Below are 57,323 nucleotides of genomic sequence, written 5' to 3'. Positions count from 1 at the left end.
CTGGTCGCGGTCTTCGGCTCCACTGCGGCGGCCGGCACGGCGGTGGCCCAGATCGCCGCGCGGGGCCTCACGCCCAGCCTGCTGGAACTGCTGGATCAGACCCACCTGCGGGCGATCGAGGCGTACCAGCCGATGGGGTTGCGGACCGACGCGCAGGCCCTCTTGCTGGCTGCCGCCGACACCGGCAGCCGGGCGGGCGACGACCTGGCGGCCCTGGCCGAGGTGTGCGAGGCGGCCGGCGCCGAGGAGGTCTACGCGGCCACCGACGCGCTGGAGGCGGCGGCGCTGCTGCAGGCTCGCCGCCTCGCCCACCCGGCGATGGAGAAGTTCGCCGCCGACACCCACCCGGATGGCAGCGGTGGCCTGGTGATCGACGACGTGGCGGTGCCGCGGGGCGCGCTCGCCGCGCTGCTGGACGGGGTGGCCCGGATCGCGGCGGACTGCGACGTGCCGATCGGTGTGGTGGGGCACGCCGGGGACGGCAACATGCACCCGAACATCGTCGTCGACCGCGCCGACCCGGCGAGCGTTGAGCGGGGCCGGCGGGCGTTCGACGAGATCATGCGGCTCGGCCTGGCCCTGGGCGGCACCTGCACCGGCGAGCACGGTGTGGGGCTGCTCAAGCGGGACTGGCTGGCGGCCGAGATCGGCCCGGTCGGCGTCCGGGTGCATCAGGCCATCAAGGCGGCGCTGGACCCGGCCGGCCTGCTCAACCCGGGCAAGGTGCTCTGAGGGGGCTACGTCAGCCCTTGACCTCGGCGGGCGTCGCCTGGGTGAGCAGCAACAGAATCTCCCCCGCCACCGTCGGGCGTTCCTCACCCGGGCAGTCCTGCGAGGTGATCAGCCCGGACGAGGTGAGCAGGCTGGACGTCAGCGCGTCGATGCAGGTGGTCCGGTACCGCCGGACCTGGTCGGTCTCCTCGGCGAGCCGGGGGTCGGCGAGCAGCACCTGGAGGCGTTCGGTCTGCTCCGCAGCCAGCCTGCCCCGGGAGGTGACCCCGTCGCCGGCACAGTCGAGGCACTGCCACGAGCCGTCCCGCTCGACGCTCAACGTGCGCAGCGGGGCGTCGGCGCCGAGCCGTTGGATCAGACTGACCTGGCCCGCGGCGACCGTCGTCGGGATGTCGGGTGCCGGCACACCGGCGGCCGAGCCGGCCGGCGGTTGGGCGACCGGCGCGTCGGCGTCGTCGCGGCCGAACAGCGAACACCCGGCCAGGGCGACGGCGAGCGCCACGGCAAGCAGGGGGGTGAGGAGACGGGGGCGCGCGCGGTACAGCACGCGCGGAAACCTACCCCACCGTAGGTAGCGTTCGAAACCACCATCCGGGCCGGTATCGATAGTTACCACTCGGTAACGTCACTTTTCGGTCATCGTGGCGTCGGGCGCAGCTCGGCCTGGTCGTCGTCACCCCGGTCCGCCGCGTAACCCCGTACGTCCGGTGCGCCGAGTCGGGCCGCGTCCGCCCCGGCGTCGTCCGGCATCAGTTGGGACTGCCGCTCCGCCTCCACCCGCGCGCGGTAGTTTTCGACCTCGCGGGCGCTCCTCGCCGCGTCCCACCCGAGCACCGCACCCATCAGCTCGGCGGTGTGCTCGGCCGACTCCAGGCCACGGTGGCTGGTCTCGAAGGAGATCCTGGTCCGTCGGGTCAGCACGTCCTCCAGGTGCAGCGCACCCTCGGCCCGCGCCGCGTAGGCGACCTCCGCCGCCAGGTACTCCGGAGCACCGGCCAGCGGGGACGCCAGCAACGGATCGGCGTCGATCAGCGCCAGCAGGTCGAGCGTGAGGGTGCCGTACCGCTCCAGCAGGTGCTCCACCACGCCCACCGGCACGCCGTGCCGGCGGGCCAGGTCGGCCCGGTCGCGCCACATCGCCGGGTAGCCGTCCGCGCCGAGCAGCGGCAGGTCGGCGGTACGCGACGCGCGGGCGCCACCCAACCGGCGTACGGCCCGGTCGACAACGTCGGACGCCATCACCCGGTACGTCGTGTACTTGCCGCCGGCCACCAGCAGCAGCCCGAGCATCGGCTCGAACACGGCGTGCTCGCGGGAGAGCTTCGACGTGGAGTCGGCCTCACCAGCCAGCAACGGCCGCAGCCCGGCGTAGACGCCCTCGATGTCGGCAGTGGTCAACGGCCGGTCCAGCACGGTGTTGACCTGCTCCAACAGATAGTCGATGTCGCTGGCCGAGGCCGCCGGGTGGGATCTGTCCAGTCGCCAGTCGGTGTCCGTCGTGCCAATGATCCAGTGCCCGCCCCACGGGATGACGAAGAGCACCGACCGTGCCGTACGCAGGATCAGCCCCGTCTCGCCGGTGATCGCCGAGCGGGGCACCACCAGGTGCACCCCCTTCGAGGCGCGCACCCGGACGCCGGGCCGCAGGCCCACGTCGTTGAGCATCCGGGACATGTCGTCGCTCCACACACCGGTGGCGGCGATGACCGTGCGGGCCTGCACCTCGAACTCGGCGTCCGGAGACCCGGCGGGCGCCTCCAGGTCGCGGACCCGTACGCCGGTGACCTCCCGCGCCTGGCGGATCAGCCCGACGGCACGGGCGCTGCTCACCACGGTGGCGCCGAGGCTGGCCGCGGTGCGGGCCAGGGTGACGACCAGCCGGGCGTCGTCGACCTGCCCGTCGTAGTAGCGGATCGCCCCGGCCAGCGCGTCGGCCCGCAGGCTCGGGAAGATCCGCCGGGCCCCCTCGCGGGTCAGGTGCCGGTGCAGCGGCATGCCCCGGCCCCCGCCGAAGAGACCGGCGAAGGCGTCGTACGTCGCCACGCCCGCGCCGTAGTACGAGCGGCGGAAGATCCGGGCGGGCAGGTCCCGCAGGCCCCGGCCGGCCGGCAGCGGCACCAGGAACGGCACCGGGCGGACCAGGTGCGGCGCGAGCCGGGTCGCCAGCAGGCCCCGCTCGGTCAACGCCTCGTGGACCAGGTGGAACTCCAACTGCTCCAGGTAGCGCAGCCCACCGTGGATGAGCTTGCTGGATCGGCTCGACGTGCCCGAGGCGAAATCGCGGGCCTCGACGAGGGCCACCTTCAGGCCCCGGGACGCCGCGTCCAGGGCGGCGCCCGCACCGGTCACCCCGCCTCCGATGACCAGCACGTCGAAGCGCTCGGCGCGGAGTCGGCGCAGGTCGGCCGTACGGCGAACCGGCGAGAGCTGCCCGGCGACGGATCGGGAGATGTTGGGGTCACGCACCCATCCACCGTAACCGCCGTGCCAGCCGGTCGGCATTCGCCGCCCGCCCCGCCTCCGTTTCGCGTCGACCCGCCGGAGATCTTGGACAGTTTCCGTCAGCGGCTGACGGAAACTGTCCAAGATCTGCGCGGTTCTTCGATTCGAGACTGCTCGGGGTGGTCGTAGGGTTTCCGGATGCATGGTCAACCTGCGCATCCCGGGCTCGGCGACCGCAGCTCCCCGTGGCCGGTGGTCGCGGCCGTGTTCGTCGGCTGCTGGATCGTGGCGGTCACGGTGGCCACCCAGACCGGTGGCTGGCTCACCGATCAGGTGCTGCTCAGCTTCGGACGAGACCGGGTGGGCTGGCTCTGGCCGGTGCTCGGCCTGACCGTCGTCGTGTTGGTGGGCACGCCCGCCCTGCTGCTGGCCGTACTGCCCCGGTCGACCACGGTCCGGGCCACCGGGCGGGTGTGGCTGGTCGGGGCGCTCGCGCTCGGGGTGCTCACCCTGCTGCGGGTCGTGCCACCGGCGCACCACGAGGCATACCTCGCCGCGCTGGCCGCCGCGGCATCGCTCAGCGCGCTCACCGTGGCCTGGTCGGCGCGACGATCGCCCGGCTCGGACGTCGGCACCGCTTCCGACGCCACCGCGTCGTGGGCCGGCGCTGCGACGCCGAACGGCGACGCCACCCCAGCTCAGGCCGCCGAAGGCCCGGAGTCGAGCGCCGATGCCGCATCGTCGGCCGTCGGAGGCCCGGAGCCGGTCCGGGGACAGCGTGGATCGCGCCGGCCCGGGCCGGTGCCGCTGCTCGCGGTCGCCGCCGGGCTGGCGCTGCTGCTGCCCTGGGCCTGGCTGGGCGCGCTCGGCGGACTGCTGGAGACCGTCCTCGCGGGCCTGGCGGCCGCCTCGCTGGGCATGCTGGCGGCGGTGCTGTTGGACGCCACCTTCTGGTCCCGGTTCGCGGTCGGCCGGCCGCCCCGGCCGGCCCGCCTGGTGCTGGTCGGTGGCCTGGCGGCCGGGGTGGCGCTGCTGCTGCTCGCGGCCGGGACGGGCCAGTCCGGCGCGCAGTTGCCCGCCCTGCTGACGCTGCCGCCGACGGGCTTCGCGCTGGCCGCGCTGTACGCCGCCGCCTGGAGACCGACCGCCGACCCGGCCGCGACCTGGCGGCCCACCGCCGACCCGGCCGCGACCTGGCAGTCCACCGCCGTCCCGGCCGACGTCGCACGCGCCGGCCGGACGGCGACCGGCTGGCTGGTGGGCCTGGCCGCGCTCGGCCCGCTGGCCTTCACCGACCCGGAAGAGATCACCCTGCTGCTGATCGGCACCCGGGACGTCCCGTTCTGGGTGGCGGCCGCCGCCGGGGCCGGCCTCGCCGTCGCGGTCCTGGTCGCCATCGGGTACGCGGTGCTGCTGGCCCGCCCGACGGCACGCACCCCGAGTCGCCGGGTCGCCGCGCTGGCCGCGGCGGTCCTGCTGGTGACCGTGGGTGTCGTCGACGTCGGACCCGGCCAACCCGGCCTGTACGGGGAGCGGCTGCTGGTGGTGCTGCGCGAGCAGGCCGACCTGGGCGGCATCCCGGCCGGCGCTCCCGGGCAGGCCGGACGGGACGCCCGGGCGGCGGAGGTCTACCGGCGGCTGGTGACGACCGCCGACCGCAGTCAGACCGACCTGCGCCGCACGGCGGGGCGGCTACGACTCGATCCGGTGCCGTACTACCTGGTCAACGCGGTCGAGGTGGATGGCGGCCCGGCCGTACGGGCCTGGCTCGCGCGGCGACCCGAGGTGGCTCGGGTGCTCCTCAGCCAGCGCCTGCGGCCTCTGCCGGCCCCGGCAGGGCAGAGCCGGGGCACCGCGCCGGCGCCGACCGGCCCGGAGTGGAACATCCTTCAGCTCGGCGCGGACCGCGTCTGGTCCCAGCTGGGGGTGACCGGCAAGGGGATCGTGGTCGGCAGCTCCGATTCCGGCGTGGACGGCGGCCATCCGGCGCTGCGGGCCGGGTTCCGGGGCGGGGACGACTCCTGGTACGACCCGTGGGACGGCACCCGGACGCCGAACGACCAGGGCGGGCACGGCACCCACACGACGGGCAGCGCGGTCGGGCGGGACGGCATCGGGGTGGCGCCGGACGCACAGTGGGTGGGCTGCGTCAATCTGGACCGCAATCTGGGCAGCCCGGGGCACTACCTGGACTGCCTCCAGTTCATGCTGGCGCCCTTTCCGGCCGGCGGTGATCCGTTCACCGACGGCCGGCCGGAGCGCGCCCCGCAGGTGCTGACCAACTCGTGGGGCTGCCCGGCGATCGAGGGCTGCGACCGGGAGGCACTGCTTCCGGCCACCACGGCGCTGGACGCCGCCGGGATCTTCGTGGTCGCCGCGGCCGGCAACACCGGTCCGTGGTGCGCGTCGATCGACGACCCGCCCGCTCCGTACGCGAACGTGCTGACCGTCGGCGCGGTGGACGCGCAGCGGCGGGTGGCCGAGTTCTCCTCACGCGGGCCGGTGCCGGGTGGCACCGGCAAACCGGACGTGCTGGCGCCCGGGGTGGGCGTGGTGTCGGCCATGCCCGGCGGCGGGTACGCGGCGCTGGACGGCACGTCGATGGCGACCCCGCAGGTGGCGGGAGTGGTCGCGCTCATGTGGTCGGCGAACCCGGCGCTGATCGGGGACCTGACCAGGACCCGGCAGATCCTGCGGGACACCGCGACGCCGGCCGAGCCGACGTACCGTTCCGACAACCCCACCGACGCCTGCGGCGGCCCGGCGAACGTCACGGGCGCCGGCCAGGTCGACGCGTACGCAGCCGTTCGCGCCGCCCGGGGGTGAACGAGGGCGGGGCTGGTCACCGCCACCAGGTGATCTAGGGTCGGCGACCATGGACGCCGAGATCACCGTCGCTGAACTGAGCCCCGACCTCGCGCCCACCGTGGCGCGGTTCTGCGCGCAGGCGCTCGACCTGCCCGAGGACGCCGCCGAGGCGGCCGCCATCGTGGACGTGCTATGGACCCGGGCCGCTGCCGACTGCGCGGTGGTCGGGCTGGGCGCGTACCGGGGGAACGACCTGGTCGGGGTGCTGCTCTGCTCGGTGTCACAGACCGAGGTGGGCATCGGGCACGTGGACCTGGTCGCGGTGCTCCCCGACCAGCGCCGCCGGGGGGTGGGCCGCGCGCTGCTGTCGCGCGCCGAGCAGACACTCGGCCAGCGCGGCGTCACCGAGGTGCTGCTGGCCGGGAATCCGCCGTACTACGCCTGGCCGGGCATCGACGTGCGGTACACGCCGGCGGTGTGCGCCGCCCTGGCGCTCGGCTACCACCAGGACCGGACCGCCTGGAACATGACCGCGGACCTGTCGTACGACGAGTCACCGGCCCTGCGGTCCACCCAGGCCGCGGAGCAACGGCTGGCTGGGCAGGGCGTCACGGTACGCCGGGCGGAGCCCGCGGACCTGCCGGCGCTGGCCGCGTTCGCCCGGTCCACCTTCGGTGGCGCCTGGGACGGCGAGCTGGCCGGGTCGGTGGGCCGCGCCGGGGCCGGCTGCCACCTGGCGGAGCGGACCGGCGAGGTGCTGGGCTTCGCCGCCTACGGGTCGTCCCGGCCGAGCTGGTTCGGGCCGATGGGCACCGCGCCCTCCGCCGAGGGTTCGGGCATCGGTGGGGTGCTGCTGCGACGCTGCCTGCGTGACCAGCGCGCGGCGGGGGTGGACCGGGCGCAGATCGGCTGGGTGGGGCCGGTGCCGTTCTACTCGGGCAGCGCGGGTGCCCGGATCGAGCGGGTCTTCTTCCTGTACCGGCGGACCCTACCGGTGACGTGAGAGGGCAAATGGGACATGAATCCATTCGCCCGCATGGGCCATCGACGCCCCCTACCGTTTCGGTAGAGGAGGCAGCCATGACCACGGATGACGACCAGACCGAGGACGGCCCGCCGATCACCTGGAAACCGGTCGGCGAACTGCCCGGCCAACTCCCGTTCGACCGGCTCGACTACGGCGACGCCGAGCAACTGGCCGAGATGACCACCGACGGCGAACCGCTGGCCGAGGAACCGCAGGAGATGGTGGACGCGCCGATCCAGCTGCTCCCGCCGTACGACCGGGCCCAGAAGCGCCGCAACCAGCGCACGCTGCCCACCTGACGACGAACGGGGCGGACCGCGTCAGCGGCCCGCCCCGTCCGGTGTGTCGGAACTGGACTCAGAAGTCCATGTCCCCGCCACCCGGGCCAGCCGGGGCAGCCGGGGTCTTCTCCGGCTTGTCCGCGACGACGGCCTCGGTGGTGAGGAACAGCGCGGCGATCGACGACGCGTTCTGCAGCGCCGAACGGGTCACCTTGGCCGGGTCGATGATGCCCGCGGCCAGCAGGTCGACGTACTCGCCGTTGGCGGCGTTGAGGCCGTGACCCGCTTCGAGGTTACGGACCTTCTCCACCACGACGCCGCCCTCAAGGCCGGCGTTGACGGCGATCTGCCGCAGCGGGGCGTCCAGCGCCACCTTGACGATGTTGGCACCGGTCGCCTCGTCGCCGACCAGGTCCAGCTTGTCGAAGGCGGTCTTGCCGGCCTGCACCAGCGCGACGCCACCACCCGGGACGATGCCCTCCTCGACGGCCGCCTTCGCGTTGCGAACGGCGTCCTCGATGCGGTGCTTGCGCTCCTTGAGCTCGACCTCGGTGGCCGCGCCGACCTTGATCACCGCAACGCCGCCGGCCAGCTTGGCCAGCCGCTCCTGCAGCTTCTCGCGGTCGTAGTCGGAGTCGCTCTTGTCGATCTCGGCCCGGATCTGGTTGACCCGCCCCTGGATCTGCTCGGCGTCACCGGCACCGTCGACGATGGTGGTCTCGTCCTTGGTCACCACGACCTTGCGGGCACGGCCCAGCATGTCGACGCCGACGGCGTCCAGCTTGAGGCCGACCTCCTCGCTGATGACCTGGCCACCGGTGAGGATGGCGATGTCGGCGAGCATGGCCTTGCGGCGGTCACCGAAGCCCGGCGCCTTGACGGCGACCGACTTGAAGGTGCCCCGGACCTTGTTGACGACCAGGGTGGCCAGGGCCTCGCCCTCGATGTCCTCGGCGATGATCAGCAGCGGCTTGCCCGACTGCATGACCTTCTCCAGGATCGGGAGCAGGTCCTTGACCGACGAGATCTTGCTGTTGACGATCAGGAGGTAGGGGTCGTCGAAGACGGCCTCCATGCGCTCCGGGTCGGTCATGAAGTAGGCCGAGATGTAGCCCTTGTCGAAGCGCATACCCTCGGTGAGCTCCAGCTCCAGCCCGAAGGTGTTGCTCTCCTCGACGGTGATGACGCCTTCCTTGCCGACCTTGTCCATCGCCTCGGCGATGATCTCGCCGACGCTGGTGTCACCAGCGGAGATGGAGGCGGTGGAGGCGATCTGCTCCTTGGTCTCGACGTCCTTGGCGAGCTTGGAAAGCTCCTCCGAGACGCTCGCGACCGCGGCCTCGATGCCCCGCTTCAGGGCCATCGGGTTGGCGCCGGCGGCCACGTTGCGCAGGCCCTCGCGAACCAGGGCCTGGGCCAGGACGGTCGCCGTCGTCGTGCCGTCACCGGCGACGTCGTCGGTCTTCTTGGCGACCTCCTTGACCAGCTCGGCGCCGATCTTCTCGTACGGGTCCTCGAGCTCGATCTCCTTGGCGATGCTCACACCATCGTTGGTGATGGTGGGGGCACCCCACTTCTTCTCGAGCACGACGTTGCGGCCCTTGGGGCCGAGGGTCACCTTTACGGCGTCGGCGAGCTGGTTCATGCCCCGCTCGAGGCCGCGGCGCGCCTCTTCGTCGAACGCGATCATCTTGGCCATACGGCGTTGTCCTCCTGGACACTCACGGGCCACCCGAGATGTGTCCCCCGGATGGGCCGCCTGGTGTACGCACCTTGGGACGTCGCCACCTGGCGACGACGACGTCCTTCGGCCGGGCCGGATAGCCCGCGACGACCGGCCATGTGCCGCCCCGGCGTCTCCACGCCCGGGCAACCTGGCCCCACCGTCCCGACCATTGGCACTCACGGTATGCGAGTGCCAATGACTTGTTTAGCACTCTCACCTGCCGAGTGCAAGCACGATGGACCCGTTCAGCCGAGTTCCGCAGCCAGTGCGGCCCCGTTCACCGGCGCCTCATGGGCCCGTTGCTCGGCGTACGTGATCAGCAGACCGATCAACTGGGCGAGGTGGGCCGGCAGCGCCAGCACGGCCGTGACACCGATCACCGCCACCACTCCGACCGCGGTGCCCGGGGACGCGAACGGGTCCGCACCGATCCCGGTGGTGCCCACCGACTCCAGGACGCCCGGAACCACGGTGCCGACGATCACAGCCCCGCCCACCAGGGCGACCCGGCCGAGCAGCAGCCCGAGCCGGGCGTGGAACATCCCGAACGACCGGCCGATCGGGTTCTGCCGCTCGAACAGGTAGACCGGACCGGCCAGGCTCAACGCGAACGCCAGATAGATGCCCGGCAGGACGCAGAAGCAGACGCCGACACCGATGAGCACGCTGACCAGCAACGTCCAACCCCACAGGCCGAGCGCGCGGCGCAGGCCGTACCGCAACGCCGCATCGAGGCTGGCGGGCCGGCCGGTCGCCTGCTGGGTGATCACCCAACTGCCGGCGGCCCACCCCACCGCCTGCACCAGACCGATCAGCAGGCTGCCGCCGACCAGCACGGCGACGAGGGTTGCCAGGGTGGCGGCGAAGTTGTCCGGCAGCCCGGCCGCCGGATCCATCTCGGCCTGCGCCTCCCAGCCGGGCGACGGGTCCATACCCAGCGAGATGACCGAGAGCACCGCGGCCGGCAGGACCTGCGTGAGCAGCATGATCGGCACCAACTGCCGCCAGCCCCGGCGCAGCGCGCCCCCGCACCGCTCGAACCAGGCCCCGACGCCGGCGCCGGGCGGAGTGACCAGGGCGTCGTTCGGATCGAACCCGTGACCCGGCGGGTACCAGCCGACCGGCGCCCCCGGATACCACGGCTGCCCACCGTAGGGGCCCACCCCGGGCGGGTAGCCGCCGGTCGGCGGATAGGCCCAGCCCTGCGGCGGGGCACCGGCCGGACCCCAACCCGGCGGCGGCCCGGCCGGCGGACCCCAGCCGCCCGTCGCGGGGTCCCAACCGGGCGGCGGCCCGGCCGGTGACGCGCCCGGGGCCGCGCCGGAGATGGGTGAGGTGGGGTCGGACGGGCCCGGCTCACCCGGCCCGGAGGGCGTGGTGGGTGGGGGCGACTGGTCGGTCATGAACCCTCCTCAGCATCGGCTGGAACGGCTCACGATCTTCCCGGGTGGGCGTCCGCACCGCCAGCCCGACCCGTCAGCCGATCGGGGGCGATCCGCGTGCGAGGAGGTCGGGAATTCGCTCAGGCGATGACGCGTACGTGTTCCGCCTGCGGGCCCTTCTGCCCCTGGGCGATCTCGAACTCCACCCGCTGGCCGTCGTCCAGCGCCTTGTAGCCGTCCATCTCGATCGCGGAGAAGTGAACGAACACGTCCTGACCGCCGTCGACGGCGATGAAGCCGTAGCCCTTTTCGGCGTTGAACCACTTCACGGAACCCTGTGCCACGGTGCACTTCCCTCACTCTTGCGCAGCGTTGCCTGCCCCGGGCGCGCGGCACGGCCGGACGCCCTCGGACCACCGCCTCAGCAATCGACGACGGCCGCTGAAAGGGTGACCGAAATCGCACGCTACACGAGGAGTGACGGCCGCGCACGACCCCAAATCGGGCGTATTCCCGGCCGACCCGACCGGGTCCCGGGCCGAACCGGAACGGGCCCCGGACCGACCGGTCCCGGGGGGCCACCGGCTCGCCGTCCGGCGGGGCGGGGCACGCCCCGAAGCAGCTCCCGCCCCTGTGGTAGGCATGCAGACATGACCACCGATATCGGTTCAGCCGCCGTTCGGCAGGCCGAGATCCACCGGGTCCGGCCGGAGGACGCCGCGCGGATGCGGGCACTGCGCCTGGAGATGCTCGCCGACGCGCCCTTGGCCTTCCTGGAGACCCTGGCCGACGCGGCGGCCCGACCGCACCGCGAGTTCGCCGCGCGGGTGGCGTACACGTCGACCGGCCCCCACAACGCGCAGTTCGTCGCGGACCCGGGTGGCCGTCTGGTCGGGCACGCTGGCGGCACGGTCGCTCCGAACGAGCCGGGCCTGACCGTCATCTACGCCGTGTACATCACGCCGGCCTGGCGGGGCAGCGGGCTGCTCGGCGAGCTGATCGACGGGGTGGCCGCCTGGTCGCGGGCCTGCGGCCGGCCGGAGCTGCTGCTGGAGGTCGTGGTGGGCAACGACCGCGCCTACCGGGCCTACCAGCGGCTGGGCTTCACCGACACCGGCGTGCGGGTCCCCCACCCCACGATCCCCGCGCTGAACGAACTACAAATGCGCCGCCCCGCGTAAACAAGAGAACCCTTCCCAGGGCAAGACCACGGAGATGTCCCTAAAGCCGGACGCTTAAACGACAGCCGTACCCACGTGAGGGTTTCCGGGGCAGCCCGCCCCGCGCAGGGATCAAGCCTGACCGCCCGGAGCGGGGCGGGCTGCCCCGGAAACCCCAACCGCAACCAAAGATCAGACGTGCCGCCGCGACTGCACGATCCGGAACCGGTTGGCCACGTACGCCCCGTCGGTCAGCGCCGAGTTGGCCGCCGCGTTCGCCCCACTGCCGTGGAAGTCGGAGAACGCCGCCGACTGGTTGACGAAGACCCCGCCGGTGAGGTTGCAGGACAGGTGCACCCCGACCTCGACCGCCACCGCCTCGGTGGCGTCCAGCACCGCCTCGTCGGTGGAGTAGACCCCGGCGGTCAGCGCGCCCTTCTCCCCGACCGTCCGACGCAGCAGTTCCAGGCTGTGGGCGGTGGAGTCGGTGGCGATGGCGAACGAGATCGGCCCGAACCACTCCCGGCCGTACGTCTCGGCGTCGTCCGCGCGCAGCTTCACGATCGTCGGAGTACGCACCACCGCGTCGGCGTACGCCGGGTGGGCCACGGCCCGTGACTCCAGCACCGGCTCACCCACCTTGGTGACCTCGGCCAGCCGCTCCAGCACCCCGTCGTTGACGATGGCGCCGGTCAGCTCGACGCCCCGGGCCGGGTCGGCGGTCAGCTTGCCAACCGCCGCGGCGATACCGCCGGCCACCTCGTCGAAGCTCTTGTGGCCCTGGTCGGTCTCGATGCCACCGGCGGGGATGAGGATGTTCTGCGAGGTGGTGCACATCTGCCCGCTGTAGAGGGTCAGCGTGAAGCCGAGGTTGCGGCACATGCCGGCGAAGTCGTCGGTGGAGTCGATGACCACCGTGTTCAGCCCGGCCTTCTCGGTGTAGACCGACGCCTGCCGGGCGTACGTCTCCAGCCAGTCGCCGTACTCCGTGGAGCCGGTGAAGTCGACGATCTTGACGGACCGGTGCAGGGCCAGGTCGCTGGCGAGCTTCTCACCGGGTGCCTCGGCCGCCAGCAGGATCAGGTTCGGGTCGAAGCCGGCCTCGGCGAGCACCTCCCGGGCGTACTTCACCGTGACGGCCAGGGGCAGCACCGCGCGCGGGTGCGGCTTCACGATCACCGGGTTGCCGGTGACCAGCGAGGCGAACAGCCCAGGGTACGAGTTCCAGGTCGGGAAGGTGTTGCAGCCGATCACCAGCGCCACCCCACGCGGGACCACGTGGAAGGTCTTGGTCATCCGCAGCGGGTCACCCTTACCGGCGGCCTTCTCCCAGCCGGCCGTGCCGGGGTGCCGGGTCATCTCGGCGTACGCGTACGCCAGCGCCTCCAGGGCCCGGTCCAGCGCGTGCGCGCCGCCGGCCTGGAAGGCCATCACGAACGCCTGCCCGCTGGTGAACTGCACCGCGTTCGCCAGCTCGAAGATGTGCTTGTGCAGCCGGTCCAGGATCTCCAGGCAGACGCCCACGCGGGCCTGCGCGCCGGCGTCGCGCCAGGCCGGCAGCGCGGCGGAGGCGGCGGCGATCAGCTCGTCGGTGCCGGCGTGCGGGTAACGCACCGCCAGCTCGACACCGAACGGGCTCGTCTCGGTGGCGATCCGCTCGCCGGTGCCCGGCTGGTCGAGCGGAAAATCACCACCGAGGTACGCCTCATAGGCGGCCTTGCCGTCGGCGGCGGCGGTCTCGCCGTACACGCGAGGGCTGGGGGACTCGGGATAGGCGGACCAGTAGCCCCGCTCCGTGATCGCGGTCAGCGCACGGTTGAGGGTGTCGGCGTGCCTGTCGTACAGGGGATGCGGGGTCTCCGTCATGCCAGCCATCATGCCTGAGTCCGGTCCGCGAGCAGTAGCGCCGATACCCGTCAGAGGGTGAGCTGCCAGTTGTTCCAGGCGTCCACCGGGCGGAAGCCGAGCTGCTCGTTGATCGCCACCATGTAGCTGTTGCTGGCGGCGTTCCAGGTGTCGATGACGCGTACCGCCGGCTCGTGGGTGAGCAGGTGGTGCAGGTTCTCCGCCTTGGCGATCAGGCCCAGGCGATGCCCACGGTGGGCCGGGTCGACGATGGTGATCTGCTGGAAGGCGTGCCAGTCGGCGGAGGCGCCCACGTCGAGCAGTGTCCAGGCGACCAGTCGACCGGACGCTTCGTGCCGCATCCCGAGGTGGTAGCGCCGCCGGCCCCGGGCGTCCAACGCGCGCTCGTTGCCCCGGATGCGCTCGGCGTCCACCTGCTCCGGTTCCCACTGCACGTCGCCCATGGGCGCATCCATCAACAGCCGGCTGTCCAGGTAGGCGACGTCCGCCACGTACTCCTGCGGCGTGGTGCCCTGCCAGCAAACCGACCGGTAGCCCTCGGCCCGCGGCTTGGCCTCGGCGAGCGCCGCCCGCAGGGCGACCCGGTCGATGTCGGCGATCTCCAGCCGGCGACGCACCTCGGCCAGGGCGGACTGCGCGCCGGTCGAGGCGGCGAACGCGTCGCCCGCGCCGGAACGGGCCGCACCGCCCGGCAGCGCGCGGACGGTCATCGCGACCACCCGCTTGCGGCCGTGCTCCCGCAGCAGGCGCACCCCGTACTCGTGCAGCGCCCGGCCGACGCCGCGCCGCCGCAGCTCGGGAAGCACCGTCAGCTCGGCGGTGGCGTTGTCGGTGTTGTCGAGCTGCGGCAGGTCGAGCTGGAGGTAACCGGCCGGCACCCCGTCCAGCCGGGCCAGTGCCCAGAGCGATCGGGTGCCGGGTGTCGGCGTGTGGAACAGCGCGTCGAAGCGACGCCGGCAGAAGGGCGGGAAGTCCGGAAGGTCGACCTCGTTGGCCGCCATGCCGACCCGGTACGCCTCGTCGACCGCGGCCCGGTCGGCGCCGTCGAACGACGTGATCGTGATGCTCATGCCGTGGAGCCTGACAGTCGCAAAAGCGATGGGGCCAGCGAATTATTCGCTGGCCCCATCGGACGTGGTCGGGAGGGACACTCGCACAACGCCTCCGGCGTTGGGTCGCAAGAACTTAAAAAGTCTCCGGCGAAATGCCCTCCCGCACGGAGCATTTTGCGCCGTCCGGTTCCTGCCGTCAAGTCCAGACCGGCGGGTTTTCCATACTCACAGCGAAAGCCCAGTTACGGGCAGGTCTCCCCCGGCGGCCCGAGGGTCAGCCGAGGAGGCCGGCGTCGCGGGCGGCGCGGAGGCTGGGCTTGATGTGGTGGGTCGGGCCGACCTGACTCGCCACCGCGTCGATGGTCTTCAGGCCCTCGCCGGTGTTGAACACGACCGTCTCCGCCGTGGGGTCGAGCCGCCCGGACTCGACCAGCTTGCGCAGCACCGCCGCGGTCACCCCGCCCGCCGTCTCGGCGAAGACACCGGTGGTACGGGCCAGGTCGCGGATGCCGGCGCGGATCTCGTCGTCGTCGGCGTACTCCATCCAACCGCCGGTGCGCCGGACCGCCTCCAGGGCGTAGAGGCCAGCGGCCGGGTCGCCGATGTTGAGCGACTTGGCGATGCCGGTGGGCTTGACCGGGGTGATCGTGTCCGTGTCGGCGTGCAGCGCGGCGGCGATCGGGTTGCAGCCGGCCGACTGGGCGCCGAAGACCTTCCAACCGCCGGCCGGCGCCTCGACCAGGCCGATCTCGACCAGCTCGGAGAACGCCTTGTCAATCTTGGTGAGCAGCTCACCGCTGGCCATCGGGATGACCACCTGGGCCGGGATACGCCAGCCGAGCTGCTCGGCCACCTCGTAACCGAGGGTCTTGGAGCCCTCCGCGTAGTACGGCCGGACGTTCACGTTGACGAACGCCGTGTCCTCGAATTCGTCGGTCTCCACCAGTTCACCGCAGAGCCGGTTGACGTCGTCGTACGAGCCGTCGATGGCGACCAGCTCGCCACCGTAGACGGCGGTGGTGATGACCTTGCCCTGCTCCAGGTCGCTGGGGATGAAGACCACCGAGGGCACACCGGCGCGGGCGGCGTGCGCGGCCACCGAGTTGGCCAGGTTGCCGGTGGACGCGCAGGCGAACCGGGTGAAGCCGAGTGCCTTCGCGGCGGTCAGCGCCACCGAGACGACCCGGTCCTTGAACGAGTGGGTCGGGTTGGCGCTGTCGTCCTTGACCCACAGCGGCGCCGTGATGCCCAGCTCGGCGGCGAGGTGCGGGGCCGCCACCAGCGGGGTCAGCCCCGGGTCGAGGGTGACCCGGGTGGCCGGGTCCTGGCCGGCGGGCAGCAGCGCGGCGTACCGCCAGATGTTCTTCGGGCCCGCCTCGATCTGCTCCCGGGTGACCGTGGCCAGGGCCGCGGTGTCGTAGTCCACTTCGAGGGGGCCGAAACACTCGTAGCAGGCGTGCTGGGCGGCGAGCGGGTAACGGGCCGAACAGGCGCGGCAGACCAGGGCGCGGGCGGGGCTGGCGGAGGTGTCGATGCCGGAGGCGGCGAGCGTCGACGTCATGTCGAGAGTCCTCTCATCTTTCCCCGCACCGCACGGTGCGGCGGGGACGGAATTGGCACCTGCCCCGCGGGTCGCTCAGCGGTGAGCGCGCGGGGTGGTTGCCGGGGCGTCGTCGGGCCGTATCCCTCAGCCCCTCTGGATGAGGTATGCAGTTGTGCCGTCGAGTCTAGGCAGCGTTGCCTGTCGCCTCCACCGGGTATCCCAGGGAGTGGGTCAGCGGGCGGCCACCGCCACCGCCGACGACCGGGCGCGTCGCCGGAGCCGCCGTGTCGAGGCTCCGGCGACGCGCGGGTACGGGTGCGGTCAGGCGGAAACCGGGCTGGGGTCGGTCACCGGGGCCGATGGAGCATCGGCGCGACGCCGGGCGAACAGCGCGTCGAGCGCCCAGGGGCCCGAGCCGAGTGCCGCGACCAGCAGGAACGACCAGCAGAAGAGCGCCGACAGCTCACCGCCGTTGCGCAGCGGAAGCAGGCCTTCGGGCTGATGGACCACGAAATAGGCGTACGCCATCGAGCCGGAGGCGAGGAGCGCGGCGGGCCGGGTGAAGAGCCCGGCCAGCACCAGCGCGCCGCAGATCAGTTGGATCAGCGCGGCCCACCAGCCCGGCCAGGAGCCGAACGGTATGGCCGCGCCGGTCATCGGATTGCCGCCGAACAACCCGAAGACCGAGGACAGGCCGTGCAGCATGAACAGCAGGCCGGTCACGATGCGGAACAGGGACAGGGTCGGCCCGCCGAGCCGAGAGACGTTCATGGAGACCTCCATCGAAGGGAACAGATCTCTTCAATGGTGGGCCAAGAATGTATCGAGGTTAATAACTTCCTTGCTGGTGGGAAAATCCCCGGTCGGAATATATCGCTGCAATGGGAGCGCTCCCGCCCAGAACGTGCCGCCGGCCGAGGTGGCCGTACAGCCTGTCGAGCTGCTCGTAGCGCCGGTCGGGGTGCCGGTAGTGCCTGTCGAGCTGCCCCAGGTGTGGGGCGTGGGGCGTAAGACCATCGGCGAAGAGGAACGCATCGTCGGTGGCACGTCTCATGACCGTGGCTGGCGCGCAGGGTGATCATCCACTCCATATCGCCGACCTGGGGGTTTCCACGTCGCGGGATGCCGCCAGGTCGGCGGAGTGGAGTGGATCACCGGTCTCCCGTGACGCGGTAGGCCGGCGGGTCGACACGAGAACCGGCCCAGGCGAGCGCGGGGCCGGCCGGCGGCGGGACGCCCGCGTGGGCGAGGATCGGCGGATGATCTCCCTCGGCACGGCAGCACGGCGACGGGCCAGCGCGGCGGTCGCGGCAGCCTTTCTGCTCGCCGCCTGCACACCCGGCGACCATCGGGGCCAGGGCGGTGACCCACCGGCCACGCCCGGCACGACCTCGTCGGCGAGCGGCGACCCGGCCGCCGAGTGCCCGGCCTCCGGCGTTCGGATCCGGTCCACCGGAGGGGACGCGGCGATGGGCCTGCGCGCCCTCGGCCTGGAGCTGGTCAGCTGCGGCGACCGCCCCTACCAGCTCAACGGGTACCCGGTGGTGTGGGTCCTGAACGAGCAGCGCAAGCCGATCATCCTGCGGGTGGTGAACGGCGCGAAGGAGATCACCTCGGGCTTCGACCAGCCGCCGCAGCCGGTCACGCTGCACAAGGGCGAGCGGGCCGTCGCCACCGTCCTCTGGCGCAACCTGGTCACCGATTCGACAGTGGTGGCCACCGCCGGGGCGTACCTGACGGTTGCGCCCGCCGCCGGTCAGCCGGCCGAGGAGGTCGACCCGCACGGCCCGGTCGATGTGGGCAACACCGGCCGGATCGGCGTGAGCGCCTGGCGGCAGGCTACGACGTGATGTCCTTGCGGGTGAACCGCCAGAACGCCAACCCCCAGAACAGCGTCGCGTAGCTGATCGCGGAGATGCAGCCGCGTACCACGTCGTCGGTCTGCACCGGTGTGGACAGCAGCCCCAGCCAGGCGGTGCTGAAGTGGGTGGGCAGGAAGTCGCGCAGACCCCCCAGGGCGGTGATCTGGTCCAGGATGCTGGACAGGATCCAGAGCAGGACCGCTCCGCCGACCGCGCCGAGCGCGGCGTCCGTCGTCACCGACAGCAGGAACGCCAGGCCGGCCACCACCAGGAGTACGACCGCCAGGTAGCCGAGCACGGCCAGCAGCCGGAGCAGCCCCTCGGTCGGCTCCAGCTCGGCGGCGACCGTGCTGCGCAGCGGCGACCAGCCGTAGCGCAGTGTGCCGGCGACCAGGGCGGTGCCGGCCAGCAGCAGCAGGGCCAGCCCCGAGTAGGCGAGCGCGACCACCAGCTTCACCGTCAACAGCCGGGCCCGGGGCACCGGGATGGCCAGCAGGTAGCGCAGGCTGCCCCAGCTTGCCTCGCTGGCAACCGTGTCGCCGCAGAACAGCGCGACGACCACGACCAGCAGGAACGACGCCGACACGAAGATCGAGAAGAGGGTGAAGTTGAGCCCGCCGGAGGTGGCCAGGTCGACCAGGCTGGCGAACTCGTTGTTGCCGTTGTCGTCGTCGCCGGAGTTGAACTGGAAGGCGACCAGGATGATCAGCGGCAGCAGCACCATGAACCCGAGCGCCAGCTGGGTCCGCCGCCGGGACGCCTGCCGGCGGAACTCCGCCGCGAAGGGCATGGTGGCCGAAGGGCGGTAGCCCTGGGCCGCACCGGCCGGGTCGGTGACGCCCACCGGCGCCTCGACGGAAGATCCAGCCATCACCGGTCACCGCTTCCCCGAGAGTTCTCGCCCACCAGGGCGAGGAACGCGTCCTCCAGGCGTCGGCGGGGCACCACCCGGTTCACCCCGATGCCGGCGCGCACCAGCTCCGCCACCACCTCGCTGCGGGCCGTGCCGTTGGTGTCGACCACCAACTGCCCGTCGCTCTCGGGCAGCACCCGTACGCCGTGCAGCCGGTCCAGCACCGCCCGCGCCGCCACCGGATCGGTGACGTCGAACAGCACGCTCGGCGACTCGCCCACGATCTCCTGCACCGGCCCGGACGCCACGATCCGGCCCTTGTTCACCACCACGGCGTGCGTGCAGGTCTGCTCCACCTCGGCCAGCAGGTGGCTGGAGACCAGCACCGCCCGACCGTCGGTGGCGTACCGCTGCAGGACCCGGCGCATCTCGGCGATCTGCGGCGGGTCGAGCCCGTCGGTCGGCTCGTCCAGCACCAGCAGTTCGGGGAGGCCGAGCATCGCCTGGGCGATGGCGAGCCGCTGGCGCATGCCGTGGCTGTAATTCTTGATCTTGCGGTGCACCGAGTCGCCCAGCCCGGCGATCTCCAGCGCCGCGTCGAACCGCGCGTCCTCCCACGGCCGCCCGGTGGCCTTCCAGTACGCCCTCAGGTTGTCCAGACCCGACAGGTGCGGCAGGAAGCCCGGCCCCTCCACCAGCGCGCCGATCCGGGACAGCACCGGCGAGCCGGGCACCAGCCGCCGGCCGAAGACGTAGATCTCCCCCGCCGTCGGCTGGGTCAGCCCCATCAGCACCCGCAGGGTGGTGGTCTTGCCGGCCCCGTTCGGCCCGAGCAGGCCCACCACCTGCCCCGGGTGCACCTCGAAGTCCACGTTCGACACCGCGACGAAGCCGTCCGCGTACTCCTTGCGCAGCGCGCGCACGGCCAGCGGGGTGTCCGCGTACTCCGGATTCACCGAGCGGTCCTGGCGGCGGTGCCGGCGGCGGACCACGGCCACGACCACGACGAGCCCGATCACGATGGCGGCGAGCAGGCCGGCGAGCACCCAGCGCCAGATCGTCGCCGCGGTGGGGATCGGCTCACCGTCGACGGTGGGCAGGCTGACCGCGCCGTCCGCCGCCACCGTGTAGACGGTGGGCTCGGCCGGCGTGGTGTACGCCTGGTCGGAGCTGGCCACCACCAGTCGCAGCCGGTGTCCGGCCTCGATCCGGCGGACGATCCCCGGCAGCGTCACGGTGACCGGGCGGGCGTCCTGCACCCGCTGCGGCAGGCCGGTGAGCCGGACCGGGGCGACCAGCCCGTTCGGCAGAGTCGCCGCGCCGTCCTTGTCGACGTCGTAGAGCTTGACGAAGAGCACCGCCTCCCCGGTCGGCGAGGCGGCCCGCACGGTGACGGTGGGTGCGCCCGCCACGTCCACCGCCCCGGTCAACGGCGCCGACTCGAAGCGCGCGTGCTGGCCGGGCACGTCGCCGGCCACCCCGTCCAGCAGCGAGGTGAGGCCACCGGCGAAAGGAATCGAGGAGATGGCGGCCGGGTTGCCGTTCGGCGGGTTCGCGATCGGCTGCGCCGGACCGGCGACCGGCACCTCCCGGCGGGCGTTACCGGTCAGGCCCGGATAGTCGGCGCGGCGGAAACCGGTGGCGACCAGGCCCCGATCGAGCGCGTCGAAGCCGGCGATCCGCGACCAGGTGAAGTCGTCGCCGGGCGCGTCCCCCTCGCCCTTGACGTAGTGGTCGAGCCACTGGACGGTCAGGAACTTCACCCGGTCTTCGTCCGAGCGGGGTCCACTGCCACCGTCGTGACCGCCGGTGAACCAGGCGACCCGGACCGGGGTGCCGGCGGCGGCGATGCCCTTGGCGTTCGCGTCCGCCTCACCGAGCGGGAAGAGGGTGTCCGCCTCACCCTGCACCAGCAGGGTGGGGGCCTTGATCCGGTCCAGCACGCCCGCCGGGCTGGAGCGGCGCAGCAGGTCCACGGCGGCCGGGTCGGCGCGGCCGGCGGTGGCGATCCGCAGATACGCGGCGCACACGTCGGCGGCGAATCGTCCGCAGGACGGGTCGGCGGCGCCGGCCGGGGCGCCACCGGGAGCGGTGCCCGGGCCCTCGCCCGGCCCCGGGCTGGGCGGGCCGGCCGACGCCGGCGCCCCCTGCGGCTGGGCGGCTGTCGTACCGGAGAGCCCGGCCGGGCCGGAGCCCACGTTGCCGCCCCCACCGAAGAAGAGACCCGCCCAGCCCTTCTTGAACACGCCCTCGGTCGGTGCCGCACCGGTGCTCTCCGGCAGGAACGCCCGGGACAGGTCGTTCCAGGTGATCATGGGGACGATCGCGTCGACCCGACGGTCCTGGGCGGCCAGCAGCAGCGCCAACCCACCGCCGTACGAGCCGCCGACCACGCCGACCTTCGGATCGCCGGGGGCGTCGGTGCGCACCTCGGGCCGGGCGGCCAGCCAGTCCAGCAGCCGCTGGGCGTCGCGCACCTCGTAGTCCGGGTTGTCCAGGTGGATCTCGCCGCCGCTGCGGCCGAAGCCCCGCGCCGTCCAGGTCAGCACCGCGTAGCCGCGCCCGGCGAACTCCTCCGCGTCCGAGCGCACCGACTCCTTCGTACCGCCGAACCCGTGCGCCAGCAGCACCGCCGGCACCTTCCGGCCGGACGAGGCGTCGTCCGGCAGGTAGAGGGTCGTGTCCAGGTTCACCGGCTGGTCGCCGGAGGGCCCGGAGCGGACGGTGAGCATCGCGCTCTCGGTGCGTACGCCCGATCCCTGTGGCCACACCGCCCAGGTCACGGCGGCCGCCAGCAGCACGACGACCGACGCGGCGGCGATCGCGCGGCGGCGGGTGGGCAGGGCACGCCGGAACCACGCGGCCGGCGAGGGCGGTCTCATGCGGCACACGGTACGGGCCGCAGGCTGAGCGTTGGCTGAGATCCGCCGTACGTCCGTCCGGTTGCTCCGATCGGTGATCCAAATCGGTGCGACCGCGCATGCTCCGGCGCGGCCGGGTGAGTTGAGTTCGGATCCTGTGAATTCCGATCTTCCGCGGATATCCCCCTCGATCCCTTCATGTCACACGCATCGACGGGACACAGTGTGCCCGGAACCCTGACGATCGGTGACATCGCTCGAACTGACGCAAACCTGACTCACCGGCAACCGGTTGGCCCCCACCGGGTTCGGTTAGTTTTCCGGTCCGGTGGACGGGACTTGTCGGCGAGCCCGACGCCGCGCTGTTCCCCCGCCCGACGCCGGAGGAGACACACCATGACAGTCCCCGCGCCGCGGGCCCGTCGACGGACGTCCATGCTGGGCCGGTCGTTGCCGCTGCTGCTCATCGTCGCGCTGCTGGCGCCGGTGGGGCTGCTGTTCGCATCCACCTGGCGGCAGACCGGCGACGATCGGAGCCTCGCCGACTCCGAACGACTCGGCGTGCAGTACCTGCGCGCCCTGGCCCCGGTCACCGAGGCGCTGGTGGAAGCCCAGTCCGCGGCCGTCGCCGGACGCCCCGTCCCCGGCGAGCCGCTGAGCCGCGCGGTCGAGCAGGCCGCCACGGTGGACGCCCGCATCGGTGGGCAACTACGCAGCCAGGAACGGTGGGCCGGGCTACGGGCCAAGGTGGAGGCGTTGCGCGACCGCAGCCCCGCCGACCCGCAGGCCGCCTACCTCGCGTACAGCGAGGTCACCGACCTGCTGCTCGCCCTGCACCGTAAGGTCCGGGAAAGCTCGGGACTGGGTCGTGACCCGGACGCCGACTCGTTCTTCCTGCAGGACAGCGCCTTCGAGGAGCTGCCCGAGGCGGTGGTGGCCGCCGGCCGGCTCGCCGACCTGGGCGCTCTCGCCGCCCGACGGCCGGCCGCCGAACGGACCCGCGGCCTCATGGAGCTGACCGGCATGCGGGTGTCCGCCCTGTCGCCGGCGGGAGCCGTGGTCGACAACCTGCGCTCCGCCGTGGACAGCTCGGAGAGCACCGACCTGGGCGCCAACGTGCTGACCCCGTTGGACGCCTATCAGCGGTCGGTGGAGGCGCTGGCCCTCTACTCGACCCCGAGCGCCGCCGGCACCATCGACCAGGGCCAACTGAGCGCCGCCGCACTCAACTCCCGCAACGCCGCGCGCCAGCTCCAGCCGGTCATCCTCGGCGAGCTGGACGCCCTGCTCACCGAGCGGATCGACGGGCTGGCCCGGGACCGCTGGCTGGCCGCCGGGGCGGGCGTGGCAGCCTTCCTGCTGTTGGCCTGGCTCGCTCAGATGCTGATCGCCGCCGGTCGACGCGCACGTCGGCGGGCCGCCACGTCGGACGCCGGCACCCCGGCCGCCCCGCCGCCCGGCGACCCCTGGCAACCACCAGCCCCGACCGGCCAACCGGCCGAGCCCCGACCGCTGCAACCGGTCGGCGCGGCCCACGAGCCGATCCTCGCGCAGTGGGGGCCGTTCGATGCTTCTCGGTAGGCTTCGGATCCGCGGAAAGCTCGCGCTGCTCGTGGTGATCCCCCTGCTCAGCATGGTCGGCCTCGCGGTGCCCGTGGTGCTGGACCGGGTGGCCGCCGCGCAACGCGCCGCCGACATCACCGAGCGGGTACGGCTCGCCAGCCGGGTCGGCAGCCTCGTCCAGGACCTGCAACAGGAACGCATCCTGTCGGTCGGCTTCCTCCTGCGCCGGGTCGACCGCTCCGAGGTGATCCGCAAGGCCGCCGACGTGGACGATCGGGTGGCCGACCTGCGTGCCGACGGCGGCGACGCGCTGACCGAGCAGGTCGACCACGCGCTCAACGGGGTGTCCAGGCTCGTCGACCTACGCAGGGCGGTGCTGGCTCGATCCGCGAACCCCGGCCAGGTCATGGACGCGTTCGGCCCCGTCAACAGAGAGTTGATCGAGTCGCTGCGGCTGGTCTTCAGCGTGGACACCGAGACGTTGCCCGGCCGCCAGGTGCTCGCCCTGGACGGGCTGCTCCGGGCCGACGAGGGCATCGGCACCTGCGCCACCCTGAGCATCCTGGTCAAGGCGATCGGCACTCCGGACACCACCGCCGGCTACGTGGCGTGCATCGCCGCACTTGAGGTCGACAACGCGCGCTTCCGCAGCCTGATCACGCCCGAGCAGCTCAAGGTGGCCCAGCTCAACGACGCCGCGGTGGCCGCGCGTACCAGCCCCGACTTCCTCATCACCAGCGCCCGGGACCCGGCCGGCGCGGTCCGCGACGTGCCGATGGAAGCGCTCTTCCCGGCCGTCCGCACGATGATCCGGCTCGGCCAGTTCGTCGAGAAGAAGCTCGTCGCCGACGTTCTCGCCGAGGTGAAGGCCGACCAGCGGCGGGCGCTGACCGCCGCGTACCTGGTGGGTGCCGCAGCGGCGCTGATCCTGGCGCTGGTGGTGCTGCTCAGCGCGGCGGTCGCGCGCACGGTGGCCCGACCGCTGAGCCAGCTCACCCGCTCCGCCGACCGGGTCGCCCGGGTCGCCGAGGCGGAGCTGGTCCGGGTCACCGACGACGAGACGGAGCACGTCCAGTCCGTCCGGTTGGAGCCGGTGGTCATCCGGTCCAACGACGAGATCGGTGACCTGGCCAGGGCCTTCGACCGGGTGCAGAACACCGCTGCCCAGCTGGTCGAGCGGCAGGTCGCCGGCCGGCGCAACGTGGCGCAGATGTTCGGCCACGTCGGTCGGCGTACGCAGAATCTGGTGAGCCGCCAGCTCGCGCTGATCGACCGGCTGGAGCAGCAGGAGGCCGACGCGGGCCGCCTGGAGCACCTGTACCGGCTCGACCACATCTCCAGCCGGCTGCGACGCAACGCCGGCAGCCTGGTGGTGCTCTCCGGCTCGGCGGGCGCCGACGCGCACACCGCGCCGGTGCCGCTGGCCGACGTGGTCCGGCTGGCGCTCGGCGAGATCGAGGACTACACCCGCGTCGAGGTGCAGGTGCCGCCGGGCATCGCCGCCGCTCCGGCGGTCGTCGGTGACCTCGTCCTGGCGCTGGCCGAGCTGATGGAGAACGCGACAGTCTTCTCCCCGCCGCACACCCGGGTGCTGGTGGCCGGCGAGACGTCCGGGCGGGGCGCCCGGATCACGGTGGTGGACAATGGCATCGGCATGAGCGAGCAGCGACTGGCCGAGGAGAACGCCCGGCTCACCCGGCGCGAACGTCTCGACCTGGCGCCGACCGAGGTGCTCGGCCTCTTCGTGGTGGGCCGGCTGGCCCGCCGCCACGGCTGGGAGGTGAGCCTCGCCGCCACCGCGGGCGGCGGGGTGACCGCGCAGGTGGAGATCCCGCAGACGTCGCTGGTGCTGCGCCGCGCCGACCGGGCCGGGGCGACGGTCGCCCGGGCGGCCGTACCGGACCGGGGCCGACGGCCGGCTCTCGACTCCGCCCGCGAAACCCGCTCCCGCGCCGCCGTCGCGGCGCCGGCCGGATTCGACACGGACCTGCTCAGCCGGGCCACTCGCAGCCTGGAGTCGGGCCAGTCCTGGGACGCGTTCGGCGCTCGGGAACCCCTCGACACCGGCGTTCCCGCCGCTACGGCACAGGGTCCAGCCGCCGCCACGAACAGCCCGGCGACGGCGGCGGGTGCGACCGCCGGCCTCCGGGTCCGGCAGCGGGTGCCCGGTGCCAGCCTCCCGGCCACCGCCGCGCCGGCCCGGCCCGTCGACGCCACCGGCGCCGACCCGGACGCGGCTCGCGCACTGGTCGAGGCGTTCCAGTCCGGCGTACGCCGGGCCGAGCTGAGCGTCCCGCCGGCCGCCGGCCGCCCCGTCGGGCAGTGGTCGATGCGGACGGCCACCGAGTCGGCCACCAGCGCCGGCCCCACACTGGAGGATCCGGGCGAAACCGTCGACCTGCCCGCCACCCCGGGCGGCCTCGGCCCCACGGTGGCGGACACCGCCGGACCCGCCCGGGGCCGTCCCCGACTGAGCCGCCGCGTGCCCGGCGCTAACCTCACGGTCTCCCCACCCTGCCAGCCGCCCAGCCAGCACCTCGGGGACCCGGCCGAGGTACGCGACCGCATCACCGAGTTCGAGGCGGGCGTCGCCCGTGCTCTGCGCGAAGTCAGCCCAGACCGTCGGAACGAAGAAGGATCATCACGGTGACCAGCCCCTTCCTGCACGACAACGTCGAACACCAGAGCCAGCCCGGCGCCGTCGGGGACCTCAGTCCCGAGGCGCGCACGTTCAACTGGCTGCTGGACTCCTTCACCTCCAGCACGGCCGGGGTGCTGGAGGCGATCGCGGTCTCCTCGGACGGGCTGCTGATGGCCATGTCGGCGATCAAGGACCGCTCCAACGCGGAGCGGCTGGCCGCCGTGGTCTCCGGCATGACCAGCCTCGCCGGCGGCGCGGCCAGCTGGTACGCGCTCGGCGGCCTGAACCGGGTGATCGTCGACATGGCCGACGGCTACCTGCTGATCAGCGCGATCAGCAGTGGTTCCGTACTCGGCGTCGTCGCCGACCGGTCGGCGAACCTGGGCACCGTCGCGTACGAGATGACGCTCTTCGCCGGTCGGGCCGGTGGTGCGCTGACCCCGCGACTGATCGTCGAGCTGAAGAACGCCGCCCAACAGTGACCCCCGACGTTGCCGGCGAGGATCCGGACCCGGAGCCCGGGACCCGGATCCGCCCCTACCTGCGCACGCCGCACCCGGGTGGGGGTGGCGCTCCGGCGGCGCCGGAGTCGCAGGGAAGCGGTGGCGGCCCGACAGGTCCGCGGCCGTTCGTGCTCACCTCCGGGCGGGTGACCGGCGCGGATCCGGCGATCGGGCTGGAGACGCAGGTGACCCTGCGGCCGGACGGCGGCCGGTGGACCGACCCACCGGTCGGCCTGCTGGCACCGGAGCTCCAGGCGATCATCGCGCTCTGCGCCGAGCCGATCTCGGTGGCCGAACTCTCCGCCCGGACCCGGCTGCAGTTCGGCGTGACCCGGGTCCTGGTCGGTGACCTGCGGGCCGCCGGGCACCTGGACGTGCACGTCACCGACGCCAACGACGCCTTCGACCCCGACCTCATCCTGCGAGTGATTGATGGACTTCGTGCAATCTCCTGAATGGCCGGGCGTCCCGATCGGAGGGCTCGCCGGCAACAGCGCCACCACCCGCTACAGCACGGCCCCGGGGACTCCAGGAGCGCTCGGGCGTGCCGCGCCGCCGCCGACCGGGCCGCCACCGCCGTACCGGCCACCGGCCGGCGCCGGGCCGACCAACCGACCACCCGCGGCACCACCCGTACCGGTCAAGATTCTCGTCGCCGGCGGGTTCGGCGTGGGCAAGACCACCACGGTCGGGGCGATCTCCGAGATCGCGCCGCTGACCACCGAGGCCGAGATGACCACCGCCGGTATCGGCGTGGACGACCCGGGCGTACGGTCGACCAAGACCACCACGACGGTGGCGATGGATTTTGGTTGCGTGACCATCGACCGCAGCCTGAAGCTCTACCTGTTCGGCACTCCCGGGCAGGCGCGGTTCGGTTTCATGTGGGACGACCTGGCCCGGGGTGCGCTCGGCGCGCTGGTGGTGGTCGACAGCTCCCGGCTGGACGACTGTTTCCCGGCGATCGACTTCTTCGAGCGGGCCGGGTTGCCGTTCGTGGTCGGGGTCAACGCGTTCGACGGGCGACTGGCCCTGGAGCTGGGCGAGATCCGGTGGGCGCTCGCCATCGGCGATCATATTCCCCTGGTGCAGTTCGACGCCCGGGACCGGCTCTCGGTGCGGGACGCTCTGCTGGTCGTCCTGGACCGGGCGTTGGACCGGGCCACCCGGGACAGAAAGGCCTGAGCCGACCGGCTCCGGCCGTGGCGGGAAGGGGTGAGCTGTGAGGGGCGACCTGGACGAGACGCTGGCCCGGCTGGCCCGGCGCGAGGAGGCGCTGCGCCGGCGGGTCACCGATCGGGACGAGACCGCACCACCGCCGGGCCCGACCGCTGGGCAGGGCGCCGCCACGGGTGGACGCAACGCCGGGCCGGCCCGGCACGATGGCCGGCACGCGGAACGGGAGAGCCCCGGCGACGTCGTCGGGTGGGGTCCGGTCGAGGAGGTGGCCGAGGCCGTCCGCCAGGTCGTCGGCGCCCACCCGGGCCTGGCGGTGACCGTCCGCGTCGAGCACGACGGTCGGACGTACCCGCTGCGGGTCTCCTGGAACGGCCCGGACGTCACCGTCGGCCCGGAGCCGCCCGCGGCCCCGGTGCAACCCCCGCCGTCCTGGCCGCTGTCCGGTCGCACGGTGCCGGCGTGGGCACCCGGCCCGGACGGGTTGACCCCGGACCCGGCGGCCCGTCTGGCGGAGCTGATCCGGCGGGATCCGTCGCTGCTGGATGAGCTGGATCCGCGGCGCTGACCGCCCCGACGTGCTGACGGCGGCTACGGTCGGGCGGTGGCCCAACCCGACCTGACCCTGACGGCGAGCCTGCGGCCCGCGGCGCTGGACGCCCGACGGGGCATCGTGCGACTGCACCCGGAGGCGCTGACCGCGCTGGGGCTGCGCCCCGGCGACCCGGTGCGACTGACGGGCCGCCGGGAGACCGCCGGGATCGTCGCTGCGGCCGGGGCGGGCGCGAGCAGCGCCCTGCTGTACGCCGACGACCTCACGCTGGGCAACCTGGGCCTGCGGGACGGCGCTTCGGTGCGGGTGTCGCCGCTGCCGCTGACCCCCGCGGGCCGGGTCACGTTGACCGGGCCGGTGGGGGTGCTGGCGGCGGTCAGCCCGGAGATGCTCCGGCTCGCCCTGCTCGGCAAGGTGGTCACGACGGGCGACGACGTGTCGCTGCTGCCGCAGGACGTGCTGCCGGACGCTTCGACGCGTGGCCTCGTCGAAGCGGCCCGGCGCAGCCTCGCCACCACCGTCGGCTTCGCCTGGACCAGCACCCTGCTCACCGTGGTCGCCGTCGAGGAGTCCGCCGGGTCGCTGGTCACCATGGACACGGTGGTCGCCTGGGAGCATGGCCCGGCCACCCACGGCGAGCCCGTTGCGGCCCCTGCGTCCGGCGCGGCCCCGACGGTGGACGTGGCCGGCGACGCGCCGGACGTGGACGAGCTGCCCGGCCTGCGGGCCCAGGCCGAGGAGCTGACCGAGCTGTTCGATCTCGGCTTCCACCACCGGGAGGTGCTGGGCCGGCTGGGCACCACCATCTCGCTGGGTGTGCTGCTCTCCGGGCCGGCCGGCTCTGGGAAGTCGGCGCTGGTCCGGGCCGTCGCGGCCCGGGTGGGCGCCCGCGTCCACCCGCTGTGGGCGCCCGAGGTGGCCGCGCTGACCAACCAGGCGGCCGCCGACCGGCTGCGCGCCGCGGCGACGACGGTTCGTGCCGGCGGACCGGCAGTGCTGCTGGTCACCGATGTGGAGGCGTTGGCACCGGCGGAGGAGCCCGGCCCGCTGGCCACGGTGTTCCGGCAGGTGCTCGCGGAGACCGTCCACGCCGGTGTCGCCGTGGTCTGCACCACCGGACGGCCCGAGGCGGTCGACCCGGCGCTGCGCGCACCGGACCTGTTGTCGCTGCGGATCAGCGTACCGCTGCCCGACCCGGCCCTGCGCCGTGAGCAGCTCACCGTGCTGACCCGGCAGGTGCCGCTCGCCGACGACGTCCGGCTGGACGAGGTGGCCGGTCGTACCCCCGGGTTCGTCGCGGCGGATCTGGCCGCGCTGGTCCGGGAGGCCGGGGTACGCGCCGCGCTGCGGCAGAAGTCCGCGCGGACGCCGACGGTGGCGATGGCCGACTTCACCGCCGCCCTGGAGGTGGTCCGGCCGACGACGATGGCGGCGTCCACCCTGGAGCTGGCGTCGGTGACCCTGGACGACGTCGGCGGCCTGGATGACGTCAAGCAGACGCTTACCGAGTCGGTGCTGTGGCCGCTGACCTATCCGGACACGTTCGCCCGCCTCGGCGTGCAGCCACCGCGCGGCGTGCTGCTCTACGGCCCACCCGGCTGCGGCAAGACCTACCTGGTGACCGCGCTCGCCGGGTCGGGGCGGGCGAACGTGCTCTCGGTGAAGGGCGCGGAACTGCTCTCCAAGTGGGTGGGCGAGAGCGAACGCGCGGTGCGCGAGCTGTTCCGCCGCGCCCGGGAGGCCGCCCCGACGCTGATCTTCCTGGACGAGGTGGACGCGTTGGCGCCGGTACGCGGGCAGGCCACCGACGGGGGCACCACGGATCGGGTGGTCGCCGCGCTGCTCACCGAGCTGGACGGCGTGGAGACGCTGCGCAACGTGGTGGTGGTCGGCGCCACGAACCGGCCGGACCTGGTCGACCCGGCGCTGCTGCGACCCGGCCGGTTGGGGCGACTGGTCTACGTGCCGCCCCCGGACGGGCCGGCCCGCGCGGAGATCCTGCGCGCCGCAGCCCGGCACGTGCCGCTGGCGCCCGACGTCGACCTGGCCGCCCTCGGCGCGGAGCTGACCGGCTTCTCGGCGGCGGACTGCGCGGCGGTGGTCCGGGAGGCGGCGCTCGCGGCGATGCGGGAATCCCTGGCCGCCGCCACGGTCACCGCCGCGCACGTGGCGGTCGCCCGGGAACGGGTCCGGCCGTCGCTCGACCCGGCCCAGGTCGCCTGGCTCGCCGCGTACGCCGCCGGCAGGAAATGAGCGCCGCGCCCAACCTTTTGTCGTACCCGGCGCGTTACCAGAGCGGCACATTCCTCAGTGGAGAGATCCACTCGATGACAGGCGGTGTTCCTCTTGCGCAGGTTGCTCACTCTTCTCGTCGTCCCTCTGGTGGCCGCGGCCACCCTCACCACGGTCGGCTCGGCCGCGACCGCGCACCCGACGCCGTCGTTCCCGTCCCGGATCGCCCTGCCGGACGGGTTCAGCCCGGAGGGTCTGACGATCGGTCGGGGCACGACCGTCTACGTCGGATCCGTCGGGAACGGCGCGGTCTGGCGGGGCGACCTCCGCACCGGACGTGGCTCGGTCCTCATCCCGGGTGCGCCGGGCCGGGAGAAGGCCGGTCTCAAGCTCGACCCGCAGGGCCGGCTGTGGACCGCCGACTTCTCCTCCGGTGGAGCCAGCGTCCACGACGGCGAGACCGGCGCCCAACTGGCCCACTACCAGTTCACCGACGAGCCGGGCAGCATCGTCAACGACCTCGTGATCACCGGACGCGCCGTCTACTTCACCGACTCGGCCCGTCCGGTGCTGTACGTCGTACCGCTGCTGCCGGGTGGTCGGCTGCCCGCCGCCGGCGCCGCGCGGGTCCTGCCGCTGCGCGGCCCGGCCGCGACGCCCGACGCGTTCAACAACGGGATCGTGGCGCTGCCCGACGGTGACCTGCTGGTCGCGCAGATGCTGACCGGCCGGCTGGTACGCGTCGACCCGCGCACCGGCGCGAGCCGTGTCTTCGACCTCGGCGGCTACTCGGTGGACCGGGCCGACGGGCTGGTGCTGTGCGGTCACACCCTCTACGTGATCCGCAACCTGACCAACGTCATCGCGGTCGTCGGGCTGAACGCCGGCTACACCGCCGGGGTGGTGCGCAGGGAGATCACCAGTCCGGCCCTGCGGTCGCCGGCCACCGGCGACCTGCTCGGCTCGGCGCTGTACGTGGTGAACGGCCGGTTCGACGTCGAGCCCGGCCCGGACGTCGACTACGACGTCGTCCGGCTCCCGGCCTGATCGAACGGTCGGCGGTGGCCCTGCCGGGTCACCGCCGACCGTCCGGCACGGATCAGTCCGTGGGGAGGAGCGGACCGAGCGGGCCGAGGTCCAGGTTCAGGTCCTCCGGGGCCAGGCCGAAGTGCTCGCGCAGCCCCGCCATCTGCTCCTCCAGCGCCATCAGGGTGACTCCGATGCGCTCGACCTGCTCCTCGGTGAGGTCACCGAGGTCGACCCGGCGCAGCGCCTGCCGCTCCATGAGCTGGCGCAGCAGCTCGACGACGGTGAGCACCAGGCTGGCCAGTCCCCGCTCGACCGAGTCACGATCCACCGCGATCCGGCGGTCCAGCGGCGTGACCCGGGGTGGCTGCCACGACTGCGCGTCGAGCGCGGCGATCAACTCGCCCGCGTCGTCCCGGCCGGTCATCCGACGTCCTCCGGTGGTGCCAGCGCGCCGACCGACGCGACCAGCGCCCGCAGCGAGATCCGGACCAGGTCGACGTCGGCGATGGACAACGTGATGTCGCCGCTGATCACCACGCCGGTGGCGAGCACCCGGTCGAGGAGGTCGACCAGGGCGACCGGCCGGTAGGCCAACGAATCGTCCGCGCTGCTCGGCGCGAGAGCGGTGGTCACCGCGACCCCCGGCCGGCGTCGGCGGGCTCCGGCCGTTCCGCCACGAAGGAGTACGCCGGCCACGGCCCGGTCAGCTCCAGCCGCAGGCCCGGATGACGGGAGCCCAACGCGCCGACCAGGTCGGTGAAGCGGGGCAGCGCCGCGGTGTCGACGAGGTACGCCCCGTTGAGCGCCATCGGTGCGGGCACGCCGGAGAGCCGCCGGTCCTGTGGGGCGTGCCGGCGGCCCGCCACGGCCACCTCGCACAGGGCGACGTGCACGGCGCCCGCCCGGCCGGCGGCCACCGCCGCGGCGAGAGTCAGCGCGGTACGCAGTTTGCGACGACGGCCCAGCAGGTAGTCAGCGCTGCGGAGAGTTATTCGGAAAGACGGCGCCGAACGACACAGACAGGACGTTCACATGGCTCTGGGCAGGGAGGACGCCAACAAAGACGAAAGGGTGGAGCAGTTTCAGAGAGCGGGAGGCGTCGAATCGAGGCAGATTTCGGCGTGCACCTTTGCGCCGTCCTCACGCAGTTTCGCACCGCATTTTTCGAGAACTGCGACCGCGCCGACATTGTCCGACGTCGTCTCGGCGACCACGGCTCGCATACCGGCGCGGGCGGCGAGGTTGAGCAGTTCCCGCAGGGCTGCCGCGCCGATTCCCTGACCGCGCGCCGAGAGGCCGAGCCACATTCCGGTCTCCACCGTGCCCGGCTCGTCACAACGCGTCATTCGGATCATGCCCACCACCTCGCCGCCGACGAGGATCGCGTACATCTGGGAGCCGGTCGGGCCGTCCAGACCGGCGAAACTCGCCCGGTGGAACTCACGGAACGCCTCCCGGCGGGCGAGCGACCAGCCAGCGGGAGCCTCGACCGGAGGCATCACCTCACCGGGCTCGGCCTCGGCAGCCGCTACGGAGAGCAATGGCTCCAAGTTCTGCTCATCCACCGGCTCAAGCCGGACCGCACCCGCCACGTGCCGCAGTCTGCCGGCCTCATCGGCCGAAGTCCACCCCATTGGACATCCACTGGCGGTCCGGCTACCGGTACCGGCCGGTCGGGCGGTTCGGGTGTTTCTCCTCACGCTCCGTCGTCATCTGCCCTATGGCGCGACCGATCCGAAGTCGCAGAAAACCACCGAAGCGTCGTCGGTGGGCTTGTGCCGGCGCAGCCGGTCGGGATGATCGCGCTCGGCGTCCCGGACCCGGCCCAGCAGCGCGGCCGGCCCCTCGACGCTCAGCAGGTCCAGCAGCCCCGCCCAGTCGGTCAGCCCGAACTGCTCGACCGCGCTGGACGCGCCGTCGCTGAGCAGCGCGGCCCGGCGCAGGGCCGCCGGACCGCGCCGGGACGCTGTCCCGGTCACCGCGTGGAAGGCCGCGTCCGGGTCGGCGGCAGCCACCCAGTAGCCGTGGGTGCGGTTCATCCGTTCCCGTTGGACACCCACCGCGTGCCGGAACCGCGCGACCGGGTCCGCCGCGCCGGCCGGCACGGTCGCGACCGTCTGCCGCAGCTCGGCCATCGCCGTGTCCAGCCGGTCGTCGGTCACCACGCTGACCTGCCCTCCGACGTCCAACACCAACGGGCTGTCGCAGAGGACCAGGTAGTCCACCTGGTCGCCGCAGTCACGCAGCAGGCAGACGGTGCTGGACGGGGTGCCCGGATGATCGAGGTCGCACTGCCCACCGTGATCGGCGCGCACGGCGAGGATGGCCGCGGCCAGGTTGCTCGTCAGGCGGGCCGCCGGACGGGCCGCCTCGGCCACACCGAGCCGGGCGGCCAGGTGTCGGACGTACCACTGGGGTCCGTGGACGCAGCCGGTGTCGAAGCCGTCCGGCACGGTCGCGCCGTCCAGGACGCCGACCAGCGGGCCGAACTGAAAGACCAGGTCCTCGTTGACCGACCGGCCCGGGGCCGGCGCGGACGCGGAGCGTACCCGCATCACCGGCGCGGCCGCCTCGGCATGGCGCCCTTCATAGCCTGCTCCCTCCATTGGCCCGTGGCCCCCGTGACGACGACCGGGACGAGAACCCGCGTACCCCTCCGCCCCGGCTACATTCCTGCCGTATCCGGTATCGCGGCAACCCGGTTCGTCGGCGGCGACCCGGCGGTAGCGTGACAACGTCTGGCCTTCGAGTTGCGCTTCCGCAGGTGGAAACGCGAGTCGGGTCGTCCGTCGCGACAGGGGGATCGCATGTTGAAGCGGTTGCACGAATCGGGACTCAAGGCGGAACACATGTACATGGCCGGCTTCGCCAGCATCGGCCTGTCGTTCACCAGCTGGTTCCTGTCCAGGCACCTGGAGCGGGCCGGTGTGGCACGCGCGGACCGGTGGGGCATCTTCATCGGCGAGTGGGCGCCGACGTTCTTCGCCATCGGCAACGGCCTGCAGGCGTACGAGAAGAAGTAGGGCCGGCGGGGGTCAGCGACGGCGGTTGCGGGCCCGCGACGAGCGCAGCCGGCGGAGCCGGCCGATCAGCACGGGGTCGGCGGCGAGCGCCGCCGGATTGTCCAGCAGCCCGTTGAGCAGTTGGTAGTACCGGGTCGAGGAGACGCCGAAGGTGTCCCGGACGGCCTGCTCCTTGGCGCCGGCGTGCCGCCACCACTGCTGCTCGAAGGCGAGGATTGCCCGTTCGCGCGTGGTCAGGCCCGCCGGGGGCGCGGCCGGTGCGGCGGCCGTCTCGTCGGCTGACGCTTCGTTGCCGGCCGGCGTGGCGTCGTCGGTGCTCTCGACGGGCGGCGCCGGCCGGGGGGTCGGGACGCTCGGCGGGCCACCGCCGGCCAACTCGCCCGGACGAGCGTCGGTGGACGGCTCGGGAGCGGTCGGCGCGGCGTCGGCGGGCATGACGTTCAGCCTAGCCAGGGCCGACCAAGGTCGCAGCAGCCGGCACGGCCGGCCGCACGTCGGAAAACCCGACGGTGGGGCCGGCCGCGCCGCGCCGTTGACTCCAAGGCGTCGATCAGGTGATGTCGCGTCGACGCATCGTCCAGAGCGCCGCGCCGAGGATCACCACCAGCCCGATCGAGAACAGTACGGAGGACTGCTGCCAGGTGATGTCCAGGGTGTCCGGCTTGCACTCCCCGGAGTAGGTGGCGTTGCAGGCGTCCCAGTCCTGCAGTGTCACCTTCTTGGTCATCCACGCCAGCGCGTAGGTGGGCAGCAGCCACGCCTCGGCGAACTTCACGCTGGCCATCGACAGGAGGATGCCCAGGCCGAACTGGCCGACCACCATGAGCGCCACGACACCACCGAGGGCCATCGCGGTGTGCCGGCCCAGCGAGGCCAGCGCGAAGCCGACGGTGGTGAGCACCAGCACCAGCGCCACGCCGCGCACCCCGGTCAGGGCGAACGACTGCCAGGCGCCCGAGGTCATCTTCTCGGTGGTGCCCCGGAAGGTGGCGACCACCCAGAACCCGGCGAACCACAGCACCGCGGCGGGCAGCGTCACCGCCAGGATGCCGGTGAGCAGCGCGGCCAGCTTGGTGAGCAGTACGGTGAGCCGCTTCGGCCGCCAGAGCAGCAGGTTCATCATGCCGCCGGTGCTCCACTCGGCGCCGACGAAGGACGCGCCGATGACGAACCCGACCAGGGCGAGGATCGCCGCGAACGGGACCAGTGTCTCGTCGAACGTCTTGCGGAAGTTGAACGTCGAGGGCAGGAACCACTCCGCCTCGATCTGGTCCCGTGACGGCGCCGTGATCACCGAGCAGTCGTCGGGGTAGCGGCCGTCGTTCGGCGTGCCGGCCGTCTTGGCCTGCTCGCAGTTGACCCGCTCCTGCTCGCTCCAGCGGACCTGCTCCTGGTACTGCTGGTCGGCCTGACGCTCGGCCTTGGCGAGCTGGCCGGCGTCGATCTTCTGGTTGGTGAAGAAGACACCGACCACGACCGTGGCCAGCACCAGCAGGCCGAGCAGCGTCATGTAGCGGGTGAAGCGCCGCTTGGCCAGCCGGCGCAGCTCCGTCCGAAAGAGGCTCACGCGCCCCACCCTCCCGCGGTGGCGCCGGGCTGACCCGTCCCACCAACCTTCATGGACTCGTCGACCTGGCGGTGCTGGCCGGGAACCGGCGCGGTGGCGGTCAGTTCGAGGAAGACGCTCTCCAGGTCGACCGCGATCGGGGCCAGCTCGCTGACGTACAGGTTGTGCTCGGCGAGCAGCCGGGTCACCGTGGCCGGCTTGTCGACGCCGGTCAACATCAGGTGGTCCGGGTGCCCGGTGACCCGGACCCCGGCCCGGGTGAGGGCCTCGGTGGCCGTCGGCAGGTCGCTGACCGCCTCCAGGCGGACCCGGACCGCACCGGACGAGTGCTGGGCGAGCACCTCGTCGACCGGGCCGAAGGCGACCCGTCGACCGAGCGAGATGATGGTGACCGAGTCGCAGATCAGCTGGATCTCGCCGAGGATGTGGCTGGACAGCAGCACGGTCATCCCGGATTCGGCGAGCGTCCGCATCAGCGTGCGCATCTCCCGGATGCCGCCCGGGTCGAGGCCGTTGGCCGGCTCGTCGAGGATGAGCAGCGTCGGGTTCTTCAGCAGGGCGGACGCGACGGCGAGCCGCTGCTTCATGCCCAGCGAGTACGTCTTGACGCGCTCGCCGGCGCGGTCGCGCAGCCCGACCAGCTCCAGCACCTCGTCGACCCGCGTGGCGGGCACCTCGCCGGCCCCGGCCAGCAGGGACAGCGTGTCCCGTGCCGAGAAGTGCGGGAAGAACTGCGGGCTTTCCACGATCGCGCCGACGTTGCCGGCGACGGTGGGCAGCGCGGCGGGAACCTCGTGCCCGAGCAGCGTCATCCGGCCACCGTCGGGCCGGATCAGGCCGAGCAGCGTACGCAGCGTGGTCGTCTTGCCGGACCCGTTGGGGCCCAGGAAGCCATGCACCTGCCCCGCGTCGACCCGCATGTCGAAGCCGTCGAGCGCGTTGCGGGTGCCGCGTCGACGACTCTTGTACGTCTTACGTAGACCTTCGATCTCCAGGACAGCTGGCAAGCTGCACCTCCCCCGATAGTGGGCGTGACAGCCGACACCATACGCGGTATGCAGAGCCGCGCAATACCCGGTATGCATCGACGCGCCGATCGGTGCGATTCATCGACGGAAAGTCACCGCTCAGGCGCAGACGACCTGCACGCCGGCCGCCCGGAAGGCGTCCACCACCTCCGGGGCCGCCCCGGAGTCGGTCACCAGCGTCTCGACCCGCTCGACCGGGCAGATGCGGGCGAAGGCGTGACCGCCCAACTTGGACGAGTCCGCGATGATCACGACCCGCTTGGCGCGGGCCACCATCAGGTTGTTCATGGCCGCCTCACCCTCGTGGTGGGCGGCGGCGCCGAGCTGCGGATCGATCGCGTCCACGCCGAGCAACGCGACATCCAGGGTGACCTCACGCAGTAGCGCACCGCCCAGCGGGCCGACCAGCTCGAACGACTTCGGGCGCACCACCCCGCCGGCCACCACCACCTTCATCCGGGACCGCACGAGCAGCTCGTTGGCGATGTTCAGCGCGTTGGTCACCACCGTGAGCTGGGCACCCTCGGCGCTGGTGTTCAGGTCCGGTCGTACGGCGAGAGCCCGGGCCACCTCCGTGCTGGTGGTGCCACCGTTCAGGCCGACCACGGTGCCGGGCGTGACGAGCGCCGCGGCGGCGGCGCCGATCCGCTGCTTCTCGGCCGAGTGCTTGGCCGTCTTGTAGCGCAGCGGCAGGTCGTACGAGACACCGTTGGCGACCGCGCCGCCCCGGGTCCTGGTGATCATCTGCTGCTGGGCGAGCTGATCGAAGTCGCGCCGGATGGTGGCCTGGGAGACGTCCAGCCGCTCGGCGGCCGCCTCGACGCTGACCCGGCCGTTGTCGGTCAGCATCTCCAGCAGGGCGTTCCATCTGGCGTACCGGTCCACCTCGGGGGCCCTCCCAGTAACTGCACGCTCGGTGATTGATTGCGTGCACAATAGTGCGCGAAACTACCCTGGCGCAAAAAGCCGTTCTGCGCGATCGGCCGGTCGGTTGCCACGGCCACCCCGCTTCGCGCAGAATAACGCGCGAAATACGGGTGTAACGAGCCGTATTGCGCAGACAGGTCGGCCCGGCGAGGAGTTTCCCATGGCGTACGTGGACGCGGAGATCGCGAGCCAGCCCGACTGCTGGCGGGAGGCCGCCGAGCTGTCCGGCGCTGTACGCGGCGACCTTCCCCGCCCCGGCGAGCGCGTCGCCGTCGTCGGTTGCGGCACGTCGTGGTTCATGGCCATGGCGTACGCGGCCCGCCGCGAGCAGGCCGGCCAGGGCGAGACCGACGCGTTTCAGGCGTCCGAGTTCCCGGTCGGCCGCCACTACGACCGGTTGATCGCGATCACCCGCTCGGGCACCACCACCGAGGTGCTGGAGCTGCTCGCCGCGCTGCGCGGACGTACGCCCACCACAGTCATCGTCGGCGACCCGGCCGCGCCGGCGGTCGACCTGGCCACCGCCGCGGTGACCATGCCGTTCGCCGACGAGCGGTCGGTGGTGCAGACCCGTTTCGCGACGACCGCGCTGGCCCTGCTCCGGGCGCACCTCGGCGACCCGGTGACCGCGCTCGCCGCCGACGCCGAGGTGGCGGTGCGCTCCCCGCTGCCGATCGACCCGGCCACCATCGGGCAGGCCACCTTCCTCGGTCGGGGATGGACGGTCGGCCTCGCCCAGGAGGCCGCGCTGAAGTGCCGCGAGGCGGCCACCTTCTGGGCCGAGGCGTACCCGGCGATGGACTACCGGCACGGCCCCATCTCGATCGCCGCACCGGGCCGGCTCGTCTGGGCGTTCGGCGAGCTGCCCGACGGGCTGCCCGAGGACGTGGCCGCCACCGGCGCGGCCTTCGTGCACAGCCGTACGCACGGCTGGCGGACGGTGCTCGGCAGTTGGTCCGCCGGTCGTACCCCGGTGGACCCGATGGCCGACCTGATCCTGGCCCAGCGTTTCGCGGTCGCGCTGGCGACCAGCCGGGGCCTCGACCCGGACGCGCCCCGGCACCTCAGCCGGTCCGTGGTGCTGGCGTGAGCGCGAGGAGTGAGCCGGGGTTGCGAGCCCCGCAGTCGCGAACCGAGCCTGCACCGTGAGTGGTGCCGTGAGCGACGGCCGGGTGGTCGTGGCGCTGGACGTCGGCGGCACCGGCATGAAGTGCGCCCTGGTCCGACCGGACGGCGTCGCCGTACGCACCGAGCGACACCCCACCGACGCCGCGCGCGGCCCGGCCGCCGTGGTCGACACCATCCTCGACGTGGCCGACGGGCTGATCGGCAAGGCCCGAGCCGACGGTCTCACCCCGGTCGCGATCGGCATCGCCGTCCCCGGCGTGGTGGACGAGGCACGCGGGGTCGCGGTCTGGTCGGCGAACGTGGGCTTCCGGGACGTACCGCTGCGGGACCTGGCGGTGACGCGGCTCGGGCTGCCCACCGCGCTCGGCCATGACGTGCGCGTCGGTGGTCTCGCCGAGGCCCGGCTCGGCGCCGGGCGCGACGCCGACCACGTGCTCTTCGTGGCGATCGGCACCGGCATCGCCGCCGCGCACGTCGTCGACGGCGCGGCCGCCGTCGGCGCGCACGGCGCCGCCGGGGAGATCGGCCACATCATGGTCCGTCCCGACGGCCCGCGCTGCGGCTGCGGGCGACCCGGTTGCCTGGAGGCGGTCGCCTCGGCGGCCGCGATCGGCCGCCGCTACGCCGAGCTGGCCGGCGACGGCGCGGAGCAGACACCCGGTGCCGCCGTGACGGCCGCCATGGTGGCCGAACGGGCGGCCGCCGGTGAGCCCCTCGCCGCCCGGGTCTGGCAGGAAGCGGTCGAGGCCCTCGCCGACGGCCTCGCCACCGGGCAGGCGCTGTTCGACGTGTCGACGATCGTGCTCGGCGGCGGCCTGGCCCAGGCAGGCGACGGACTGCTCGGCCCGCTGCGGGTGGCGCTGCACGAGCGGATGACCTTCCACCGGGAGCCGCGGCTGGTCGCGGCGGCCCTCGGCGACGAGGCGGGCTGCCTCGGCGCCGCCCTGCTCGCGCTGGACGCCGCGGGCGTCCGGGACACGGACGCCGCCCGCGTCCTTGACCATCAGGAGGAGCGATGACCGTACGGGTGAACGGCCGAGTGGTGACCCCGACCGGTGTCATCCGGCAGGGCTGCGTCGAGTGGGACGGCGACCGGATCACGGCCGTGGCCGAGTATCCGTCGGTCCGCGACGGGCACTGGATCCTGCCGGGCTTCGTCGACATGCACACCCACGGCGGTGGCGGGCACACCTTCACCACCGGGGACGCCGACCAGGCGCGCGCTGCGGCCGGCTTCCACCTGGCGCACGGCACCACCACGCTGCTGGCCAGCCTGGTCAGCGCGCCGTTTCCGGTGATGCGCTCGGCCACCGAGGCGTTCGCGCCGCTGGTCGACGAGGGCGTGCTGGCAGGCGTCCACTTCGAGGGCCCCTACCTCTCCGCGGCCCGTTGCGGCGCGCAGAACCCGGAGTATCTGCGCGACCCGTCCACGGACGAGCTGACCGAGCTGATCGAGTTGGGTCGGGGCGCGATCCGCATGGTCACCCTCGCCCCGGAACGCGATGGCGCGCTGGAGGCGATCAAGCTGCTCACCACCCACCGCGTGGTCGCGGCCGTGGGCCACACCGACGCCACCTACGAGCAGACCCGCGCCGCCATCGCGGCCGGCGCGAGCGTGGGTACGCACCTGTTCAACGGCATGCGGCCCGTGCACCATCGCGAGCCGGGCCCGGTGGTGGCGCTGCTCGACGCGCCGACCGTGATCTGCGAACTGGTCGCCGACGGGGTGCACCTGCACGACGGCATGCTGACCTTTACCACCGCGACCGCCGGCCCGGACCGCGCCGCGCTGATCACCGACGCGATGGCCGCGGCCGGGATGGCCGACGGTGAGTACGAGTTGGGCGGTCAGGCCGTCACGGTGGCCGACGGGGTGGCCCGGCTCGCCCGCGACGGCGCGATCGCCGGCAGCACGCTGACCATGGACGCGGCGCTGCGGCACGCGGTGCACGCCGGGATCCCGATGGCCGACGCCGCTCGGATGGTGGCCACCACCCCGGCCCGCGCCATCGGCCTGGGCGACCGGGTCGGCGCCCTCCAGGTCGGCCTCCGCGCCGACCTCGTCGTGCTCGACGACGACCTCAACGTGGTGCGGGTGCTGCGCGGCGGCTCCTGGGTGGAGTGAAGCGCCCAGGCTGACGGTCCCGTCGCACTCGCTGCGCGCTCCTGACCAGCAACGCCGCTCGCACTGCTGCGCGCTCTGGACGACCGCGCCCTGCTACTGCGCGTCCTGTCGAGCTGCCCCGTAGGTGGGGCTAGGCAACCTCGGAGGGTGACTGCCCCATGTCTGGGGCAGCTCGACAGGACGCGTTCCAACCCCGGCGGAGAGCTGGCCGTCCGGACGTGTCGGACCCAAGGATCCGGTCGCGACGACAGCAACAGCACCGGACGACGACGGGCCGCGACGAACGGCGGCAAGCACAGCGGCCTCGGCGAAGCGGAGGCCGGGTCAGTCCAGGGCGGGGACGTCGACGCCGAGCACGGCCTGTTCGTCGGGGCGGTGCACCAGCACGTCGGCCAGGTACGACTGCACGGCGGGCGCCATCCCGACGTCCCGGCCGGCCCGCTCGGAGAGCAGCCACTTGTGCTCGATGATCTGGGCGAACAGCTCCTGCGGCTCCAGCTTGCGGCGCAGGTGCGCGGGCACGGCCCGAACCACCGGCTCGAAGACCTCGGTGAGCCAGCGGTGCGCCGCCTGCTGCTCGTCGGTCAGGTCGCTCTCCGCCCGGTACGCGTCCAGGTCGTTGAGCAGCTTGCGGGCCTGGTTCTCCTCGGCGTCGAGGCCGGTCAGCCGCAGCAGTCGCCGGGTGTGGTAGCCGGCGTCGACCACCTTCGGTCGCACCAGGTAGCGCCCGTCGTCGATGGTCGACATGGCGACCTCGGCCACGTCGAAACCCAGCTCGTTGAGCCGGCGAATGCGACCCTCGATGTCGTGCCGGGCCTCCCGCTCGACCGCTTGCTCGTAGGTGATCTCGTGCCAGAGCCGCTCGTAGCGCTGCACGACCTCCTCGCAGACCACCTCCGGGTCGATGGACTCATGCAGCAGGCCGGCGGCCTGGAGGTCCAACGCCTCACCGAAGATGTTCACCCGGGCGATCTCCAGGTCCTCGCCGCGCTGCCCGTTGGAGAGCGAGGTGTGCAGGGCACCCGTCTCCGCGTCGACCAGGTAGGCGGCGAAGGCGCCCGCGTCGCGGCGGAACAGCGTGTTGGACAGCGAGCAGTCGCCCCAGAAGAAGCCGGTCAGGTGCATCCGCACGATCAGGGCGGCGAGCGCGTCGAGCAGCCGGCTCATCGTCTCCGGGCGCAGGGTGTGCGAGAAGAGCGCCCGGTACGGCAGCGAGAACTGCAGGTGCCGGGTGATCAGCACCGATTCGAGGGGCTCGCCGTCCTCGGTCTGCCGGTCGGCGACCACCGCCACCGCCTCGACCGACGGGAAGTCGATGCGCTCCAGCGCCCGGAGCAGGTCGTACTCCCGCTCGGCGATCCGCTCGCGGGTCTCCTTGAAGGCGTAGACGTAGTCACCCAGGCGGACGAAGCGGACGATGTGTCGGGAGATGCCCTGGGGCAGGGCCACCAGGTGCTGGGCAGGCCACTCCTCCAGCGGTGTCGACCAGGGCAGGTCGAGCAACGCCGGGTCGACGAGGGCAGACGTGATCCGCACGGGCACAAGCATGACGGGTCGCCCCCCGCATCCGCCTCACATCGTGGCTCGGCCCACAGCGCCGAACACCCCGGCCTCGCGTCGGCCCGGTAGCGTGGTCGCGTGCTCAAACCCACGGCGGTACGACGTGACCTGCGGCTACGGCCCGTCCGCCCGGCCGGTTGGTGGTTCGACGCCCTGCTGCTGATCGGGCTGGTCGGGCTGACCGTCGCCCTCGTCGCCCACCAGCTCTTCGGGCTGGACCGGGCCGTCGCCGACTGGGCCGAGGCGCACCGGCCGACGGTCGCGTACTGGGTGGCCCGGGTGTTCAACCTGCTCGGCCAGGGCACCCCACTGACTCTCATCGCCGCCGGATTGGGCGTGCTGCTGGCCGTCCGACTCCGGTCGGTGCGGCCGATCCTGCCGCCGGTGGTGGGCTTCGTGCTGACCTACCTGACGATCGGCCCGCTCAAGGTCTGGACCGCCCGGGCGGCACCGAGCGCCAGCATCAAGGAGCCGTTCCTGCCGCCCGAGCAGACCCTGCCGCTGTTCCACGACGACCTGCCGGTGCGGTTCGCCCAGTCCTACCCGTCCGGGCACGTCGCCAACGCGATCGTCTGGTACGGCGTCATCGCCCTGCTGCTCGCCCCCCTCGCGCGCAGCTTCGGCCGGCAACTGCCGCCCCGGCTGGTCACCGTGATCCGGGTGGTGCCACCGTTGGTGGTCCTCACCACGACCACCTACCTGGGCTGGCACTGGCTGACCGACTCGGTGGCCGGGCTGCTGCTCGGGCTACTCCTGGACCGGCTGCTGCACCGGGTGCCCTGGGACGATCTGCCGCTCCCCGGGCGGTTACGCGGCTGGGACCGGCCGTTCACCTCGTACCCCTAGGGTCGGTTCGTGGATCAACTGGCGCGGCGGCTCGGCGTACCCGATGCGGTGGTCATCGGGTTGGGCTCGATGCTCGGCGCGGGCGTCTTCGTGGTGTTCGGCCCGGCCGCAGCGGCGGCCGGCGGCGCCGGCCTGCTGCCCGCCCTGGTGCTCGCCGGCCTCGTCGCCTTCTGCAACGCGACCAGCTCGGCCCGGCTGGCGACCCGTTACCCCGAGTCCGGCGGCACCTACGTCTACGGCCGGGAACGCCTCAGCCCGCTGGCCGGCTTCGTGGCGGGCTGGGGGTTCGTGGTCGGCAAGACGGCGAGCTGCGCGGCGATGGCGTTGACCATCGGGGTGTACCTGTGGCCGGGGCAGGCGCGGTTGGTCGCGGTCGGCGCGGTGCTCGCGGTGACGGGGGTGAACCTGCGGGGCATCGGCAAGACGGCCACCGCCACGAAGGCCCTCGTCGGCCTGGTGCTCGTGGTGCTGACCCTGGTCGCGGTCGTCGGCGTGCTGGGCGGTCCGGTGCACCTGGATCGACTCGGCGACCCCGGTGGCTCCGCCCGGGGTGTGCTCACCGCCGCCGGGCTGCTGTTCTTCGCGTTCGCCGGGTACGCGCGGATCGCCACGCTCGGCGAGGAGGTCCGCGACCCGCAGCGGACCATCCCCCGCGCGGTGCCGCTGGCACTCGGCGCGGTGCTCGCGATCTACCTGGTGCTGGCCGTGGTCACGCTGGGCGTGCTCGGCGCCGACCGGCTGGCCGGTTCGGCAGCGCCCCTGGTCGACGTGGTGACCGCCGCCGGCCTGCCCGGCCTGGCCTGGGTGGTCCGCGCCGGGGCCACGATCGCCGTCGTCGGGGTGCTGCTGTCCCTCGTCGCCGGAGTCGGCCGGACCACCCTCGCGATGGCCCGCCGACGCGACCTGCCCGGCGCGCTGGCCGCCGTGCACCAGGTGCACCAGGTGCCGCACCGCGCCGAGCTGGCCGTCGCCGCCGTGGTGATGGTGGTGCTGCTCGGTGACGTCCGCAGCGCGATCGGCTTCTCCAGCTGCACGGTGCTCGTCTACTACGCGATCACCAACGCGGCGGCGCTCACGCTGGGGCGGGATCGAGAGCGGAAACTACCGGTGCAGGTGCTCGCCGGCCTGGGGCTGGTCGGTTGCCTGCTGCTCGCGGTCAACCTGCCGCTCAGCAGCGTCCTCACCGGGTTCGGCGTGCTCGCCGCGGGCGTCGCCTTCTTCGCGCTGCGGACGCGTCGCTAAGGCGCAGCGGCGGCCGGGGCAGCGTGACTCATGAGTAGACGTCCTTACGATGACCAACGTCGTGGTCGCGCTTGGCTCGCTCGGCCAGCAGCGCCTCGACCTCCCGAGGATCAACCCCGAGCGACTCCAGTGCCGCCGACAGCGGCACGAACTGGCCCTCGGCGCGTGACCGTGCGATCACCTCCGAGTCCCGGCGATCCCGGAACGCCTCGATCTCTTCCCACTCGTCGATGCCGACAAGTACGGCGACGGGCCGTTCGTATTTGGTGATGATCACCGGCTCACCGGTGCGCTCGACGCCATCCAGCACCCGACCCGCGCCATCGCGGAACTCTCGCAGGGTAATCCTCTCCATACGGGAAATGTACCACGCGGTACCGCTGCACCCCATCCTGGAGAGGCTGGGCTCAAATCCCTTCCAGGGTCCCTTCGTGCCCGCTGGCCCGCTCGGATTCGGCCGCCGGACCACCATTGGCTGTCGCGGAAGCGCCTTCGGCCGGAGAGGCGGGAGGATCCGCGCCGGGGGCGGACGTGACGATGCCGGGGTCGATTGGGCTCGGGATCGAAGGAGGCGCCATCGTTGGTGTGTGCACTCCGCCGTGGGCCGGCCCAGCCCGCCGGGGAACCGGAACCGGGCCGGCGGGCGGGGCGCACTGGGTGGTCAGCCAGTCCAGGCCACGCCGGCGGGCGACCACGGTGAGCCGGTCACCGGCGAAGATCACCTGTCGCGGGTCGAGGTCCCTCCACCAGATCGTCTTCGCGCCGCCGGCCGAGGTCCGGGCGATCAGCCGGACCTGCCCGTCCCGGTTGACCAGGTCCAGGGGTCGACCGTCCAGCTCGGAGCCGGCGGCGACCGGCACCTCCGCGACCGGCAGCGCGTGCCGGTCGACTGGAATCGTGGTGATCACGGCGCGTTCGGTGAGCGCGCCGATGAAGGCCGGTGCGGCCAGGTAGGAGACCGATCGGGACACCCCGAGAGCGAAGGTCTCCTCCACCCGTTCGGCGAAGTCACCGTCGAAGAGCCGTAGCACCACCCGCAGGTCGTCGCGGAGGTCGCGCGCGGCCAGCGCCGCCTCCAGGTTGGCGACGTCGTCCGTGGACGCCACCACCAACGCCTGGCAGTCGGCCACCGACGCGGCGACAAGCGTCTCCGGGAGCGCGGCGTCACCGACGATCAGCGGCACCTCCAGTTGACGGGCCAGAGCGGCGCCACGCGGCTCCGGAACCTTGTCGATGGCCACCACCTCGACGTCGTACTCACGCAGTTGCGCCATCACGCGCGTGCCGACGTTGCCCAGGCCGATCACCACCACGTGCCCGGCCCGGGCCGGCTGCTGCCGCCCGGTGTGCAGGGCGAGGCGGGCGTTGACGATGCCGTCCACCACGACGGCGGTGATCAGCGGGATCAGCGCCAGCCCGGCCAGGTTGAGCACCACCTGCATGACCTGCGCGTCGGGTGCCTTGGTGGTGTCCGGGTCGGCGCCGCTGAGCGTGGTGACCAGGGTCAGGTAGAGCGCTTCCAACGGGGACACGTTCTCGGCGCGGGAGATCAGTGCCCCCAGCACCGCGATCAGCGCGAGCACCAGCATCACCGCGATGCCGATCTTGCGGGTGGCGAAGCCGCGTACCGCCCGCAGCAGCACCGCCACCGGACGACGCCGCCGCCGGGCCCGGACCAGCCGCCGGGCGGCCACCTCGGTGCCCGGGGGCTGACCGGTCGCCTCCGCCAACACCAGGTCCGCGCCGGCCTGCTCGGCCGGCAGCAGCTTGACCCCCTGCTCCTCGCTGAGGTGGGCCAGCGCGCACACCACGTCCTGCGGCCGGACGTCGGCCCGCCGGGCCACCCGCAGCGTCTTGTCCCGATGTTGGAAGGAGTTGGGGTCGACCTCGCCGAGCGCGGCGGCCACGAACGCCGGCGCGGCCATCTCGGCGTCGGAGAGCACCTCGACCGGCGCCTTGAGCAGCTTGCGTACGCCGTCGGCGAGGGTGCCGTTGAACATCCGCAGCACCTGGTGGACCCGCTGGTCGACGGCCTGGGCGCAGAGCGCGGCGTGCAGGTTGCCCACGTCGTCCTGGTGCAGCAGGGCCAGCCCGGCCGACCCGGCCAGGCCGGCGGTCTCGAAAGTTGCCACGTCCAGCCGGTCCGAGCGCACCACCCGGACCCCGCGCAGCGCGGCCACGTCCGGCCCGTCACTGGGGTAGCGCTCCGGCACCACGACGGTCACCCGGGCCCCGCCGACGGGCAGCTCGGATTCGAGGATCGCGCGGGCGACGTAGTAGGCGAGCGAGTCCCGGCCACAGATGACGTAGTGCGGGCGCGGATCCCCGGCGGACCGTAGCCGCCAGTTCCACTCGACCGCCCGTCGCGCCCGGTCCCGCCACGGCTCCGCCATGCCCGGATCGTAGTCAGGACGACCACGCTGGGCGACCCCGTCCGGATCATCCCAGCTCAGGAATGCCGGCCCGGGCGGCGGGTAGAGCAGCGACATGCAGACCTTCCTCCCGTATCCGGACTTCCTGGCCAGCGCCCGCGCGCTGGACCAGAAGCGGCTAGGCAAGCAGCGGGTGGAGGCCATCCAGGTGCTACGCGGCCTGACCCGACCCGGGTACGGGTGGCGCAACCATCCGGCGGTGAAGATGTGGGCCGGGTACGAGGAGGCGCTCACCCGCTACGGGCTGGACATGTGTGCCGTCTGGACCGAGCCGGGACGGGCCGACACCTGCGCGACCACGCTGACCGTCGACCTCGCGGCCGCCTGCGGGGCCGGCGTCGTACGCACGCAGGACGAGCTGGCCCGCGCCGGTGACCTGCCGCCCTGGCTCGGCCGCGACGACCTGCACCTGAGCCACCGCTCGTCGCTGCTGCGCAAGGAGCCGACGCACTACCGCCCGATCTTCGGCGCCGACATCCCCGACGATCTGGAGTACGTCTGGCCCGCGTCCGATCGCGAGCGCCGCTGCCTGCCGTAGGAGAGACTGGGCCGGAAGAGGGAGGTGCGCGTGGCGCTGTCACGTGTGGTGGGTCGGCTCATCGGCGTACGTCAGCACCAGGTGGACCCCGGCGGAGGTGGCGCCGACCGCGTCCCGCGACCGGTCGCGGCGGTCGTGGTCGGCGGTGGAATCGCCGGCATGTCGGCGGCGGTCGTGCTCGCCGAGCGGGGTGTCGCGGTGACGCTGCTGGAGGCGGCACCCACGCTGGGCGGGCGGCTCGGCGCGTGGCCCGAGGCGCTCGGCGACGGCGAGCAGCAGAACGAGCACGGATTCCACGCGTTCTTCCGGCAGTACTACAACTGGCGTTCCATCCTTCGTCGAATCGAGCCCGGCCTGGGCTTTCTCAAGCCGATTCCGGGCTATCCGATCCTCAGTGCACAGTGGCCGACCGAGGAGTTCGGCAGGCTGCCGCCCGCGCCGCCGGCGAATCTGCTGGCGCTGCTGGTGCGCAGTCCCAGTCTGCGCCTGGCCGATCTGCGGTCGATGGACCGGGACGCGGCGTTGCCGCTGCTCACCTACGACCCGGTCCGCACCTACGCGGAGTTGGACGACACCACCGCCGACGAGCTGCTGGCCTCGCTGCGACTGCCGGATCGGGCGCGGGCGATGCTGTTCGAGGTCTTCTCGCACTCGTTCTTCAACCACGAGGCGGAGATGTCGGCGGCCGAGATGGTCGCCCAGTTCCACTTCTACCTGCTCGGAAATCCGGAGGGGCTGGCCTTCGACTGCCCCGACGAGGACTATGCGACGGCGATCTGGCAGCCGTTGGCGAGGCACGTGGAGAAGCACGGCGGTCGGGTGCTCACCGCGTCCGGTGCCACGGGGGTGCACCGCGACGGCGAGGGTTGGCGGGTGGCGACCACCGACGGCGGCAGCCACCCGGCGGCCCACGTGGTGCTCGCGGTGGATCCGCCGGCCCTGGCCGCGCTGGTGGCGGCCTCCCCCGACCTGGTCGGGCGGGCACCGGAGCTGGCGGCACGGATGCCCCGCTTCGGCACGCCCGGCCCGCCGTACGCGGTGGCGCGGTACTGGTGCGACGGGGACGTGGCGGCCGACCGGGCCGTGTTCAGCGGGGTGTCGCGCCAGCCCACACTGGACTCGGTGACGCTCTACCACCGGCTGGAGAACGAGTCGCGTCGCTGGGCGCGGCAGACCGGCGGTTCGGTCGTCGAGCTGCACGCGTACGCCTGTGAGCCGGGCGTGCCGGCCGAGGAGTTGGCCGAGCGGATGCGCCGCGAGCTGGTGGCGCTCTGGCCGGAGGCGGCTGACCTGCGGGTCCGGGAGCTGCGCGCCCGGGTGGAGGCGCAGGCGCCGGCGTTCACGCCGGGCAGCCACGCCTGGCGTCCGGGGGTGCGCACCGAGGCGCCCGGCGTCTATCTGGCCGGTGACGGTATCGCCACGGACTTCCCGACCGCCCTGATGGAGCGCTCCGCGGCCACCGGGATCATCGCGGCGAACCACATCCTGCGCGCGGAGGGCGCCGCGGCCGAGCCGGTGCGCTCGATCCGGCCCCGGGGCCTGCTGGCCGGGCGGGACACCCCAAACCGACAAAAAGCAACATAAGCGACGCCACGCTGCCGTACGCTCGAATGATCAACTGTCGATCGGCCGGGCGGGAGGGCAGCAGCGATGTCACCACTGCACCGCGCCGGCCCGGCGGACGTCCGGCCGGCCGACGAGACCGTCCGGGACGACGCGTACCCGATGCTCCGCGACGAGCGCGCCTGCGTCGTCACCGCGCTGCGGCTGGGCTGGTGGATGGCGGACGCGTACCACCACGGGCAGCACGCCGAACCCGGTCCGACCGTCCCGGCCCACCCACCGGCCAAGCTCTCCAACCTGACCGAGATGTCGCTCCCGCGCCGGATGCGGATGTACCTCGACGGCGTGGACGTCGCGCTGGCCCAGATCTCGGCGCTCACCCGGCACACCGGGCCGCTGCCGGACACGTCCGCCGCCCGGGCCCGGCTGCCCGACCTGGACCGGCTGCCCGAGGTGGAACAGTCCGACACCGTCGACACCGAACCGCTGCTGCTCGCCCTCGACGACCTCAACGTGGACGTGCTGCGCTGGGCGATGGCCACCAACCTCCGGGTCGGGCTCGCCTACCGGCTGGGCCGGTCCCTGGCCGACACGGTCCGGCCCGGCGACGCCGCCCAACTGCTGCGACGCTTCGACGGCCGGCAGATCCAGCTCAGCCGGTGGCTGGACGAGCTGGCCAGCGTGCTGCCGCCGTACTCGGCCGCGGTGGTACGCCGCTCGCTGGCCGCCTGGGCGGTCGCGGTGGAACGGGCCGGCCGGGGCGATCCGGCCGAACCCGAGCCGGCCGAGCTGAGCCGCGAGCTGCGCAACCAGGGTGACCTCTGGCGCGGCGTGCTCACCGGCGGCCTGCACCCGCGCGACCTGCTCGACGAGGAGGACTACGCGGTGGTCGCCCGGAACCTGATCATCCGGGACCGCCGACTGGTGGCCCAGGCCGCCCGGGGCATCTTCTGGCCGGTGCTGGTGCCCCTGCTGGTGGTGCTCTTCGCGGTGGTCGGGGTGAGCGCCGCCGCCGCGGCCGGTTCGCCGACCACGCGGGCCACCGTCGCTCTGCTCGGCCTGGGCGCCGGGCTGGCCGCCATCTGGCGTTCCGTCTCCGGCCCCGCGCTGGCCGTCGCGGGCGAGGTCAACCGGCCACTCCTGGACAGCGAACTCACCGCGCGGATGGCCCTGCGGCTGGACCGGCCACTGGCCAACGCCCGCCGCGCCGCGGGGGTCGCTTCCCCGACCCGGCGCGCTCCACGGACCCGGCGCGCTCCGCGGACCCGGCGTCAGCGTCGTCCCGGGGAGCCGGGCAGCCCATCGAAATACGTTGCCCCACTCTCCCGTGCCGACCTACCGTGATCGCGCAAGTCAACCACCGCCGCGGGAGCCGATCATGACGATGTCGCACGTCACCACCGTGCCGTCGTCGACGCTGCCCGGCGACGGTTGGCGAGCGGAAGGCCCCCGGGCGGGCCGGCCCGGCTGACGCGTACCCGTACGCGCCGAGCCGCCCCGTCCGAACGCTGGACCGGGCGGCTCTTCGCTGTCCGCCACCTGCTGGAAAGGAGTCCCCGGTGGACGCCGTCCTCGTCATCAACGCCGACCTCGGCCCGTTGCACCGGGTCACCGTTCAGCACGCCGTCCGGATGCTCTGCCGCCGGGTGGCCGAGATTCACGAGGCGGAGCCGGACCAGGTGATCGGCGTCTTCCCGCTGCCCCGAGTGGTGCGGCTGGTCCGCTACGTGGTCACCCGGTGGCGGTTCAACTCCGGGCCGGCCTGGTCCCGGGCCGGAGTGCTGCGCCGCGACGAGCGCTGCTGCGCGTACTGCGGTGGGCCGGCATCGACAATCGACCACATCCTGCCGCGCTCGCGGGGCGGCCGGAACACCTGGCGAAACACCACCGCCGCCTGCTACGGCTGCAACCAGCGCAAGGGCGACCGCACCCCGGCGGAAGCGGGCATGCCGCTGCGCCGGGAGCCGGTGAGCCCCGGCTGGGCGTCGCTGGCGGGGCGGTGACCGACCGGCCGGCGGGATCGGGGGGCCGCGTCGGGGTACGCCCCGGCGCGGCACCCGCCGGCCCCGGTCAGAGACCGCGTTCCTTGACCTTCGGCTTCGGGCGGCCGCTCGCGCAGTGCGCGCGGATCTCGCTACTGTGCTCGGCCGAGGTCAGCTCGACCTGGACCTGCTTCGCCGGGCCCGGGTCGTAGGGCGCCGCCCGGAAGCCCGTCGCAGGCGTCACCGTGACCAGTTCGGCCAATCCCCCGACACAGCGGACGGTGACCGTCCCGCCCTGGGCGCGCACCGTGAGCCCCGGGGATTCGGCAGGCGTGGACGCGCCCGTGGGCGCGACGGTCGGCGGTGGCTCAACCGGAGCCGCCGTGCGGCCCGGGCCCGCTCCGGGACCAGGGCGGGAAGCGGCCGACGTAGCACCGGCCGACGGGTCGGCGGGCGGGCGCACAGAGGACGGTTCGGGCTGCGCCACGGTCTCCGGCAGGCCCACCGTGGTGGTGCCACCCGTCCCGATCCCGGTTCGCGGGGTGGTTTCGTCGTGCCGCCGCGTGCCGTAGTCGCCGAGCGACCCGGCCACCGCCACCGCCACCGCCGCGATCACCGCGCCGCCGACCACCAGCGCCACCCGTTGGCGACGCCAGGACCGTCGCCGGGGGGCGTGGGAAGCAGCCCGGTTCACGCCGTCGGCCGCGCGGGCCGATGCGCCGTCACCCACCTCCGGGGCCTCACCCGCTGCGGCCTTACGCTCCGGGGCCTCATCCGCCCCGGCCTCACCAGCCCCGCCCTCACCAGCCCTGGACGAGCGGGCAGCGGGCGAGCCGGCGGCGACCGCCCTGTCCGCGGCGGTCGGCCCGGCAGCGGCGGTCGGCCCGGCAGCAGGGGTCTCGCCGGCCAGCCCGGAGACGACGGTGCGCAGGATGCGAGCCACCTCGGCCGCCGGGGGCCGGTCGTCGGGGTCGCGGGCCAGACACCAGTGGTAGAGCCGGTGGACCTCGGCGGGCATCCGGTCGATCTCGGGTAGCGGGTCCGGGTCGACGTGCACGTGGGCGCGGAGCATCCCGGTCTGCGTCTCGGCCGCCCACGGCAGCCGACCGGTGAGCGTCCGGTGCAGGAGCAGGCCGAGCGCGTACACGTCGGAGGCCGGCAGGACCTCGCCGGCCGCCAGTCGCTCCGGGGCGAGGTACGCGGGCGTACCGAGCAGCCGGCCGTCGAAGTCGATCTCGGAGTCGCCGGCGGCCGCCGCGATACCGAAGTCGAGCACCTTCGCGCCGGTGGGGGTGAGCATCACGTTGCCCGGCTTCACGTCCCGGTGCACCAACCCCTGGGCGTGCGCTGCCGAGATGGCCGACGCCACCTCGGCACAGACCCGCAGCGCGGCGCGTGGTGGCAACGGCCCGGCGGCCAGCCGTCTTTCGAGGGTGTCGCCGTTGAGCAGTTCCAGCACCACGAACGGCACCTGGACATTTTCGAGACGCGACTCGCCGAAGTCGTAGACGTTGGTGACGTGCGGGTGCGACAACCGGGCCGCAGCCTTGGCCTCGGCCCGGATCCGCTGCCGGGCGTTGGGGTCCGAGGCGACGAGCACCTTCACCGCCACGTCCCGTTCGAGCACCTCGTCGTACGCGCGGTACACCGCCGACATGCCGCCGCTGCCGAGACGCTCCAGGAGCCGGTAGCGGCCCGCAAGCAACTGATCACGCTGCACGACGGACAGCCTGCCGTACGACTCACGTTCGGCACCACCCGGGATCGAGGTTTCGCAATGGGTGGAACCCCGGTGACTGCGCCGAGGACCGGCCCTAGTGGTCGAACCACTCACGGCGACCTGGCCGGCGGGGCGTACCGATGGCGAATTGGCGGGCGAAGCCCATGAACCGGTTGTACAGCTCGACGGGGTCGGGCGGGTCCGGCAGGAGGTGGGCCAGATCGACGCTCGCCTCGAACAGGCACGAGGCCATGTCGAGCGTGAGGAGTCTCGGCTCGTCGGCGTACTCGGCGGTCAACTCGGCCCGGGCCTGCTCGCACGGCCAGTTCCGGGCGCACGCCGCGCATCCCCACAGAGGCCGGATCGGGGCGTGCCGTTGGCCGCTCACCGCTGCACCCCCCGGTACCGGACCGGCGACCACCGGCTCAGCCGATGCAGGGTCGACGGCTGACCGTTGATGACCGAGTTGACCATCCCGAAGATCACGCCGGGCGCCCGCTGGGCCCGGTCGAGGTCCCCGGCGATGCGTGCGATGGCGGCGAGACGACCCCGGGCGTCGAACAGTTCCCGCCGGACGGCCCACAACGACCCCTCCAGCCGGCACACACGCTCACGCAGCCGCTCCAACTCCTGCACCTGATCCTGATCCACGCCAACCTCCCAAGGGCCCAGGCAGCGCCTGCCTCGCCTCAACCTCCCCGTCAACATAGACCCGTCCACGTAGGCGGGACAACTAATACGCGTTCTAATTTACGGGTCTGCGCGCTCGTACCGTCGAAGGCGTGACCGAGCAGACAGGGCCAGGCGAACTCGTCGCAGCCGGCGAGATCTTGACGATGCTCGGCGTGAGCAGGTCGAGGTTCCGGGAGATCCAGCGGCATCCCGCGTTCCCGCGTCCGTATGCCGTGCTGACTGTCGGTTCGATCTGGCTCAAGGCTGATGTGGAGCGCTACATCGCCGAGCATCGACGCCCTCGCCTCGCAGACGGCGACGACGAGGCGTAGGCGACCAGCTTCAGCGCTCGGTCGGCGCTCGCCAGGCGAAGCGGGGCTTACGACGCTCGGCCATGGCCGCCACGCCCTCCCGGGCCTCGCCGCTGTCCGCGACCTTCCGGTGCCACCAGGCGATCCGGGCTGGCCCCGCGCGGTCGTCGACGATCTCCTTGGCGGCGGCCACGCTCAGCGGCGATCGCTGGGCGATCGTGGCGGTGAGGTCGTCCACCCGCTCGGCGAGGCGGTCGCCCGGCAGCACCTCGTCGACGAGGCCGATCCGCAGGGCGCGGTCGGCGTCGATCAGCTCGGCGGTGAACAGCAGGTGCTTCGCCGCCGACGGGCCGACCAGCCGGGCCAGCCGCCGCGTCGTCGGTGCCGGGTAGACCAGCCCGAGCCGGGCCGGCGGTACGCCGAAGCGGGCGTCATCCGAGGCGATCCGCAGGTCACAGGCGACCGCGAGTTGAGCGCCGCCCCCGACGCAGGCGCCCCGGATCGCCGCGATCGTCGGCTTGGCGAAGCCGGCCAGCCGCTCCTCGGCGGCCACCGCGATGCTGGCGTCGCCGGCGTCCAGCAGCTCGGCCAGGTCACCGAGGTCGGCGCCGGCGCAGAAGGCGTCGCCCGCGCCGGTGAGCACCAGGGCCCGTACGTCGGGGTCGGGCTCCAGCCGGTCGAGCAGTTCGGGGAGCTGCCGCCACATGGCGGCCGTCATCGCGTTGCGACGGGCCGGGTTGTGGATCACCACGGTCGCCACCGGCCCGGTCACCGCGACGGTCAGTTCCGCGTCCGACACGTTCACCCCGAATTCCATGCTGAAGCGAATCTTGGACAGTTTCCGTCAGGAGCTGACGGCAACTGTCCAAGATTGCCAGAAACACGACGGCGCGGACCCGGCGGCCACCGTGGGGGATGGCCGCCGGGCCCGCGTGCCGGTCAGATCAGGAGACGGTGAGAGCGGTGTCGTCGACCACGAAGGACGTCTGCAACGAGGAGTCCTCGACGCCGGTGAACTTCAGGCTGACGGTCTGGCCGGCGTACGCGGCCAGGGAGAAGGACTTCTGGCTGTAGCCGGTGGCCTTGTTCAGGTTGGAGTAGGTCGCCAGCGTGGCCAGCACCGTCCCGCCCGAGTTGAGCACCTGCACGCGCAGCGTGTCGTACGCGGTGGTGGTGGTGCTCTCGGCCGAGTCGATGTGCAGCCAGAAACTGACCGTGTACGACGAGCAGCCCGCCGGGAGGGCCACCGACTGGGCGAGCGTGTCGGTGTGGCTGGCGCCGTACCCGTTCAGCCACGCCTTGTACGACCCGCCGTGGGCCGCCTGGCTGCTGGAGTTGGTGATGACGCCGGAGCTGGTCGTCCAGCCGGTCGCGCCGGACTCGAAGCCCGGGTTGGCCAGCTTCTGCCCTGGCGCGGTGCAGCCGCCCCCGGTGCCGTTCACGGTCAGCGTGTAGGTGGCGCTGCGGGTGACCGACCCCGCGCCGTTCACGGTGACCGAGTAGGTGCCGGGCGGGGTGCTCGCCGAGGTGCTGATGGTGAGAGTGGACGAGCCGCCCGAGGTCACCGAGGCGGGGCTGAACGCGGCGCTCGCCCCGCTGGGCAGGCCGGACGCGGAGAACGTCACGGTCTGCGCCGTACCGCTGGTGGTGGCGGTCGACACGGTGGTGGAGGCCGCGCTGCCCGGGTTCACCGAGCCGGCGGTCGGCGACAGCGACACCGAGAAGTCGTTGCCGGTTGAGCAGTTCGAGTCGCTGCCGGCCACGTTCACCGCGGTCCAGGCGGCCTGCACGGCCTTGTACTCGGTGGAGCAGCTGCCGTACAGGTCGGTCGCGGCCCGCAGGCTGTAGGCGCGGGCCGTGTTCGCCGGGTTGCTGGTGTTGACGTACGACGTGTTGGAGGTGAAGTAGACGTCCAGGGCCCGGTACCAGATCTTCTCCGCCTTGGCGCGGCCGATGCCGGTCACCGCCGGGGCGGAGCCGCAGACCGGCGAGGTGCCGTACGACGTGGCGCCGGTGCCCTCGGCGAGGTTGAAGAAGAAGTGGTTGCCGACGCCGGAGGAGTAGTGCACGTCCTTGTTCTTCGTGCTGGTGGACCAGCAGGAGTCGGACGAGCCGTCCAGCGACGGGTTGTACATGTAGCGCAGCGGTGTGCCGTTGCCGTTGATGTTGATCTTCTCGCCGACCTGGTAGTCGCCCGGGTCGCTCGGCGCGGCGGCGTAGAACTCCATCATGTTGCCGAAGATGTCACTGGTGGACTCGTTGAGGCCACCGGCCTCACCGGAGTAGACCAGGCCAGCCAGCGCCTCGGTGACGCCGTGGCTCATCTCGTGCCCGGCCACGTCCAGCGAGACCAGCGGTCGGGAGTTGCTGGAGCCGTCACCGTAGGTCATCTGGGCGCCGTCCCAGAACGCGTTGACGTAGTTGTTGCCGTAGTGCACGCGGCTGGGCACACCGGTGCCGTTGCCGAAGATGCCGTTGCGGCCGTGCACGTTCTTGAAGTAGTCGAAAGTCTTCGCGGCGCCGAAGTGGGCGTCCACGGCGGCCGACTGCCGGTTGGAGTTGGCGCCGGTGCCCCACGCGTTGTCGGCGTCGGTGAAGGTGGTGCAGGTGGAGGTGCCGTTGTTCATGTCGCAGGTGCGGCCGTTGCCGTGCGACGGGTCGATCATCTGATACGTGCTGCCGGAGAGCGTCGTGTCGATGCTGACCGCGCCGGTGTAGATGCCCTGGCCGCTGCCGGTAACCGACTCGATCTCGTCGAACGATCCGACGGTCGTGCCGGAGGTGGCGTCGGTGATCACGTGCAGTCGCGACGGCGTCTGCCCGTCCGGCTGCCAGCCGCTGACCACCGTCTCCCAGGCCAGCCGGCCCTTGCCGGAGCTGGCGTCGACGAACAGTTCCGGAGCGCCCACGGTCTCGGCCTTGCCGCTGAACCCGGCGCGGGCCGCCTTCTTCGCCGCGTCGGCGGTGACCCGGGCCGTGGTGGGGAGGGTCAGTGGCGCGGCGAGGGCGACCGAACTGCCGGCGTAGGTGCCGTTCGGCGCGGTGTGGATGACGAAGTCACCGCCGTACACCCGAAGCCCCTGGTAGGTGCGGGTGTAGCGGGTGTGCGCCGCACCGGAGGCGTCCACCCTGGTGCTGCGCACCTGGTAGGACTCGGCGCTCGAGCCCTGGACGGCGCCGGGGTTCGTCCGCAGGACGGTCGCCGCTCGGGCCGCGGCGGAGGCGTCCGACGCGGGAGCGGTGGGTGGGGCGGCGTGCGCCGCGGTGGCGACGCAGGTCAGCAGGCCGCTGGTGAGCAGCGCTGCGCTGACGGCCGCGAGGGGTCGTTTCACGTGCCCTCCTGAAAGGAGAAAGGGTGTGACGGGGG

General features: G+C 72.9%; 53 protein-coding genes and 1 riboswitch (1 of these 54 only partly in view). Of the genes, 25 read left to right on the top strand and 28 right to left on the bottom strand.

The genetic code is table 11. The annotated features are described in order from the left end of the window. Positions 1–732: the 3' portion of an FAD-binding oxidoreductase gene (locus OG505_RS29425; protein WP_405429278.1), read on the top strand. Its footprint begins 669 nt before the window's first position; the window shows 732 of its 1,401 coding nt (coding positions 670–1,401); its start codon lies off the left edge, out of view; its stop codon occupies positions 730–732. A gap of 10 nt (positions 733–742) precedes the next feature. Here OG505_RS29425 and OG505_RS29420 read toward each other — a convergent pair whose 3' ends face one another. Further along, positions 743–1,279 (bottom strand): hypothetical protein, encoded by a 537-nt coding sequence (locus OG505_RS29420; RefSeq protein WP_405429277.1) that lies wholly within the window; start codon positions 1,277–1,279, stop codon positions 743–745. 89 nt (positions 1,280–1,368) lie between these two features. Next, positions 1,369–3,183: a glycerol-3-phosphate dehydrogenase/oxidase gene (locus tag OG505_RS29415; protein ID WP_405434797.1), complete on the bottom strand. Its 1,815-nt coding sequence runs from the start codon at positions 3,181–3,183 to the stop codon at positions 1,369–1,371. Between the two features lie 189 nt (positions 3,184–3,372). Here OG505_RS29415 and OG505_RS29410 point away from each other — a divergent pair, with 189 nt between their 5' ends. From OG505_RS29410 to OG505_RS29400, 3 genes are all read left to right on the top strand, one after another. Beyond that, positions 3,373–6,000 carry a S8 family serine peptidase gene (locus tag OG505_RS29410; RefSeq protein ID WP_405429276.1) on the top strand — a complete coding sequence of 876 codons (2,628 nt, stop codon included), beginning with the start codon at positions 3,373–3,375 and terminating at the stop codon, positions 5,998–6,000. Positions 6,001–6,049: 49 nt separating this feature from the next. Further along, on the top strand, positions 6,050–6,985 hold the full coding sequence (locus OG505_RS29405) for a GNAT family N-acetyltransferase (protein ID WP_405429275.1): 936 nt from the start codon (positions 6,050–6,052) through the stop codon (positions 6,983–6,985). A gap of 77 nt (positions 6,986–7,062) precedes the next feature. Continuing rightward, complete coding sequence (locus OG505_RS29400; protein WP_405429274.1) at positions 7,063–7,308, top strand: hypothetical protein; 246 nt, start codon at positions 7,063–7,065, stop codon at positions 7,306–7,308. 58 nt (positions 7,309–7,366) lie between these two features. On the opposite strand, the gene groL is transcribed toward OG505_RS29400, so the two are convergent. From groL to OG505_RS29385, 3 genes are all read right to left on the bottom strand, one after another. Next, positions 7,367–8,989 carry a chaperonin GroEL gene (gene groL / locus OG505_RS29395; RefSeq protein ID WP_387115009.1) on the bottom strand — a complete coding sequence of 541 codons (1,623 nt, stop codon included), beginning with the start codon at positions 8,987–8,989 and terminating at the stop codon, positions 7,367–7,369. Positions 8,990–9,261: 272 nt separating this feature from the next. After that, complete coding sequence (locus OG505_RS29390) at positions 9,262–10,419, bottom strand: hypothetical protein (protein WP_405429273.1); 1,158 nt, start codon at positions 10,417–10,419, stop codon at positions 9,262–9,264. 119 nt (positions 10,420–10,538) lie between these two features. Further along, positions 10,539–10,742 (bottom strand): cold-shock protein, encoded by a 204-nt coding sequence (locus tag OG505_RS29385; protein WP_088950422.1) that lies wholly within the window; start codon positions 10,740–10,742, stop codon positions 10,539–10,541. A 306-nt stretch (positions 10,743–11,048) separates the two neighbouring features. Here OG505_RS29385 and OG505_RS29380 point away from each other — a divergent pair, with 306 nt between their 5' ends. Further along, the gene (locus tag OG505_RS29380) at positions 11,049–11,579 is read left to right on the top strand and encodes a GNAT family N-acetyltransferase (protein WP_405429272.1); all 531 of its coding nucleotides are present in this window, start codon (positions 11,049–11,051) and stop codon (positions 11,577–11,579) included. A 171-nt stretch (positions 11,580–11,750) separates the two neighbouring features. On the opposite strand, the gene paaN is transcribed toward OG505_RS29380, so the two are convergent. From paaN to OG505_RS29360, 4 genes are all read right to left on the bottom strand, one after another. Continuing rightward, the gene (gene paaN, locus OG505_RS29375) at positions 11,751–13,424 is read right to left on the bottom strand and encodes a phenylacetic acid degradation protein PaaN (protein ID WP_405429271.1); all 1,674 of its coding nucleotides are present in this window, start codon (positions 13,422–13,424) and stop codon (positions 11,751–11,753) included. A 50-nt stretch (positions 13,425–13,474) separates the two neighbouring features. Further along, the gene (locus OG505_RS29370; protein ID WP_405429270.1) at positions 13,475–14,494 is read right to left on the bottom strand and encodes a GNAT family N-acetyltransferase; all 1,020 of its coding nucleotides are present in this window, start codon (positions 14,492–14,494) and stop codon (positions 13,475–13,477) included. 256 nt (positions 14,495–14,750) lie between these two features. Next, the gene (gene thrC / locus OG505_RS29365; RefSeq protein ID WP_405429269.1) at positions 14,751–16,037 is read right to left on the bottom strand and encodes a threonine synthase; all 1,287 of its coding nucleotides are present in this window, start codon (positions 16,035–16,037) and stop codon (positions 14,751–14,753) included. A 10-nt stretch (positions 16,038–16,047) separates the two neighbouring features. Further along, a riboswitch (SAM riboswitch) is annotated at positions 16,048–16,183 on the bottom strand. Between the two features lie 157 nt (positions 16,184–16,340). Further along, on the bottom strand, positions 16,341–16,790 hold the full coding sequence (locus OG505_RS29360) for a DoxX family protein (protein ID WP_405429268.1): 450 nt from the start codon (positions 16,788–16,790) through the stop codon (positions 16,341–16,343). Positions 16,791–17,278: 488 nt separating this feature from the next. On the opposite strand from OG505_RS29360, the gene OG505_RS29355 reads away from it, so the two are divergent. Beyond that, complete coding sequence (locus OG505_RS29355; RefSeq protein ID WP_405429267.1) at positions 17,279–17,869, top strand: DUF4232 domain-containing protein; 591 nt, start codon at positions 17,279–17,281, stop codon at positions 17,867–17,869. Here the strand turns inward: OG505_RS29355 and OG505_RS29350 are convergent. Both OG505_RS29350 and OG505_RS29345 read right to left on the bottom strand, forming a co-directional pair. Beyond that, positions 17,859–18,752: an ABC transporter permease gene (locus OG505_RS29350; RefSeq protein WP_405429266.1), complete on the bottom strand. Its 894-nt coding sequence runs from the start codon at positions 18,750–18,752 to the stop codon at positions 17,859–17,861. The two genes, OG505_RS29355 and OG505_RS29350, sit on opposite strands and share 11 nt — an antisense overlap. Further along, on the bottom strand, positions 18,752–21,616 hold the full coding sequence (locus OG505_RS29345; protein WP_405429265.1) for an alpha/beta fold hydrolase: 2,865 nt from the start codon (positions 21,614–21,616) through the stop codon (positions 18,752–18,754). The genes OG505_RS29350 and OG505_RS29345 overlap by 1 nt, the downstream gene beginning before the upstream one ends. Positions 21,617–21,991: 375 nt before the next feature. Between OG505_RS29345 and OG505_RS29340 the strand changes: the two genes are divergently transcribed. The 8 genes from OG505_RS29340 (at position 21,992) to OG505_RS29305 (ending at position 31,310) form a co-directional block, all read left to right on the top strand. After that, positions 21,992–23,176 (top strand): hypothetical protein, encoded by a 1,185-nt coding sequence (locus tag OG505_RS29340; protein WP_405429264.1) that lies wholly within the window; start codon positions 21,992–21,994, stop codon positions 23,174–23,176. Next, positions 23,163–25,808, top strand: a complete 2,646-nt coding sequence (locus tag OG505_RS29335; protein ID WP_405429263.1) for a nitrate- and nitrite sensing domain-containing protein — start codon at positions 23,163–23,165, stop codon at positions 25,806–25,808. The genes OG505_RS29340 and OG505_RS29335 overlap by 14 nt, the downstream gene beginning before the upstream one ends. Then, on the top strand, positions 25,805–26,281 hold the full coding sequence (locus tag OG505_RS29330) for a roadblock/LC7 domain-containing protein (RefSeq protein ID WP_405429262.1): 477 nt from the start codon (positions 25,805–25,807) through the stop codon (positions 26,279–26,281). The genes OG505_RS29335 and OG505_RS29330 overlap by 4 nt, the downstream gene beginning before the upstream one ends. Further along, entirely contained in the window at positions 26,278–26,757 is a 480-nt protein-coding gene (locus OG505_RS29325; protein ID WP_405429261.1) for a DUF742 domain-containing protein, read from the top strand. The genes OG505_RS29330 and OG505_RS29325 overlap by 4 nt, the downstream gene beginning before the upstream one ends. Next, on the top strand, positions 26,735–27,487 hold the full coding sequence (locus tag OG505_RS29320) for a GTP-binding protein (protein WP_405429260.1): 753 nt from the start codon (positions 26,735–26,737) through the stop codon (positions 27,485–27,487). The genes OG505_RS29325 and OG505_RS29320 overlap by 23 nt, the downstream gene beginning before the upstream one ends. A 37-nt stretch (positions 27,488–27,524) precedes the next feature. Beyond that, a complete protein-coding gene (locus OG505_RS29315) occupies positions 27,525–28,046 on the top strand; it encodes a hypothetical protein (RefSeq protein WP_405429259.1) in 522 nt (173 codons plus the stop codon). A gap of 36 nt (positions 28,047–28,082) precedes the next feature. Then, positions 28,083–30,284 carry an AAA family ATPase gene (locus OG505_RS29310; RefSeq protein WP_405429258.1) on the top strand — a complete coding sequence of 734 codons (2,202 nt, stop codon included), beginning with the start codon at positions 28,083–28,085 and terminating at the stop codon, positions 30,282–30,284. Positions 30,285–30,377: 93 nt separating this feature from the next. Next, positions 30,378–31,310 (top strand): SMP-30/gluconolactonase/LRE family protein, encoded by a 933-nt coding sequence (locus OG505_RS29305; protein ID WP_405429257.1) that lies wholly within the window; start codon positions 30,378–30,380, stop codon positions 31,308–31,310. Positions 31,311–31,362: 52 nt separating this feature from the next. Here OG505_RS29305 and OG505_RS29300 read toward each other — a convergent pair whose 3' ends face one another. From OG505_RS29300 to OG505_RS29280, 5 genes are all read right to left on the bottom strand, one after another. Further along, complete coding sequence (locus OG505_RS29300; protein WP_405429256.1) at positions 31,363–31,716, bottom strand: gas vesicle protein K; 354 nt, start codon at positions 31,714–31,716, stop codon at positions 31,363–31,365. Further along, positions 31,713–31,925, bottom strand: coding sequence for a gas vesicle protein (locus tag OG505_RS29295; protein ID WP_405429255.1), 213 nt, complete (start codon positions 31,923–31,925; stop codon positions 31,713–31,715). Before OG505_RS29295 ends, OG505_RS29300 begins: the two co-directional genes overlap by 4 nt. Next, the gene (locus OG505_RS29290) at positions 31,922–32,257 is read right to left on the bottom strand and encodes a GvpL/GvpF family gas vesicle protein (protein ID WP_405434795.1); all 336 of its coding nucleotides are present in this window, start codon (positions 32,255–32,257) and stop codon (positions 31,922–31,924) included. Before OG505_RS29290 ends, OG505_RS29295 begins: the two co-directional genes overlap by 4 nt. Positions 32,258–32,374: 117 nt before the next feature. After that, positions 32,375–32,884, bottom strand: coding sequence for a GNAT family N-acetyltransferase (locus OG505_RS29285; protein WP_405429254.1), 510 nt, complete (start codon positions 32,882–32,884; stop codon positions 32,375–32,377). Between the two features lie 126 nt (positions 32,885–33,010). Next, a complete protein-coding gene (locus tag OG505_RS29280; RefSeq protein WP_405429253.1) occupies positions 33,011–33,847 on the bottom strand; it encodes a hypothetical protein in 837 nt (278 codons plus the stop codon). Between the two features lie 252 nt (positions 33,848–34,099). Here OG505_RS29280 and OG505_RS29275 point away from each other — a divergent pair, with 252 nt between their 5' ends. Then, a complete protein-coding gene (locus tag OG505_RS29275) occupies positions 34,100–34,315 on the top strand; it encodes a hypothetical protein (protein ID WP_405429252.1) in 216 nt (71 codons plus the stop codon). 12 nt (positions 34,316–34,327) lie between these two features. Here the strand turns inward: OG505_RS29275 and OG505_RS29270 are convergent, their stop codons facing one another. From OG505_RS29270 to OG505_RS29255, 4 genes are all read right to left on the bottom strand, one after another. Further along, the gene (locus OG505_RS29270; protein WP_405429251.1) at positions 34,328–34,750 is read right to left on the bottom strand and encodes a DUF3263 domain-containing protein; all 423 of its coding nucleotides are present in this window, start codon (positions 34,748–34,750) and stop codon (positions 34,328–34,330) included. Between the two features lie 115 nt (positions 34,751–34,865). Then, entirely contained in the window at positions 34,866–35,882 is a 1,017-nt protein-coding gene (locus OG505_RS29265; protein WP_405429250.1) for an ABC transporter permease subunit, read from the bottom strand. Continuing rightward, positions 35,879–36,889 carry an ATP-binding cassette domain-containing protein gene (locus OG505_RS29260; RefSeq protein ID WP_405429249.1) on the bottom strand — a complete coding sequence of 337 codons (1,011 nt, stop codon included), beginning with the start codon at positions 36,887–36,889 and terminating at the stop codon, positions 35,879–35,881. The genes OG505_RS29265 and OG505_RS29260 overlap by 4 nt, the downstream gene beginning before the upstream one ends. Positions 36,890–37,009: 120 nt before the next feature. Beyond that, positions 37,010–37,795 (bottom strand): DeoR/GlpR family DNA-binding transcription regulator, encoded by a 786-nt coding sequence (locus OG505_RS29255; protein WP_053654382.1) that lies wholly within the window; start codon positions 37,793–37,795, stop codon positions 37,010–37,012. A 202-nt stretch (positions 37,796–37,997) separates the two neighbouring features. Here OG505_RS29255 and OG505_RS29250 point away from each other — a divergent pair, with 202 nt between their 5' ends. The 3 genes from OG505_RS29250 to nagA all read left to right on the top strand — a co-directional run bounded on the left by OG505_RS29250 (position 37,998) and on the right by nagA (position 41,090). After that, positions 37,998–38,927, top strand: a complete 930-nt coding sequence (locus OG505_RS29250) for an SIS domain-containing protein (RefSeq protein ID WP_405429248.1) — start codon at positions 37,998–38,000, stop codon at positions 38,925–38,927. 67 nt (positions 38,928–38,994) lie between these two features. Beyond that, a complete protein-coding gene (locus tag OG505_RS29245; protein WP_405429247.1) occupies positions 38,995–39,984 on the top strand; it encodes an ROK family protein in 990 nt (329 codons plus the stop codon). Next, positions 39,981–41,090 (top strand): N-acetylglucosamine-6-phosphate deacetylase, encoded by a 1,110-nt coding sequence (gene nagA / locus OG505_RS29240; RefSeq protein ID WP_405429246.1) that lies wholly within the window; start codon positions 39,981–39,983, stop codon positions 41,088–41,090. Before OG505_RS29245 ends, nagA begins: the two co-directional genes overlap by 4 nt. Before the next feature lie 324 nt (positions 41,091–41,414). Here the strand turns inward: nagA and OG505_RS29235 are convergent, their stop codons facing one another. Beyond that, entirely contained in the window at positions 41,415–42,638 is a 1,224-nt protein-coding gene (locus OG505_RS29235) for a DUF4032 domain-containing protein (RefSeq protein ID WP_405429245.1), read from the bottom strand. A gap of 120 nt (positions 42,639–42,758) precedes the next feature. Between OG505_RS29235 and OG505_RS29230 the strand changes: the two genes are divergently transcribed. Both OG505_RS29230 and OG505_RS29225 read left to right on the top strand, forming a co-directional pair. After that, complete coding sequence (locus OG505_RS29230) at positions 42,759–43,496, top strand: phosphatase PAP2 family protein (protein WP_405434793.1); 738 nt, start codon at positions 42,759–42,761, stop codon at positions 43,494–43,496. 9 nt (positions 43,497–43,505) lie between these two features. Then, entirely contained in the window at positions 43,506–44,738 is a 1,233-nt protein-coding gene (locus OG505_RS29225; RefSeq protein ID WP_405429244.1) for an APC family permease, read from the top strand. Between the two features lie 28 nt (positions 44,739–44,766). On the opposite strand, the gene OG505_RS29220 is transcribed toward OG505_RS29225, so the two are convergent. Together OG505_RS29220 and OG505_RS29215 are read right to left on the bottom strand one after the other, a co-directional pair. Further along, a complete protein-coding gene (locus OG505_RS29220; RefSeq protein WP_405429243.1) occupies positions 44,767–45,093 on the bottom strand; it encodes a type II toxin-antitoxin system Phd/YefM family antitoxin in 327 nt (108 codons plus the stop codon). 52 nt (positions 45,094–45,145) lie between these two features. Beyond that, a complete protein-coding gene (locus OG505_RS29215; protein WP_405434791.1) occupies positions 45,146–47,131 on the bottom strand; it encodes a potassium channel family protein in 1,986 nt (661 codons plus the stop codon). 94 nt (positions 47,132–47,225) lie between these two features. Between OG505_RS29215 and OG505_RS29210 the strand changes: the two genes are divergently transcribed. The 4 genes from OG505_RS29210 to OG505_RS29195 all read left to right on the top strand — a co-directional run bounded on the left by OG505_RS29210 (position 47,226) and on the right by OG505_RS29195 (position 51,274). Continuing rightward, entirely contained in the window at positions 47,226–47,708 is a 483-nt protein-coding gene (locus OG505_RS29210; RefSeq protein ID WP_405429242.1) for an MSMEG_6728 family protein, read from the top strand. Positions 47,709–47,738: 30 nt separating this feature from the next. Beyond that, positions 47,739–49,292, top strand: coding sequence for an FAD-dependent oxidoreductase (locus tag OG505_RS29205; RefSeq protein WP_405429241.1), 1,554 nt, complete (start codon positions 47,739–47,741; stop codon positions 49,290–49,292). 66 nt (positions 49,293–49,358) lie between these two features. Continuing rightward, complete coding sequence (locus OG505_RS29200; RefSeq protein WP_405429240.1) at positions 49,359–50,615, top strand: hypothetical protein; 1,257 nt, start codon at positions 49,359–49,361, stop codon at positions 50,613–50,615. A gap of 215 nt (positions 50,616–50,830) precedes the next feature. Further along, positions 50,831–51,274 carry an HNH endonuclease gene (locus tag OG505_RS29195; RefSeq protein WP_405429239.1) on the top strand — a complete coding sequence of 148 codons (444 nt, stop codon included), beginning with the start codon at positions 50,831–50,833 and terminating at the stop codon, positions 51,272–51,274. 67 nt (positions 51,275–51,341) lie between these two features. Here the strand turns inward: OG505_RS29195 and OG505_RS29190 are convergent, their stop codons facing one another. The 3 genes from OG505_RS29190 to OG505_RS29180 form a co-directional block, all read right to left on the bottom strand. Continuing rightward, complete coding sequence (locus tag OG505_RS29190; RefSeq protein WP_405429238.1) at positions 51,342–52,973, bottom strand: protein kinase domain-containing protein; 1,632 nt, start codon at positions 52,971–52,973, stop codon at positions 51,342–51,344. Positions 52,974–53,067: 94 nt separating this feature from the next. After that, complete coding sequence (locus OG505_RS29185; RefSeq protein WP_405429237.1) at positions 53,068–53,361, bottom strand: flavin reductase; 294 nt, start codon at positions 53,359–53,361, stop codon at positions 53,068–53,070. After that, a complete protein-coding gene (locus tag OG505_RS29180) occupies positions 53,358–53,624 on the bottom strand; it encodes a hypothetical protein (RefSeq protein ID WP_405429236.1) in 267 nt (88 codons plus the stop codon). Before OG505_RS29180 ends, OG505_RS29185 begins: the two co-directional genes overlap by 4 nt. A gap of 131 nt (positions 53,625–53,755) precedes the next feature. Here OG505_RS29180 and OG505_RS29175 point away from each other — a divergent pair, with 131 nt between their 5' ends. Further along, on the top strand, positions 53,756–53,977 hold the full coding sequence (locus OG505_RS29175; RefSeq protein WP_405429235.1) for a helix-turn-helix transcriptional regulator: 222 nt from the start codon (positions 53,756–53,758) through the stop codon (positions 53,975–53,977). A 10-nt stretch (positions 53,978–53,987) separates the two neighbouring features. On the opposite strand, the gene OG505_RS29170 is transcribed toward OG505_RS29175, so the two are convergent. Continuing rightward, complete coding sequence (locus OG505_RS29170) at positions 53,988–54,761, bottom strand: enoyl-CoA hydratase/isomerase family protein (RefSeq protein ID WP_405434789.1); 774 nt, start codon at positions 54,759–54,761, stop codon at positions 53,988–53,990. Between the two features lie 139 nt (positions 54,762–54,900). After that, complete coding sequence (locus OG505_RS29165; RefSeq protein WP_405429234.1) at positions 54,901–57,288, bottom strand: M4 family metallopeptidase; 2,388 nt, start codon at positions 57,286–57,288, stop codon at positions 54,901–54,903. Positions 57,289–57,323: the final 35 nt, after the last annotated feature.

This window comes from Micromonospora sp. NBC_00617 (genome assembly GCF_045161355.1).
GTDB lineage: Bacteria > Actinomycetota > Actinomycetes > Mycobacteriales > Micromonosporaceae > Micromonospora.
The sequence above is the reverse complement of the archived record's forward strand: the minus strand, read 5'-3'. Positions and strand labels throughout refer to the sequence as shown.

Bases quoted from the DNA above. Each gene is read 5' to 3' on its own strand.
- OG505_RS29410 (WP_405429276.1), top strand. From the start codon at position 3,373: ATGCATGGTCAACCTGCGCATCCCGGGCTCGGCGACCGCAGCTCCCCG.
- OG505_RS29405 (WP_405429275.1), top strand. From the start codon at position 6,050: ATGGACGCCGAGATCACCGTCGCTGAACTGAGCCCCGACCTCGCGCCC.
- OG505_RS29400 (WP_405429274.1), top strand. From the start codon at position 7,063: ATGACCACGGATGACGACCAGACCGAGGACGGCCCGCCGATCACCTGG.
- groL (WP_387115009.1), bottom strand. From the start codon at position 8,989: ATGGCCAAGATGATCGCGTTCGACGAAGAGGCGCGCCGCGGCCTCGAG.
- OG505_RS29390 (WP_405429273.1), bottom strand. From the start codon at position 10,419: ATGACCGACCAGTCGCCCCCACCCACCACGCCCTCCGGGCCGGGTGAG.
- OG505_RS29380 (WP_405429272.1), top strand. From the start codon at position 11,049: ATGACCACCGATATCGGTTCAGCCGCCGTTCGGCAGGCCGAGATCCAC.
- paaN (WP_405429271.1), bottom strand. From the start codon at position 13,424: ATGACGGAGACCCCGCATCCCCTGTACGACAGGCACGCCGACACCCTC.
- OG505_RS29370 (WP_405429270.1), bottom strand. From the start codon at position 14,494: ATGAGCATCACGATCACGTCGTTCGACGGCGCCGACCGGGCCGCGGTC.
- thrC (WP_405429269.1), bottom strand. From the start codon at position 16,037: ATGACGTCGACGCTCGCCGCCTCCGGCATCGACACCTCCGCCAGCCCC.
- OG505_RS29360 (WP_405429268.1), bottom strand. From the start codon at position 16,790: ATGAACGTCTCTCGGCTCGGCGGGCCGACCCTGTCCCTGTTCCGCATC.
- OG505_RS29355 (WP_405429267.1), top strand. From the start codon at position 17,279: ATGATCTCCCTCGGCACGGCAGCACGGCGACGGGCCAGCGCGGCGGTC.
- OG505_RS29350 (WP_405429266.1), bottom strand. From the start codon at position 18,752: ATGGCTGGATCTTCCGTCGAGGCGCCGGTGGGCGTCACCGACCCGGCC.
- OG505_RS29345 (WP_405429265.1), bottom strand. From the start codon at position 21,616: ATGAGACCGCCCTCGCCGGCCGCGTGGTTCCGGCGTGCCCTGCCCACC.
- OG505_RS29340 (WP_405429264.1), top strand. From the start codon at position 21,992: ATGACAGTCCCCGCGCCGCGGGCCCGTCGACGGACGTCCATGCTGGGC.
- OG505_RS29335 (WP_405429263.1), top strand. From the start codon at position 23,163: ATGCTTCTCGGTAGGCTTCGGATCCGCGGAAAGCTCGCGCTGCTCGTG.
- OG505_RS29320 (WP_405429260.1), top strand. From the start codon at position 26,735: ATGGACTTCGTGCAATCTCCTGAATGGCCGGGCGTCCCGATCGGAGGG.
- OG505_RS29300 (WP_405429256.1), bottom strand. From the start codon at position 31,716: ATGACCGGCCGGGACGACGCGGGCGAGTTGATCGCCGCGCTCGACGCG.
- OG505_RS29280 (WP_405429253.1), bottom strand. From the start codon at position 33,847: ATGCGGGTACGCTCCGCGTCCGCGCCGGCCCCGGGCCGGTCGGTCAAC.
- OG505_RS29275 (WP_405429252.1), top strand. From the start codon at position 34,100: ATGTTGAAGCGGTTGCACGAATCGGGACTCAAGGCGGAACACATGTAC.
- OG505_RS29270 (WP_405429251.1), bottom strand. From the start codon at position 34,750: ATGCCCGCCGACGCCGCGCCGACCGCTCCCGAGCCGTCCACCGACGCT.
- OG505_RS29250 (WP_405429248.1), top strand. From the start codon at position 37,998: ATGGCGTACGTGGACGCGGAGATCGCGAGCCAGCCCGACTGCTGGCGG.
- nagA (WP_405429246.1), top strand. From the start codon at position 39,981: ATGACCGTACGGGTGAACGGCCGAGTGGTGACCCCGACCGGTGTCATC.
- OG505_RS29235 (WP_405429245.1), bottom strand. From the start codon at position 42,638: ATGCTTGTGCCCGTGCGGATCACGTCTGCCCTCGTCGACCCGGCGTTG.
- OG505_RS29220 (WP_405429243.1), bottom strand. From the start codon at position 45,093: ATGGAGAGGATTACCCTGCGAGAGTTCCGCGATGGCGCGGGTCGGGTG.
- OG505_RS29215 (WP_405434791.1), bottom strand. From the start codon at position 47,131: ATGGCGGAGCCGTGGCGGGACCGGGCGCGACGGGCGGTCGAGTGGAAC.
- OG505_RS29210 (WP_405429242.1), top strand. From the start codon at position 47,226: ATGCAGACCTTCCTCCCGTATCCGGACTTCCTGGCCAGCGCCCGCGCG.
- OG505_RS29200 (WP_405429240.1), top strand. From the start codon at position 49,359: ATGTCACCACTGCACCGCGCCGGCCCGGCGGACGTCCGGCCGGCCGAC.